The sequence below is a fragment of the Staphylococcus sp. GDY8P47P genome, assembly GCF_016892225.1.
Lineage (GTDB): Bacteria > Bacillota > Bacilli > Staphylococcales > Staphylococcaceae > Staphylococcus > Staphylococcus borealis.
In genome coordinates this window covers 57,672-115,342 of the sequence record NZ_JAFENV010000014.1, presented here as the reverse complement: position 1 = coordinate 115,342, position 57,671 = coordinate 57,672, and the positions used below count along the sequence as shown (strand labels likewise).

Annotated in this window: 62 protein-coding genes, 1 pseudogene and 1 riboswitch (2 of these 64 cut by a window edge); of the genes and pseudogenes, 59 read left to right on the top strand and 4 right to left on the bottom strand. The window is 31.9% G+C overall.

Annotation, left to right across the window (positions count from 1 at the left end):
- From hrcA to recO, 17 genes are all read left to right on the top strand, one after another.
- Positions 1-355, top strand: partial view of a heat-inducible transcriptional repressor HrcA gene (gene hrcA, locus JVV30_RS05425; protein WP_204193626.1) — the final stretch only. It extends 623 nt beyond the left edge of the window; 355 of the gene's 978 nt are visible here — the last part of the coding sequence; the start codon falls outside the window, past its left edge; the stop codon is at positions 353-355.
- Between the two features lie 31 nt (positions 356-386).
- Positions 387-1,013 (top strand): nucleotide exchange factor GrpE, encoded by a 627-nt coding sequence (grpE, locus tag JVV30_RS05420; protein WP_053029529.1) that lies wholly within the window; start codon positions 387-389, stop codon positions 1,011-1,013.
- A gap of 51 nt (positions 1,014-1,064) precedes the next feature.
- Positions 1,065-2,900, top strand: a complete 1,836-nt coding sequence (gene dnaK / locus JVV30_RS05415; RefSeq protein ID WP_053029528.1) for a molecular chaperone DnaK — start codon at positions 1,065-1,067, stop codon at positions 2,898-2,900.
- 151 nt (positions 2,901-3,051) lie between these two features.
- Positions 3,052-4,185, top strand: a complete 1,134-nt coding sequence (gene dnaJ, locus JVV30_RS05410) for a molecular chaperone DnaJ (RefSeq protein WP_070854950.1) — start codon at positions 3,052-3,054, stop codon at positions 4,183-4,185.
- A gap of 4 nt (positions 4,186-4,189) precedes the next feature.
- Positions 4,190-5,128: a 50S ribosomal protein L11 methyltransferase gene (gene prmA, locus JVV30_RS05405; protein WP_204193624.1), complete on the top strand. Its 939-nt coding sequence runs from the start codon at positions 4,190-4,192 to the stop codon at positions 5,126-5,128.
- Position 5,129: 1 nt separating this feature from the next.
- Entirely contained in the window at positions 5,130-5,882 is a 753-nt protein-coding gene (locus JVV30_RS05400) for a 16S rRNA (uracil(1498)-N(3))-methyltransferase (RefSeq protein ID WP_053029525.1), read from the top strand.
- A gap of 5 nt (positions 5,883-5,887) precedes the next feature.
- Positions 5,888-7,234 (top strand): tRNA (N(6)-L-threonylcarbamoyladenosine(37)-C(2))-methylthiotransferase MtaB, encoded by a 1,347-nt coding sequence (gene mtaB, locus JVV30_RS05395; protein ID WP_053029524.1) that lies wholly within the window; start codon positions 5,888-5,890, stop codon positions 7,232-7,234.
- A gap of 129 nt (positions 7,235-7,363) precedes the next feature.
- Complete coding sequence (rpsU, locus tag JVV30_RS05390; protein WP_000048060.1) at positions 7,364-7,540, top strand: 30S ribosomal protein S21; 177 nt, start codon at positions 7,364-7,366, stop codon at positions 7,538-7,540.
- Between the two features lie 196 nt (positions 7,541-7,736).
- A complete protein-coding gene (locus JVV30_RS05385; protein ID WP_371106760.1) occupies positions 7,737-8,408 on the top strand; it encodes an NfeD family protein in 672 nt (223 codons plus the stop codon).
- A gap of 12 nt (positions 8,409-8,420) precedes the next feature.
- Positions 8,421-9,407, top strand: coding sequence for a flotillin-like protein FloA (floA, locus tag JVV30_RS05380; protein WP_053029522.1), 987 nt, complete (start codon positions 8,421-8,423; stop codon positions 9,405-9,407).
- Between the two features lie 18 nt (positions 9,408-9,425).
- Positions 9,426-10,115 (top strand): hypothetical protein, encoded by a 690-nt coding sequence (locus JVV30_RS05375; RefSeq protein WP_053029521.1) that lies wholly within the window; start codon positions 9,426-9,428, stop codon positions 10,113-10,115.
- Positions 10,116-10,393: 278 nt separating this feature from the next.
- Positions 10,394-11,341 (top strand): PhoH family protein, encoded by a 948-nt coding sequence (locus JVV30_RS05370; RefSeq protein ID WP_204193623.1) that lies wholly within the window; start codon positions 10,394-10,396, stop codon positions 11,339-11,341.
- Positions 11,342-11,803 (top strand): rRNA maturation RNase YbeY, encoded by a 462-nt coding sequence (gene ybeY / locus JVV30_RS05365; protein WP_070854954.1) that lies wholly within the window; start codon positions 11,342-11,344, stop codon positions 11,801-11,803. It abuts the gene before it with no gap.
- A complete protein-coding gene (locus tag JVV30_RS05360) occupies positions 11,799-12,143 on the top strand; it encodes a diacylglycerol kinase family protein (RefSeq protein WP_053029518.1) in 345 nt (114 codons plus the stop codon). Before ybeY ends, JVV30_RS05360 begins: the two co-directional genes overlap by 5 nt.
- 19 nt (positions 12,144-12,162) lie before the next feature.
- On the top strand, positions 12,163-12,567 hold the full coding sequence (gene cdd, locus JVV30_RS05355) for a cytidine deaminase (protein ID WP_070854955.1): 405 nt from the start codon (positions 12,163-12,165) through the stop codon (positions 12,565-12,567).
- Positions 12,568-13,467 (top strand): GTPase Era, encoded by a 900-nt coding sequence (gene era, locus JVV30_RS05350; RefSeq protein ID WP_053029516.1) that lies wholly within the window; start codon positions 12,568-12,570, stop codon positions 13,465-13,467.
- 29 nt (positions 13,468-13,496) lie between these two features.
- Positions 13,497-14,249, top strand: coding sequence for a DNA repair protein RecO (gene recO / locus JVV30_RS05345; RefSeq protein ID WP_070854956.1), 753 nt, complete (start codon positions 13,497-13,499; stop codon positions 14,247-14,249).
- A gap of 77 nt (positions 14,250-14,326) precedes the next feature.
- Here the strand turns inward: recO and JVV30_RS05340 are convergent, their stop codons facing one another.
- Positions 14,327-15,718 carry a glycine--tRNA ligase gene (locus JVV30_RS05340; RefSeq protein WP_070854957.1) on the bottom strand — a complete coding sequence of 464 codons (1,392 nt, stop codon included), beginning with the start codon at positions 15,716-15,718 and terminating at the stop codon, positions 14,327-14,329.
- Between the two features lie 338 nt (positions 15,719-16,056).
- Between JVV30_RS05340 and ccpN the strand changes: the two genes are divergently transcribed.
- From ccpN to gcvPB, 28 genes and pseudogenes are all read left to right on the top strand, one after another.
- Entirely contained in the window at positions 16,057-16,680 is a 624-nt protein-coding gene (ccpN, locus tag JVV30_RS05335; RefSeq protein WP_204193664.1) for a transcriptional regulator CcpN, read from the top strand.
- 11 nt (positions 16,681-16,691) lie between these two features.
- Positions 16,692-17,498, top strand: a complete 807-nt coding sequence (locus JVV30_RS05330; protein ID WP_204193622.1) for a pyruvate, water dikinase regulatory protein — start codon at positions 16,692-16,694, stop codon at positions 17,496-17,498.
- Positions 17,499-17,566: 68 nt separating this feature from the next.
- Positions 17,567-19,372 (top strand): DNA primase, encoded by a 1,806-nt coding sequence (dnaG, locus tag JVV30_RS05325; protein WP_204193621.1) that lies wholly within the window; start codon positions 17,567-17,569, stop codon positions 19,370-19,372.
- 307 nt (positions 19,373-19,679) lie between these two features.
- Complete coding sequence (gene rpoD / locus JVV30_RS05320) at positions 19,680-20,786, top strand: RNA polymerase sigma factor RpoD (RefSeq protein ID WP_053029511.1); 1,107 nt, start codon at positions 19,680-19,682, stop codon at positions 20,784-20,786.
- Between the two features lie 188 nt (positions 20,787-20,974).
- Complete coding sequence (locus JVV30_RS05315) at positions 20,975-21,664, top strand: tRNA (adenine(22)-N(1))-methyltransferase (protein WP_070854960.1); 690 nt, start codon at positions 20,975-20,977, stop codon at positions 21,662-21,664.
- A complete protein-coding gene (locus tag JVV30_RS05310; RefSeq protein ID WP_053029509.1) occupies positions 21,654-22,754 on the top strand; it encodes a Nif3-like dinuclear metal center hexameric protein in 1,101 nt (366 codons plus the stop codon). Before JVV30_RS05315 ends, JVV30_RS05310 begins: the two co-directional genes overlap by 11 nt.
- A gap of 47 nt (positions 22,755-22,801) precedes the next feature.
- Positions 22,802-24,148, top strand: a complete 1,347-nt coding sequence (locus tag JVV30_RS05305; protein ID WP_193839287.1) for a DEAD/DEAH box helicase — start codon at positions 22,802-22,804, stop codon at positions 24,146-24,148.
- 9 nt (positions 24,149-24,157) lie between these two features.
- On the top strand, positions 24,158-25,048 hold the full coding sequence (locus JVV30_RS05300) for a deoxyribonuclease IV (RefSeq protein ID WP_053029507.1): 891 nt from the start codon (positions 24,158-24,160) through the stop codon (positions 25,046-25,048).
- Between the two features lie 232 nt (positions 25,049-25,280).
- Positions 25,281-26,057 (top strand): metal ABC transporter ATP-binding protein, encoded by a 777-nt coding sequence (locus JVV30_RS05295; RefSeq protein ID WP_053029506.1) that lies wholly within the window; start codon positions 25,281-25,283, stop codon positions 26,055-26,057.
- Positions 26,058-26,119: 62 nt separating this feature from the next.
- Positions 26,120-26,982 (top strand): annotated as a pseudogene (locus JVV30_RS05290) (metal ABC transporter permease).
- Positions 26,969-27,385, top strand: coding sequence for a Fur family transcriptional regulator (locus JVV30_RS05285; RefSeq protein WP_070854963.1), 417 nt, complete (start codon positions 26,969-26,971; stop codon positions 27,383-27,385). Before JVV30_RS05290 ends, JVV30_RS05285 begins: the two are co-directional and overlap by 14 nt.
- Positions 27,386-27,691: 306 nt before the next feature.
- Positions 27,692-28,291 carry a superoxide dismutase gene (locus JVV30_RS05280; protein ID WP_037558187.1) on the top strand — a complete coding sequence of 200 codons (600 nt, stop codon included), beginning with the start codon at positions 27,692-27,694 and terminating at the stop codon, positions 28,289-28,291.
- A gap of 127 nt (positions 28,292-28,418) precedes the next feature.
- Positions 28,419-30,464, top strand: a complete 2,046-nt coding sequence (locus tag JVV30_RS05275; RefSeq protein ID WP_070854965.1) for a peptidoglycan D,D-transpeptidase FtsI family protein — start codon at positions 28,419-28,421, stop codon at positions 30,462-30,464.
- A 116-nt stretch (positions 30,465-30,580) separates the two neighbouring features.
- Complete coding sequence (gene rpmG / locus JVV30_RS05270) at positions 30,581-30,730, top strand: 50S ribosomal protein L33 (protein ID WP_011275661.1); 150 nt, start codon at positions 30,581-30,583, stop codon at positions 30,728-30,730.
- A gap of 226 nt (positions 30,731-30,956) precedes the next feature.
- The gene (locus tag JVV30_RS05265; protein ID WP_070854966.1) at positions 30,957-31,493 is read left to right on the top strand and encodes a 5-formyltetrahydrofolate cyclo-ligase; all 537 of its coding nucleotides are present in this window, start codon (positions 30,957-30,959) and stop codon (positions 31,491-31,493) included.
- 18 nt (positions 31,494-31,511) lie between these two features.
- Positions 31,512-32,969, top strand: a complete 1,458-nt coding sequence (locus tag JVV30_RS05260; protein WP_070854967.1) for a rhomboid family protein — start codon at positions 31,512-31,514, stop codon at positions 32,967-32,969.
- Positions 32,953-33,156, top strand: coding sequence for a YqgQ family protein (locus JVV30_RS05255; protein ID WP_053029500.1), 204 nt, complete (start codon positions 32,953-32,955; stop codon positions 33,154-33,156). Before JVV30_RS05260 ends, JVV30_RS05255 begins: the two co-directional genes overlap by 17 nt.
- Positions 33,153-34,139, top strand: coding sequence for an ROK family glucokinase (locus JVV30_RS05250; protein ID WP_053029499.1), 987 nt, complete (start codon positions 33,153-33,155; stop codon positions 34,137-34,139). The genes JVV30_RS05255 and JVV30_RS05250 overlap by 4 nt, the downstream gene beginning before the upstream one ends.
- Entirely contained in the window at positions 34,139-34,462 is a 324-nt protein-coding gene (locus JVV30_RS05245; protein ID WP_053029498.1) for an MTH1187 family thiamine-binding protein, read from the top strand. The genes JVV30_RS05250 and JVV30_RS05245 overlap by 1 nt, the downstream gene beginning before the upstream one ends.
- A gap of 1 nt (position 34,463) precedes the next feature.
- Positions 34,464-35,090: an MBL fold metallo-hydrolase gene (locus JVV30_RS05240; protein WP_053029497.1), complete on the top strand. Its 627-nt coding sequence runs from the start codon at positions 34,464-34,466 to the stop codon at positions 35,088-35,090.
- A 51-nt stretch (positions 35,091-35,141) separates the two neighbouring features.
- Positions 35,142-36,116: a competence type IV pilus ATPase ComGA gene (comGA, locus tag JVV30_RS05235; RefSeq protein WP_204193619.1), complete on the top strand. Its 975-nt coding sequence runs from the start codon at positions 35,142-35,144 to the stop codon at positions 36,114-36,116.
- Entirely contained in the window at positions 36,088-37,152 is a 1,065-nt protein-coding gene (gene comGB / locus JVV30_RS05230) for a competence type IV pilus assembly protein ComGB (protein WP_070854969.1), read from the top strand. The genes comGA and comGB overlap by 29 nt, the downstream gene beginning before the upstream one ends.
- A gap of 13 nt (positions 37,153-37,165) precedes the next feature.
- Positions 37,166-37,486 (top strand): competence type IV pilus major pilin ComGC, encoded by a 321-nt coding sequence (gene comGC, locus JVV30_RS05225; protein WP_070854970.1) that lies wholly within the window; start codon positions 37,166-37,168, stop codon positions 37,484-37,486.
- Between the two features lie 4 nt (positions 37,487-37,490).
- The gene (gene comGD / locus JVV30_RS05220) at positions 37,491-37,919 is read left to right on the top strand and encodes a competence type IV pilus minor pilin ComGD (protein ID WP_239469319.1); all 429 of its coding nucleotides are present in this window, start codon (positions 37,491-37,493) and stop codon (positions 37,917-37,919) included.
- Positions 37,920-38,812: 893 nt separating this feature from the next.
- Positions 38,813-39,286: a shikimate kinase gene (locus JVV30_RS05215; RefSeq protein WP_070855000.1), complete on the top strand. Its 474-nt coding sequence runs from the start codon at positions 38,813-38,815 to the stop codon at positions 39,284-39,286.
- A riboswitch (glycine riboswitch) is annotated at positions 39,283-39,398 on the top strand. It overlaps the preceding gene by 4 nt.
- Positions 39,399-39,474: 76 nt before the next feature.
- A complete protein-coding gene (gene gcvT / locus JVV30_RS05210; RefSeq protein ID WP_053029491.1) occupies positions 39,475-40,566 on the top strand; it encodes a glycine cleavage system aminomethyltransferase GcvT in 1,092 nt (363 codons plus the stop codon).
- Positions 40,567-40,582: 16 nt separating this feature from the next.
- The gene (gene gcvPA / locus JVV30_RS05205) at positions 40,583-41,935 is read left to right on the top strand and encodes an aminomethyl-transferring glycine dehydrogenase subunit GcvPA (protein WP_070854973.1); all 1,353 of its coding nucleotides are present in this window, start codon (positions 40,583-40,585) and stop codon (positions 41,933-41,935) included.
- Positions 41,922-43,400 carry an aminomethyl-transferring glycine dehydrogenase subunit GcvPB gene (gcvPB, locus tag JVV30_RS05200; RefSeq protein WP_070854974.1) on the top strand — a complete coding sequence of 493 codons (1,479 nt, stop codon included), beginning with the start codon at positions 41,922-41,924 and terminating at the stop codon, positions 43,398-43,400. The genes gcvPA and gcvPB overlap by 14 nt, the downstream gene beginning before the upstream one ends.
- 194 nt (positions 43,401-43,594) lie before the next feature.
- Here gcvPB and JVV30_RS05195 read toward each other — a convergent pair whose 3' ends face one another.
- A complete protein-coding gene (locus JVV30_RS05195) occupies positions 43,595-43,981 on the bottom strand; it encodes a rhodanese-like domain-containing protein (RefSeq protein WP_011275678.1) in 387 nt (128 codons plus the stop codon).
- Positions 43,982-44,131: 150 nt separating this feature from the next.
- On the opposite strand from JVV30_RS05195, the gene JVV30_RS05190 reads away from it, so the two are divergent.
- A complete protein-coding gene (locus JVV30_RS05190; protein WP_070854975.1) occupies positions 44,132-44,962 on the top strand; it encodes a lipoate--protein ligase family protein in 831 nt (276 codons plus the stop codon).
- Between the two features lie 375 nt (positions 44,963-45,337).
- On the opposite strand, the gene JVV30_RS05185 is transcribed toward JVV30_RS05190, so the two are convergent.
- Both JVV30_RS05185 and JVV30_RS05180 read right to left on the bottom strand, forming a co-directional pair.
- Positions 45,338-45,553: an SA1362 family protein gene (locus JVV30_RS05185; RefSeq protein WP_204193615.1), complete on the bottom strand. Its 216-nt coding sequence runs from the start codon at positions 45,551-45,553 to the stop codon at positions 45,338-45,340.
- Positions 45,554-45,570: 17 nt separating this feature from the next.
- Complete coding sequence (locus JVV30_RS05180; RefSeq protein WP_053029486.1) at positions 45,571-46,152, bottom strand: putative periplasmic lipoprotein; 582 nt, start codon at positions 46,150-46,152, stop codon at positions 45,571-45,573.
- 103 nt (positions 46,153-46,255) lie between these two features.
- Between JVV30_RS05180 and JVV30_RS05175 the strand changes: the two genes are divergently transcribed.
- The 13 genes from JVV30_RS05175 to JVV30_RS05115 form a co-directional block, all read left to right on the top strand.
- Complete coding sequence (locus JVV30_RS05175) at positions 46,256-47,314, top strand: M24 family metallopeptidase (RefSeq protein ID WP_070854977.1); 1,059 nt, start codon at positions 46,256-46,258, stop codon at positions 47,312-47,314.
- Positions 47,315-47,341: 27 nt separating this feature from the next.
- Positions 47,342-47,899 (top strand): elongation factor P, encoded by a 558-nt coding sequence (gene efp / locus JVV30_RS05170; protein WP_053029484.1) that lies wholly within the window; start codon positions 47,342-47,344, stop codon positions 47,897-47,899.
- A gap of 343 nt (positions 47,900-48,242) precedes the next feature.
- Positions 48,243-48,722: an acetyl-CoA carboxylase biotin carboxyl carrier protein gene (gene accB, locus JVV30_RS05165; protein WP_070854978.1), complete on the top strand. Its 480-nt coding sequence runs from the start codon at positions 48,243-48,245 to the stop codon at positions 48,720-48,722.
- Entirely contained in the window at positions 48,722-50,077 is a 1,356-nt protein-coding gene (gene accC, locus JVV30_RS05160) for an acetyl-CoA carboxylase biotin carboxylase subunit (protein ID WP_204193613.1), read from the top strand. The genes accB and accC overlap by 1 nt, the downstream gene beginning before the upstream one ends.
- 12 nt (positions 50,078-50,089) lie before the next feature.
- Positions 50,090-50,449, top strand: a complete 360-nt coding sequence (locus tag JVV30_RS05155; RefSeq protein ID WP_053029481.1) for an Asp23/Gls24 family envelope stress response protein — start codon at positions 50,090-50,092, stop codon at positions 50,447-50,449.
- A gap of 30 nt (positions 50,450-50,479) precedes the next feature.
- Positions 50,480-50,866 carry a transcription antitermination factor NusB gene (gene nusB / locus JVV30_RS05150; protein WP_053029480.1) on the top strand — a complete coding sequence of 129 codons (387 nt, stop codon included), beginning with the start codon at positions 50,480-50,482 and terminating at the stop codon, positions 50,864-50,866.
- An 18-nt stretch (positions 50,867-50,884) separates the two neighbouring features.
- Positions 50,885-52,222: an exodeoxyribonuclease VII large subunit gene (gene xseA / locus JVV30_RS05145; protein ID WP_204193611.1), complete on the top strand. Its 1,338-nt coding sequence runs from the start codon at positions 50,885-50,887 to the stop codon at positions 52,220-52,222.
- Positions 52,215-52,445: an exodeoxyribonuclease VII small subunit gene (locus tag JVV30_RS05140; protein ID WP_053029478.1), complete on the top strand. Its 231-nt coding sequence runs from the start codon at positions 52,215-52,217 to the stop codon at positions 52,443-52,445. The genes xseA and JVV30_RS05140 overlap by 8 nt, the downstream gene beginning before the upstream one ends.
- Positions 52,423-53,304 (top strand): polyprenyl synthetase family protein, encoded by an 882-nt coding sequence (locus JVV30_RS05135; protein ID WP_204193609.1) that lies wholly within the window; start codon positions 52,423-52,425, stop codon positions 53,302-53,304. Before JVV30_RS05140 ends, JVV30_RS05135 begins: the two co-directional genes overlap by 23 nt.
- A gap of 298 nt (positions 53,305-53,602) precedes the next feature.
- Positions 53,603-54,055, top strand: coding sequence for a transcriptional regulator AhrC/ArgR (gene ahrC, locus JVV30_RS05130; RefSeq protein WP_053029476.1), 453 nt, complete (start codon positions 53,603-53,605; stop codon positions 54,053-54,055).
- Positions 54,056-54,070: 15 nt separating this feature from the next.
- On the top strand, positions 54,071-55,750 hold the full coding sequence (gene recN / locus JVV30_RS05125; protein ID WP_204193607.1) for a DNA repair protein RecN: 1,680 nt from the start codon (positions 54,071-54,073) through the stop codon (positions 55,748-55,750).
- A 401-nt stretch (positions 55,751-56,151) separates the two neighbouring features.
- The gene (gene lpdA / locus JVV30_RS05120; RefSeq protein ID WP_204193606.1) at positions 56,152-57,576 is read left to right on the top strand and encodes a dihydrolipoyl dehydrogenase; all 1,425 of its coding nucleotides are present in this window, start codon (positions 56,152-56,154) and stop codon (positions 57,574-57,576) included.
- A 17-nt stretch (positions 57,577-57,593) separates the two neighbouring features.
- Positions 57,594-57,671, top strand: the start of a protein-coding gene (locus JVV30_RS05115; RefSeq protein ID WP_070854983.1) for a thiamine pyrophosphate-dependent dehydrogenase E1 component subunit alpha. The gene runs 924 nt beyond the window's last position; 78 of the gene's 1,002 nt are visible here — the first part of the coding sequence; the start codon lies at positions 57,594-57,596; the stop codon falls past the right edge of the window.

The following is a 57,671-nucleotide window of genomic DNA, read 5'->3' as shown; positions in this document are numbered from 1 at the left end:
ATTCATTAATGACATTGTTAAGATGATAAATTCTCATATTAGCAAACAAAGTAATAGCATTTTCTTAGGTGGAAAGGTTAAACTAATTGATGCGTTAAATGAATCTAATGTTTCGTCAATTCAACCAATTTTGCAATATCTAGAATCTGAAAGAATCACTGAATTACTACAGACAATTTCAACTAATGATATTAACGTTAAGATTGGAAAAGAGATTGATGAAAGCCTTAGTGATATATCGATTGTAACGAGTCAATATCACTTCGACAATTCATTGAAAGGTCAAATTGCGGTTATTGGACCTACAGCAATGCGTTATCAGAATGTGATTCAATTACTTAACCAAATATGGTGATTTTAATTGTAATTATATTGGAGGGTAAAAAATGACAGAAAAAGATGAATCAGTAAAAAGTAATTCTGAATATACTGAAGAACAAGAAGTAAAGAACGAAGAAACATCAACAGTTGAAAATGTTGAAGATACTACTTCTGATAGTGATAATTCATCTAACGACAGTTCGAACGAAGAAAGTTCTGAAGAAACTGCAGTTGATCCTAAAGATGAAGAAATTCAGCAATTACAATTAAAAGCTAATGAAAATGAAGAAAAATATTTAAGATTATACGCTGAATTCGAAAATTATAAAAGACGAATTCAGAAAGAAAATGAAACAAATAAAACTTATCAATCTCAACGTGTTTTAACGGATATTTTACCAACGATTGATAATATTGAACGTGCACTACAAATTGAAGGTGATGATGAATCATTTAAATCACTTCAAAAAGGTGTTCAAATGGTACACGAAAGTTTACTAAGAGCACTTAAAGATAATGGTTTAGAAGAAATTGAAACAGAAGGTCAAGCTTTTGACCCTAACTTCCACCAAGCAGTAGTTCAAGATGATAATCCAGATTTCAAATCTGGTGATATTACTCAAGAATTACAAAAAGGTTATAAGTTAAAAGATAGAGTATTAAGACCATCAATGGTAAAAGTAAATCAATAAATTGACGAAAATACCATATATCAAAATTTTTAAAATTGGAGGAATTTTATTATGAGTAAAGTAATCGGTATTGACTTAGGTACAACAAATTCATGTGTAGCTGTATTAGAAGGCGATGAACCAAAAGTAATTCAAAACCCAGAAGGTGCTAGAACAACACCATCAGTTGTAGCATTTAAAAATGGTGAAACACAAGTTGGTGAAGTAGCAAAACGTCAAGCTATCACTAATCCAAACACTGTTCAATCAATTAAACGTCATATGGGGACTGACTATAAAGTAGATATTGAAGGTAAATCTTATACACCTCAAGAAATTTCAGCTATGGTATTACAAAACCTTAAAAACACTGCTGAAAGTTATTTAGGAGATAAAGTAGATAAAGCTGTTATTACAGTTCCTGCATATTTCAATGATGCTGAACGTCAAGCAACTAAAGATGCTGGTAAAATTGCTGGTTTAGAAGTTGAACGTATTATTAACGAACCTACTGCTGCAGCATTAGCATATGGTTTAGATAAAACTGATCAAGACCAAAAAGTATTAGTATTCGACTTAGGTGGCGGTACGTTTGACGTATCTATTCTTGAATTAGGTGACGGTGTATTCGAAGTACTATCAACTGCTGGTGATAATAAACTTGGCGGTGATGACTTTGACCAAGTAATTATTGACTACCTAGTGTCTGAATTCAAAAAAGAAAATGGCGTAGATTTATCTCAAGATAAAATGGCATTACAACGTTTGAAAGACGCTGCTGAAAAAGCTAAAAAAGACTTATCTGGCGTTTCACAAACTCAAATTTCATTACCATTTATTTCAGCTGGTGAAAGTGGTCCATTACATTTAGAAATTAGCCTTACTCGTTCTAAATTTGAAGAATTAGCTGATTCATTAATCAGAAGAACTATGGAACCAACTCGTCAAGCATTAAAAGACGCTGGTTTATCAACTTCTGAAATTGATGAAGTTATTCTTGTTGGTGGTTCAACACGTATCCCAGCAGTTCAAGAAGCTGTTAAAAAAGAAATCGGTAAAGATCCTCATAAAGGTGTAAACCCAGACGAAGTTGTAGCAATGGGTGCTGCGATTCAAGGTGGCGTTATCACTGGTGATGTTAAAGATGTTGTATTATTAGACGTAACACCATTATCATTAGGTATTGAAATTATGGGTGGACGTATGAATACGTTAATTGAACGTAATACTACAATCCCAACTTCAAAATCTCAAGTTTATTCAACTGCAGCTGATAACCAACCAGCAGTAGATATTCACGTATTACAGGGTGAACGTCCAATGGCAGCTGATAACAAAACATTAGGAAGATTCCAATTAACTGATATTCCACCAGCTCCACGTGGTGTTCCACAAATCGAAGTAACATTTGATATTGATAAAAATGGTATCGTAAATGTTACTGCGAAAGACTTAGGTACTAATAAAGAACAAAATATTACTATTCAATCAAGCTCTGCGCTTTCTGATGAAGAAATCGATCGTATGGTTAAAGATGCCGAAGAAAACGCTGAAGCAGATAAAAAACGTCGTGAAGAAGTAGATTTAAGAAATGAAGCAGATAGCTTAGTATTCCAAGTTGAAAAAACAATTACTGACCTTGGCGACAATATTAGTGAAGAAGATAAATCTAATGCGGAAAGCAAAAAAGATGCTTTAAAATCTGCGCTTGAAGGACAAGACATCGAAGATATTAAAGCGAAAAAAGAAGAACTTGAAAAAGTAATTCAAGATTTATCAGCAAAAGTATATCAACAAGCTCAACAAGCTCAGCAACAAGCACAAGATGGTGCTCAACAAACTCAAAACGATAGTAATGTTGAAGATGCTGAATTTAAAGAAGTTAAAGATGATGAAGATAAAAAATAATTGCTAAGCGTTTATAGTGTATGCTTATATTAGCAAACTATTATGAATGTAAGCCAAAAAGTCAAAGTCAATTGAACATTGGCTTTGACTTTTTCTTTTATAACTTCGTTCTTTTAAACATATTAAATAATTAAGTTAAGGAGAGATGGTCGTGGCTAAAAGAGACTATTATGAAGTCTTAGGTGTAAGTAAAAGCGCATCTAAAGATGAAATCAAAAAAGCATATCGCAAACTATCAAAAAAATATCACCCTGATATCAATAAAGAAGAGGGTGCAGATGAAAAATTTAAAGAGATTTCAGAAGCTTACGAAGTTCTAAGCGACGATAATAAAAGAGCAAATTATGACCAATTTGGCCATGATGGACCTCAAGGTGGTTTTGGTGGCCAAGGATTTAGCGGCCAAGACTTTAGTGGATTTGGCGGAGGTGGATTTGAAGACATCTTCAGCTCATTCTTTGGTGGTTCACGTCAAAGAGATCCTAATGCACCTAGAAAAGGTGACGATTTACAATATACGATGACTCTAGAATTTGAAGAAGCTGTCTTCGGAACTAAGAAAGAAATCTCAATTCGTAAAGATGTGACATGCCATACATGTAAAGGTGATGGTGCTAAACCAGGTACTAGTAAAAAAACATGTAGTTATTGTAACGGCGCAGGTCACGTATCAGTAGAACAAAATACAATTTTAGGCCGTGTACGCACGCAACAAACATGTCCAAAATGTGATGGAACAGGTCAAGAATTCGAAGAGCCATGTCCAACTTGTCATGGTAAAGGTACCGAAAATAAAACAGTTAAATTAGAAGTAACTGTACCTGAAGGTGTAGATAATGACCAACAAATCAGACTTGCCGGTGAAGGAACACCAGGAGAAAACGGCGGACCTCATGGTGACTTATATGTCGTATTTAGAGTAAAACCGTCTGACAAATTTGAACGTGATGGTGACGATCTTTATTACAAACTTAATGTTAGTTTCCCACAAGCATCACTAGGTGATGAAATAAAAGTTCCAACACTTAACGGAAACGTAATGTTAACTATTCCTTCTGGCACTCAAACTGGTAAGCAATTCCGCTTAAAAGATAAAGGTGTTAAAAATGTTCATGGATATGGTCATGGTGATTTATTTGTTAATATTAAAGTAGTTACACCTACAAAATTAACAGATAGACAAAAAGAAATTATGAGAGAGTTTGCTGAATTAAATGGTGAGTCAATTGAAGAACAGCCATCTAATTTTAAAGATAGAGCACGCAAATTCTTTAAAGGAGAATAACTAAATGAACTGGACAGAACTTTCGATTGTTGTAAACCATGAAGTTGAACCTTTAGCGACTGATATATTAGAAAATTATGGATCAAACGGCGTTGTAATTGAAGATTCTAATGATTTAATTAATCAGCCTGCCGATAAATTCGGCGAAATTTATGAACTTAAACAAGAAGATTATCCTGAAAAAGGTGTTCGATTAAAGGCTTATTTCAACGAATTAAAGTTTGATGAATCTCTAAGAAATAAAATTAAAACAGATGTTACAAAACTTGAAAATATTGATTCATCTGTATTGAATTTTTCTGAAAAAACAATAGCTGAAGTTGATTGGGAAAATGAATGGAAAAATTATTTTCATCCCTTTAGAGCATCAGAAAAATTCACAATTGTTCCAAGTTGGGAACAATACACTAAAGAAGATACTTCTGAAATGTGTATTGAATTAGACCCAGGCATGGCATTTGGAACTGGAGATCATCCAACAACAAGCATGTGTCTTAAAGCAATTGAAACCTATGTTAAACCAGAGCATTCCGTTATCGATGTTGGAACAGGTTCAGGTATTTTAAGTATTGCCAGTCATTTACTTGGAGTAAAACGGATTAAAGCTCTGGATATTGATGAGTTAGCTGTTAACGTTGCTAAAGAAAACTTTGCTAAAAATCATTGTGAAGATGCAATTGAAGCTGTACCAGGAAACTTATTAAAAAATGAAACAGAAAAATTTGATATTGTTATTGCAAACATTTTAGCTCATATTATTGAAGATATGATTGAAGATGCTTATAATACTCTAAATGAAGATGGTTATTTTATAACATCAGGAATTATAGAGGAAAAGCATGAACAAATATTAAATCAAATGGAACATGTAGGATTTGATATTATATCAGTAAATCATGACAATGGTTGGGTATGTATTGTAGGTCAGAAAGTGAGTGAATAATTTGCAAAGATACTTTATCGATCAAAACGCTGATGACAGTCAGCGTTTTTTTATAACAAATAAGGAAGATATACATCATATTACTAATGTGATGAGAAATACAGTTGGTAACCAGATTATTGTAACGTTTAAAGATAAAACCGTGTTTAAATCGGAAATCATTACTGTTGAGAATGAATCAATTGAAATTAAATTGATTGAGCACATTGATATCAATTCAGAGTTACCTGTACAAGTTACTATATGTAGTGGCTTAATCAAAGCAGACAAATATGAATGGTTAATTCAAAAAGCAACAGAATTAGGTGCTGATAGTTTCATAGCTGTAGAAATGGACAGATCTGTAGTCAAACTTAATTCAAATAAAGTTCAAAAAAAATTAGAACGTTGGCAAAAGATAATTAAAGAAGCAGCTGAACAAAGCTACCGTTTAATTATTCCTAAAATCAATTTTAAGTCGAATTTAAATGAAATTTGTGATACTATAAATCATTATGACTATATTTTGTTAGCATATGAAGATGAAGCAAAACGTGGTGAAGTTAGTCTTTTTAAAGAAACCTTGAAAAAATTTAAGACTAACGATCGTATTTTATTAATATTTGGTCCTGAAGGTGGCTTTTCAGAGAAAGAAATCTCTCTGCTTAAAGAAACGAGTGTTAATGTTGGTTTAGGACCTCGAATTTTACGGGCAGAAACGGCGCCACTTTATGCTTTAAGTGCTATCAGTTATGAAAATGAATTAATGGGGTGAATATTATGTCAACAGTTGCGTTTCACACATTAGGTTGCAAAGTAAACCATTATGAAACTGAAGCAATTTGGCAATTATTTAAAGACGCTGATTACGATAGAGTTGATTTTGAAACGAATGCAGACGTCTTCGTAATCAACACTTGTACAGTAACAAATACTGGAGATAAAAAAAGTAGACAAATCATTAGAAGAGCAATTCGACAAAATCCTGATGCAGTAGTATGTGTGACTGGATGTTATGCGCAAACATCTTCTGCAGAAATTATGGAAATTCCTGGCGTAGACGTAGTGGTAGGTACGCAAGATAGACACAAATTATTGGACTACATCCAACAATTTAGAGAAGAACGCCAACCAATTAATGGTGTTGGTAATATTATGAAAAATCGTACATATGAAGAATTAGATGTACCATATTTTACAGATCGAACAAGAGCTTCACTAAAGATCCAAGAAGGGTGCAATAATTTCTGTACATTTTGTATCATACCATGGGCTCGTGGATTAATGCGTTCACGTGATCCTGAAAAAGTGGTTGAACAAGCTACACAATTAGTTAATGCTGGCTATAAAGAAATTGTTTTAACTGGAATTCATACTGGTGGTTATGGTCAAGATTTAAAAGATTATAATTTAGCACAGTTACTTCGTGATTTAGAAGAAATTGATGGTCTTGAACGAATTAGAATTTCATCTATTGAAGCTAGCCAATTAACTGATGAAGTTATTGATGTTTTAAAACGTTCAAATAAAGTTGTTAGACATTTACATGTTCCATTACAATCCGGTTCAGATACTGTATTAAAACGAATGAGACGTAAATATACTATGGAACATTTTTCAGAGAGAATCACAAAATTACATGATGCGTTACCAGATTTAGCTGTTACAAGTGATGTGATTGTAGGATTCCCAGGAGAAACAGAAGAGGAATTCCAAGAAACTTATGACTTTATTGTTAAACACAAATTTTCTGAATTACACGTTTTCCCATATTCAGCTAGAATTGGTACGCCTGCAGCGCGTATGGATGATCAAATTGACGAATCTATCAAAAATGACCGTGTGCACAAATTAATCGCGTTAAGTGATCAATTAGCTAAAGAATATGCATCTAAATTTGAAGACGAAGTTTTAGAAGTGATTCCTGAAGAAGCTGGCGAAGTAGAAGGTACATTAGTTGGTTACGCTGACAACTATATGAAAGTTCAATTTGAGGGTAATGATTCTTTAATCGGACAAATTGTAAAAGTAAAAATCGTTAAAGCTGATTATCCTATTAATACAGGTAAAGTTGTTAGAATTGTAGAACACGCAACAAACAAGTCTGAAGAAGGCGTATTATTATAATTTTTAAAAATTATAATAATTTGGAATTGACCATAATAAATTCATATATTATACTAAGTAAAGCATAGTTGTATATTACTATGTATTGACTTTAAAGTTCCGTTGATATTTGGAGGGAGGGAAATACAGATGTCTAAAACAGTAGTACGTAAAAATGAATCACTTGAAGATGCATTACGTAGATTTAAACGTTCAGTATCTAAAAGTGGTACTATCCAAGAAGTACGTAAACGTGAATTTTACGAAAAACCAAGCGTAAAACGTAAAAAGAAATCAGAAGCTGCACGTAAACGTAAATTCAAATAATTAATAACTCTGTTGACTCCCTCAACAAGAATATTAATTATATATATGCTCTCGATTAGTTAAACTAGTCGAGAGTTTTTTTATATTAAAGCGTCTACTATCACTATTATAACGAAGTGTATTCATGTATAATCGGAATTGAGAGCGAGGTGAAATTGTGAACTATTTCAATGCGATACATACAGTTATCAATTCCATTTTAACTACTAATCATTTATTCAATAATCTATCTCAGATTGTAACGAGTCCATTAATATCACTTATATTAACGTGTATCATTTTTTTAGGCTTTTTATATCAATTGTATTCGAAGCGTATTAATTTTGCAGGAATTATCGCAATGCTTGCACTTTTAATTCTCTTCCTCGGCTTTTTAATTAACGGTGATGTTAATCTTATTTCTGTATTGCTATTCTTCGTTGGAGCAATACTCGTTATTATCGAATTATTTGTCATTGGTGCAGTCATAGGTATTATTGGCATATCATTGATTATACTTAGCATCATTATGTTAGGAGATAACATTCTTTTAATGCTATTAAATGTTGTGATTGCATCAATATTGGCAATTATTGAATGGGTGATATTAGTGAAATGGTTTAAAAGGAAAATTCCATTTTTAGATAAAGTTGTGTTAAAAGATTCTACTAATTCAGAAGCAGGATATAGATCTCACGATGATCGTTCTCATTTAGTTGGTCAAACAGCTCGTACTGTGACAGATTTAAGACCTGCAGGAATTATAACGCTTGATAATGAAAGAATAGATGCCGTATCAGATGGCGCTTTCATTTTAAGAAATAAAGAAGTTAAAATTCTTGAGGTAGAAGGATCTAGAGTTGTTGTTAGAGAAATTGAAAACACATAAAGGAGTGGTTAAATGTTTGGATTAGGCATTATAGTGATTGCAGTTATTATTGTTATTGCATTATTAGTGCTATTCTCATTTGTTCCAGTAGGACTTTGGATATCTGCAATTGCTGCTGGAGTTAAAGTAGGTATTGGAACATTGGTAGGTATGAGATTACGTCGAGTATCTCCACGTAAGGTAATTGGTCCATTAATTAAAGCACATAAAGCTGGTTTAAACCTTACAACAAATCAATTAGAATCACATTATTTAGCGGGTGGTAATGTCGATAGAGTCGTCGATGCGAATATAGCCGCTCAACGTGCAGACATTAACTTACCATTCGAACGTGGTGCAGCGATTGACTTGGCTGGACGTGACGTATTAGAAGCTGTTCAAATGTCTGTTAATCCTAAAGTAATTGAAACACCGTTTATAACTGGTGTAGCAATGAATGGTATAGAAGTAAAAGCGAAAGCTAGAATTACAGTACGCGCCAACATCTCTCGTTTAGTTGGTGGTGCAGGAGAAGAAACAATCATTGCTCGTGTAGGTGAAGGTATTGTTTCTACTATTGGTTCAAGTGAGCATCATACACAAGTACTAGAGAACCCTGATAACATTTCTAAGACTGTCTTAAGTAAAGGTCTTGATTCAGGTACTGCGTTCGAAATTTTATCTATCGATATAGCTGACGTAGATATTGGTAAAAATATTGGTGCTGACTTACAAACAGAACAAGCACTTGCAGATAAGAATATTGCGCAAGCGAAAGCCGAAGAACGCCGTGCTATGGCCGTAGCTTCAGAACAAGAAATGAAAGCGCGTGTTCAAGAAATGCGTGCTAAAGTGGTTGAAGCTGAATCTGAAGTGCCACTTGCAATGGCAGAAGCTTTACGTGAAGGTAATATGGGTGTCAAAGATTACTACAACCTAAAAAATGTAGAAGCTGACACTGGTATGAGAAATGCGATAAATAAACGTACTGAACAAAATGAAGATGAATCACCAAAGTAAATGTTAAGGGGTGATTAGATGAATATTGGTATTATAATTTTTATAATATCCATTATTGTAACAGGTATTAGTGCGATGAGGGATAAGAGTCATGAGCAAAGAAAAAATCAGAGACCACCACAACATAAGCCAACAACGTCTGATAAAAAAGAGACGCAAGGGAAAGGTTTCTTTGAGCAAATAGAAGAAGCATTTAGTGAATTAGAAAAAGAATTTACTAATGATGATGAGCCCTCTAAACAACAAAAGAAAACCGCACAACAAGAATCAAAACGCGTTTATCAAGATAAAGAACTTGAAAAAGAAATTATTGAGGAAAGTGTACCTGAAGAATTAGAGCGTTCAACTAGGCAACGTAATAGATTTGAAAGGGAAGCGCGCCAATCAACCAATACAAGAGAGCGTACTAGAGATGTTAATCATCTGAAAAAAGAACTTGAAAAACAACTCGTAGACGACTTATATAATGTACGCTCAGAAATTGATCGTGAAAAAGAAAAGCAACTTACAAGAATTGAAAATAAAGCAAGAGCGATTATTAATGATAAAAATCTATCTGAACGTACTAAACGTTATAGATTGAAGCAATTGTTAAATAGTAAGTTAATTGAACAAGATATGACACATCAAAAATTTCAATTCGATAATGATCCAGTCGTCAATGGTATTCTTTGGCAAGAAATTCTCAATAAACCTAAGCAATTATAATTAATATTTTAACCCGAAATTCATTTTCACATGATTTTCGGGTTATTTTTCTAATAAATATTAAAAGCTTATACTACAATTTAATAAAAAAAGCACACTAAGCCAAATAAATTTGTATACTTTAACAGACTTTAGTAAAATTTAAATGAAAGTTAATTTACTAAAGTAACTTAAATCTTAGCTTTTTAAAGATTTAGACATCATGTTTTATTTTTAAAACATAAGTGAACTAATATAATCTAAATATATACATTGTTTTAGTGAAAAGGAGCGCTTATATGCCAGGAATAATTCAAATAGACGACATTAATCATTCTCAAGCACTGTTAGGTAATAATGATGAACATATTAATGCGATTGAGGAAGCGTTTGATGTCGAAATACATGCTCGTGGCCAAGAAGTAGCAGTTAAAGGTCAAAAATTAGAGCTTGTAGAAAAATCAGAATTAGTTCTTAAAAATTTATTAAAAGTCATTGAAATGGGCAACACCATAACTTTAAAAGATGTTGAAGCTGCTATAAAAATGGCTGAAAATGATACGATACATCATCTCATCGATTTATATGATGAAGAGATTACAAAAGATGCTTTTGGAAAGACGATAAGAGCAAAAACGATGGGCCAAAGATTATACATTAATGCTATGAAAAACAATGACCTAGTCTTTGGAATTGGGCCTGCAGGTACGGGTAAAACATTTTTAGCGGTGGTGTATGCAGCTAAACAACTTAGAAAAGGTGCAGTTAAACGTATTGTATTAACAAGACCTGCTGTAGAAGCTGGGGAGTCTCTAGGATTTTTGCCTGGTGATTTAAAAGAAAAAGTAGATCCTTATTTGAGACCTCTTTATGATGGATTAAATACAGTATTGGGTAGAGAACAAACTGCAAGATTTATCGAGAGAGGCGCAATCGAAATTGCACCATTAGCCTATATGCGTGGCCGTACACTTGATGATGCTTTTGTCATTTTAGATGAAGCTCAAAATACAACGCATGCGCAAATGAAAATGTTCTTAACACGATTAGGATTTGGCTCTAAAATGGTAGTTACAGGAGATCAAACCCAAATTGATTTACCTAAAGGCGTCAAAAGTGGATTAAAAGAAGCAGTCAAAAAATTACATGGGGTTAAAGGAATTAATATTATGCAATTAGATCAAAGTGATGTTGTAAGACACCCATTAGTAAGTAAAATAATTGATCGCTATGAAGGAGACAATTAAATGTTTACAATTGATTTTAATGATCATACAGACCTTGTAGAAGAAACTTGGTATCAACAAATTGATGACTTACTTAATTTTGCTAAAGAACAAGAACAAATCGAAGAAGACGCTGAGCTTTCTGTTACTTTTGTTGATAAGAGTGAAATTCAAGAAATCAATAAAACATATCGAGATAAAGATAAAGTAACTGATGTAATTTCGTTTGCACTTGAAGAAGATGAGCCTGAAATTATTGGTTTAGACATGCCAAGGGTTCTTGGAGATATCATCATCTGTACAGATGTAGCTAAAGACCAAGCTGATTCATATGGCCATTCTTTTGAAAGAGAATTAGGTTTTCTAGCACTACATGGATTTTTACATTTACTAGGTTATGATCATATGAACGAAGAAGATGAAAAAGAAATGTTTGGACGTCAAGAGACAATATTAAATGCATATGGATTGACTAGAGATTAAGCAATTAAAGCGTTTCAAATATACGTTTGATGGGTTTAAAACACTTCTTCTTAAAGATCATAATTATTTACTACATATTGTAATTGCGATTATAACTATCATTTTAGGTTATATCTGCCAATTAAGTGCAACTGAATGGTTATTTATAATATTGGCTATCTTCTTAGTACTTACGATAGAAGCAGTTAATACTGCAATAGAATGTGTAGTTGATTTAGTCACAAGTGACTATCATGAACTTGCTAAGCAAGCTAAAGATATTGCTGCGTTTAGTGTTATGTTAGCATCAATTTTCGCATTAATAACTGGATTAGTTATTTTTTTACCACATATTTTTTAATATTAAAGGGGATGTTTTGATGAGTTATCAATCACATTATTTTCAAGAGGCACGAGAAGCACAAAGTCGGGCATACGTGCCATATAGTCAATTTAAAGTAGGTGCTTATTTAAAGACTAAAGATGGTCGAACATTTTATGGTGCCAACGTTGAAAATGCTGCCTATCCTGCTACAATTTGTGCCGAACGTTCAAGTTTAGTAGCAGCCATATCTGAAGGTTATCGACCTGGTGACTTTGAATCAATAACTGTAACGGTTGATGCTGAAAAGCCATCATCACCTTGCGGAACATGTAGACAAGTTCTTAAAGAATTATGTGATGATGATATGCCAGTATATATGACAAATCATAAAGGGGAATTACTTGAGTCAACTGTGGGCGAATTGTTACCACATGGCTTTTCAGGAAAGGATTTAGAATAGATGACAGAACATAAGTCAGGATTTGTATCAATTATAGGAAGACCCAATGTAGGTAAATCTACATTTATGAATAGAGTAATCGGACATAAAATTGCAATTATGTCTGATAAAGCTCAAACTACACGTAATAAAATCCAAGGTGTAATGACTCGAGACGATGCGCAAATCATCTTCTTAGATACACCTGGCATTCATAAACCTAAACACAAATTAGGTGATTATATGATGCGTGTTGCTAAAAATACATTATCTGAAATTGATGCAATCATGTTCATGGTTAATGTAAATGAAGAAATTGGGCGTGGCGATGAATATATCATGGAAATGCTAAAAAACGTTAAAACGCCAGTTTTCTTAGTGCTAAATAAAATTGATTTAGTACACCCAGATGCTTTAATGCCTAGAATAGAACAATATCAACAATATATGGATTTCACTGAAATCGTGCCAATCTCCGCATTAGAAGGATTGAATGTCGATCACTTTATAGATGTACTGAAACGTTATTTACCTGAAGGTCCAAAGTATTATCCGGACGATCAAATTTCAGATCACCCTGAACAGTTTGTTGTAAGTGAAATTATACGTGAAAAGATTTTACATTTAACGAGTGAAGAAATTCCTCATGCAATCGGCGTTAATGTAGATAGAATGATTAAAGAGAGTGAAGAACGTGTCAGAGTAGAAGCTACTATTTTCGTTGAGAGAGATTCACAAAAAGGTATAGTCATCGGAAAGGGTGGCAAAAAATTAAAAGAAGTAGGTAAAAGAGCAAGACATGATATCGAAATGTTATTAGGCTCAAAAGTGTATTTAGAACTTTGGGTAAAAGTTCAGAAAGATTGGCGTAATAAAGTTAATTTCATCCGTCAAATGGGATATATCGAAGATCAAGATTAATGGATCGAAGTTAGAAGGGTCGTGATACTATGCTCGAAAAACAAAAGGGAATCATTATAAAATCCGTAGATTACGGAGAATCTGATAAAATTATTACAATTTTAAACGAGCATGGTGCCAAAATACCATTGATGGTTAGACGAGCCAAAAAATCAAAAACAGGTTTACAAGCCCATACGCAACTCTTTGTGTATGGCTTATTTATTTATAATAAATGGAAAGGTATGGGGACTTTAAGTTCAGTGGATGTAATTAATCAATATTACGATCTACGGTTGGATATATTTAATAGCAGCTATGCAACATTGTGTGTTGAGGCCATTGAGCGTTCAATGGATAGTGATGACATTTCTCCATTCCATTATAAACTGTTACACTTTGTACTCGAAAAAATTTCATCTGGAAATTCAGCGCAACTTATGTCCATTATAGTAATGTTAAAATGTATGAATCTCTTCGGTTTTACAGCATTTTTTAATCATTCAGCTATTTCAGGTAGTTATGATCAATCACAATTAGCTGCATATAGTTTTGTTTATGATGGAACGATTCTTGAATCAGAATTATATAGAGATCCACATGCTTTACGTATATCTAACAAAACATTATATTTATTAGATGTCTTACAAAAATTACCTATAGATAAAATGAATCAATTTAATATTAGTCAAGGTATTCTGGATGAAATGTCGGAACTGCTTCTATTAATATACAAAGAATATGCAGGTATGTACTTTAAAGGTCAAAAGTTAATCAATCAATTGAAACGAATTGAATATTGATAAATCTTCCAATATAAATACAAAAACCCACCTCAAAAAATGATTTGAGGTGGGTTTTGTACTTTATATAATTATAGTTAGAAAGCAACTTTTTCAGCTAAGAACGTTTCCAATTCAGAAATAGGCATACGTACTTGTTCCATAGAGTCACGGTCACGCACTGTTACTTGATTATCTTCTAATGAATCAAAGTCAAATGTAATACAATATGGCGTACCAATTTCATCTTGTCTACGGTAACGTTTACCAATTGATTGAGATTCATCGAAGTCTATTGCAAATTTAGAACTTAATTGTTCGAAGATTTTAATCGCATCTTCAGATAATTTTTTGCTTAATGGTAAAACTGCAGCTTTATATGGTGCAAGGGCAGGGTGGAAGTGCAATACTGTTCGTGAATCTTTACTTCCTTCAACGCCTTCTTCTTCATATGCGTCACATAAGAATGCTAATGTAACACGGTCTGCACCTAATGATGGTTCAATACAATATGGCACATATTTTTCATTTGTTTCAGGATCATGGTATTTGAAATCTTCGCCTGAATGTTCACTGTGTTTTTTCAAGTCAAAATCAGTACGGCTTGCGATACCCCATAATTCACCCCAACCAAATGGGAAGCGATATTCAATATCTGTAGTTGCGTTTGAATAGTGTGATAATTCTTCTTCGTCATGATCACGTAGGCGCATATTTTCTTCGTTAATATTTAAATCTTTTAACCATTGGCTAGCAAATGTTTTCCAATAATTTTGCCATTCAATTTCTTCACCTGGTTTACAGAAGAATTCCAATTCCATTTGTTCAAATTCTCTAGTTCTGAAGATGAAGTTACCTGGTGTAATTTCATTACGGAATGATTTACCAATTTGACCAATACCAAATGGTAGTTTTTTACGCATTGAACGTTGAACATTTTTGTAATTTACAAAAATACCTTGTGCAGTTTCAGGTCGTAAGAAAATTTCATTTGTAGAATCTTCGGTAACACCTTGGAAGGTTTTGAACATAAGATTGAATTGACGAATATCTGTCCAATTAGCAGTACCACTTACAGGACAAACGATACCTTCATCGTCAATAATACGTTTCATTTCATCAAAACTTAAACCATCGGCGATAAAGTTTTCATCACCTTTTTCATTTTGCATGTAATCTTCAATTAACTTATCGGCACGATAACGGATTTTACTATCTTTATTATCAATCATAGGATCATTAAAGTTACCTAAATGACCTGATGCTTCCCATGTTTTTGGGTTCATTAAAATCGCTGCATCAATACCTACGTTAAATGGTGATTGTGTGATGAACTTTTGCCACCATGCTTTTTTAACATTATTTTTTAATTCAACACCTAATGGGCCATAATCCCACGTGTTTGATAATCCACCATAAATATCACTACCAGGAAAAACAAATCCTCTGTGTTTTGCTAATGATACAATTGTTTCCATATCTTTAACCATATAATCTCTCCTTATTAAATACATAAAAACGCCCCAAGACAATAAATAAATGAAAATATCACATTTATCATTATCTTGGGACGAGTTAATTTATTTCACTATATCAATTAAATATAGTTGATAACTTAATAACCCGCGGTTCCACCCAATTTAGTGTAGCCACTCACTTTTATCAAATTTTACGATTAGCCAAATTGAAGTTGTTAAGCTTACACCATCCTTAACTCGCTTACCATTAGTTTAATAGATTGATTATTTAATAGCAAGAAATTATATGTATTTGTAGGTACAATAATAAATAGGTATAATAGACGTGAACAATAAAGGGGTGAAGACCTATAGAACTTAGTAAAAGACAAGAACAAATTATTGAGATAGTCAAAAGTGGAGGACCTATTACCGGGGAACACATTGCCGAAAAACTAGACTTGACACGTGCTACTTTGAGACCTGATTTAGCAATTTTAACAATGTCAGGATTTTTAGAGGCTAGACCTCGAGTGGGGTATTATTATTCTGGCAAATCTAAAAACAAGTTAATGACTGATAAATTACGTCAATATGTTGTTAGAGACTATATGTCTCCACCAGTCATTGTAAAAGAGGATATGTCTGTTTATGATGCTATTTGTACGATCTTCTTAGAAGATGCTAGTACCTTATTTATTATTAACGAACACAATGATTTTATTGGTGTTTGTTCTAGAAAAGACTTGTTACGTGCATCTATGATTGGTGAAGATATTCATACCATGCCAATCAGTGTTAACATGTCTAGAATGCCAAATTTAACTTATCTTGAAGAAGATGAACTTATCATTTATGCAGCAGATCAAATGATAGAAAAAGAAATTGATTCAATACCAATTGTTAGAAGTAAAGGTAATCATAAATATCAAGTAACAGGTAGAGTATCAAAAACAACAATCGCAAATTTATTTGTATCATTATTTAAAGAATAGGTGGTAAAACGATGGAAAATATAAAGATAATCATCGCATCTGATTCAATTGGAGAAACTGCTGAATTAGTAGCTAGAGCGTGTATTTCACAATTTAATCCAAAAGAATGCAAACATGATTTTTTAAGATATCCATATATTGAAACTAAGGAAGATATAGATGAGGTTATTCAAGTAGCGAATGATAGAGAAGCAATTATCGTTTATACATTAGTAAAACCAGAAATGAAAACATATATGGAAAGCAAAATCGATTCCAATCAGTTACGCTCTATTGATATTATGGGACCATTAATGGAATATTTGAAAGAAGCATTTGAAGAAAATCCATATAATCAACCTGGTAGAGTACATCGTTTGGATGATGCTTACTTCAAAAAAATTGATGCGATTGAATTTGCCGTAAAGTATGACGATGGCAAAGATTCTAAGGGTCTACCTAAAGCTGATATCGTATTAATTGGTGTTTCTAGAACCTCAAAAACGCCGTTATCACAATACTTAGCCCATAAGAGTTATAAAGTGATGAATGTTCCAATAGTACCTGAAATAACACCTCCAGACATGTTATTTGAGATAGATCCAGCGAAATGTATCGCGTTAAGAATTAGCGAAGAAAAGTTAAATCGTATAAGAAAACAACGTTTAAAACAACTGGGACTAGGAGATTCAGCGAGATATGCAAATGAGTTGCGTATTAAAGAAGAGATTAAATATTTCGAAGATATCGTCAACAAAATCGGATGCACTGTGATTGATGTTTCCGATAAAGCAATTGAAGAAACTGCCAATGACGTTATTAATATAATAGAACGTTAATCAAAATAGTTTCAATTTAAACTTTAAAAATGTATAATATTATGATAAATATTTATGGGTGATGTACTTTGCGCATTGAACAATCAGTAATTAATGAAATTAAAGATAAAACAGATATTTTGGATTTAGTAAGTGAATATGTAAAATTAGAAAAAAGAGGACGCAATTACATCGGTTTGTGTCCTTTTCATGATGAAAAGACCCCTTCATTCACTGTTTCTGAAGATAAACAAATTTGCCATTGTTTTGGGTGTAAAAAAGGTGGCAACGTCTTTCAATTTACACAAGAAATTAAAGATTTATCATTCGTAGAGGCTGTTAAAGAACTAGGTGAACGTCTAAATATATCTGTTGACATTGGCAATTCAAGTGACTATACAAGTCAAATTGCGTCTGATGACTTAGCTATGATAGAGATGCATGAATTAATGAATGAGTATTATCAGTATGCTCTACTTAAAACGGTTGAAGGTGAAGACGCCTTAAACTATTTGACAAATAGAGGCTTTACTGAAGAACTTATTAAAGCGCGTGGAATAGGTTATGCACCGAATCACACGCATTTCTGTCATGACTTTTTACAACAAAAAGGTTATGATATTGAACTCGCATATGAAGCAGGCCTTCTATCTCGAAACGAAGAAAATTTTAGCTATTTTGATCATTTTAGAGATCGCATTATGTTTCCATTAAAAAATGCGCAAGGTCGTATCGTTGGCTATTCTGGCAGAACGCACAATAATCAAGAGCCTAAATATTTAAACAGTCCGGAAACACCGATATTTCAAAAAAGACGATTATTGTATAATCTTGATCAAGCTAGAAAATATATACGTAAAAATGACGAAGCCATTTTACTTGAAGGATTTATGGATGTTATAAAATCTGATTCTTCCGGCTTAAAACCTGTTATTGCTAGTATGGGTACAGCGCTATCAGATGAACACATAACCGTTCTCAAGAAATTAACATCTCATATAACACTAATGTTTGATGGTGATTTCGCAGGGCAAGAAGCAACGATTAAAACAGGACAACACCTTCTTCAACAAGGGTTAAATGTTTTTGTGGTTCAATTACCTAAAGACATGGACCCAGATGAATATATTACAAAATATGGTAATGAAAAATTTCTAGAATATGTTAATAATGAAAAGAAATCATTTATTTTATATAAAGTAAATCGACATAAAGACGAAATTACTAATAATGATTTAGCTTATGAACGTTACCTTAAAGAAGTTACACAAGACATTGCAATGATGAATTCACAAATATTACAAAATAAAGTCATTAAAGATGTTGCTAATATATTTAACGTAGATCCTAGTACATTAAATGGTAATGTATTAGGCCAACAGCAATATGTTCAGAATGACCCTTATTTTAACGATTATCAATCGTATGATAGTGAGATTCAACAAAACGTAAATGCAATGTTCTCAAATTTATCAAAGCAAGAGAGTGCTGAGAGAGCGCTACTTAAACATTTTATGCACGATAAAGATTTGTTTTTAAATTATCATAAGCAACTTGAAAGCGACGATTTTAGCAATCAATTTTTCAAGCGCATCTATAGTATTTTAGAAGAATTTTACGCAGAAAATGACAAATATTCGATAAGTGATATGATATTATACACAGACAACGATGATTTAAGAGATGCAATTATTGCATTAGACAATTATGATTTAAATGAAGAACCATATGATAGCGAAATTGAAGATTATATGAATGTTATAAATGAAGCTAAATATGGTGACACCATTGAAGAATTAAATCATAAGTTGCGCGAAGCATCGCGACTAGGTGATGTAGAATTACAAAAATATTATTTAGAGCAAATCGTTAATAAAAATAAAGCAAGAATGTAACATCATTATTAAAATAAATACGTATTTGAAGCATACAGGTTTTAACAAATCATATAAATTGTATTTCTATTTAATAACCATTATTGTATAATGGTTATTATGCGTTTTTAACGGGTAGAAATGGAACATAAGTAATATTTAACGAATGTAGTAGTTTTGAAAACAAATTAGTATTTAACATTCAAATATTGAATATGAAATGTTACCATTGTTATGAATTTTTATTAATACTTTTCTTATTATATTGAAATATTATATAATTAAATATCTTGTTTGAAAGCATATATTACTATTGGGAGGCCTTTTCATGTCTGATAACCAAGTTAAAATTAAAAAACAAACAATAGATCCGACATTAACATTAGAAGATGTTAAAAAACAATTAATTGAAAAAGGGAAAAAGGAAGGTCACCTTAGCCATGAAGAAATAGCCGAAAAATTACAAAATTTCGACATGGATTCTGATCAAATGGACGATTTCTTTGACCAATTAAATGATAATGATATCAGTTTAGTAAATGAGAAAGATAGCTCAGATACTGATGAGAAATTAAATCCTAATGATTTAAGTGCTCCTCCTGGCGTTAAAATAAATGACCCTGTCAGAATGTATCTAAAAGAAATCGGGCGAGTAAATCTACTTAGTGCTCAAGAAGAAATTGAACTCGCGAAACGTATTGAGCAAGGTGATGAAATTGCTAAGTCTCGTTTAGCAGAAGCTAACCTACGTCTTGTTGTAAGTATTGCAAAAAGATATGTAGGCCGTGGCATGTTATTCCTTGATTTAATTCAGGAAGGTAATATGGGATTAATCAAAGCAGTAGAGAAATTCGACTTTAGTAAAGGGTTTAAATTCTCAACATATGCTACTTGGTGGATTAGACAAGCAATTACTAGAGCGATTGCTGACCAAGCCCGTACAATCAGAATTCCAGTACACATGGTTGAAACTATCAATAAATTAATTCGTGTTCAAAGACAATTATTACAAGATTTAGGTCGTGATCCAGCACCTGAAGAAATTGGGGAAGAAATGGACTTACCACCAGAAAAGGTACGCGAAATTCTTAAAATTGCTCAAGAACCGGTATCTCTTGAAACACCAATTGGCGAAGAAGATGATAGTCATTTAGGTGATTTCATCGAAGACCAAGAAGCGCAAAGTCCATCTGATCATGCTGCATATGAACTATTAAAAGAACAACTTGAAGATGTATTAGATACACTTACTGATCGTGAAGAGAATGTTCTACGATTACGTTTCGGCTTAGATGATGGTAGAACGCGAACACTTGAAGAAGTTGGTAAAGTCTTTGGAGTTACGCGTGAAAGAATTCGTCAAATTGAAGCGAAAGCTTTAAGAAAGCTTAGACACCCAAGTCGTAGCAAGCGACTAAAAGACTTTATGGATTAATAAATAAAATAATTCGAGTTTAAATTGATTTATTTTTCATTGCTCATTATAGATTGAACACTTATAAACGCGTTGGATTAGTAATGATTACACTTTGTTATAGGTGTTACTATAATGTGCTTTAGAAAAATGCTAGACTGAGACACTTAACTTTGTCCCAGTCTCTTTTTATAGTAAAGGAGATATCTATGATAACTTTAAACCAAAGATTAACTACTGTGTGCAACTATCTTGTTCCAGGAAACTTAGCCGACATTGGTTCAGACCATGCCTATCTTCCTATCTATGCGATTCAACATGGTCTAATTACACATGCTATTGCAGGTGAAGTCATAAAAGGGCCTTTTGAAGCAGCGAAAAAGAATGTGTCAGAAAATCAGCTCAATGATGTTATCGATGTTCGATTAGGGGACGGATTAAGTGTACTTCGTCAGAATGAATCTATTCAAAATATAACCATTTGTGGCATGGGTGGTCCGCTTATAGCAAGGATATTGAATGAAGGGCGCATTCATTTAGCAAATGGTCCTAGATTAATCTTACAAAGTAATATTCAAACTGAAGTATTAAGATACACGCTCATGACACTGAATTACCAAATTATAGAAGAAGTCATTATGGAAGAGAAAGGACATATCTATGAAATTGTGGTTGCAGCGCATATGGATCATCAGGATCATTTAGACAAAAAAGAATTAAAATTTGGGCCGAAATTATTACAAAATAAAAATGAAATATTTTATAAAAAATGGCGTCATGAATTAGAAGCCTTAAATCACATTCGTAATCAATTGAATTCAGAGTTACATCATGAGAGACTTAAAGAGATAGATAAGGATATATCATTAATTACAGAGGTGTTAAATAATGAAAATTAAACAATTAATGTCTATTATCGATACACATGTGCCATTAGAGACAGCTGAGAATTGGGACAATGTTGGATTACTCATAGGTAATCATGAATCTGAAATCAATGGTATATTAACGACGTTGGATTGTACAGATGCAATCGTTAACCAAGCTATCGACAAAGGCTATAATACGATTATCGCTCACCATCCTTTAATTTTTAAAGGGGTAAAATCAATCATTGATGATGGCTATGGTCAATTAATTCAAAAAATAATTCGTCACAATATCAACCTTATTGCGTTGCACACAAATCTTGACAATTACGTTTACGGTGTTAACCAAATGTTGGCTAATAAATTAAAATTGCAAGATATACAATTTTTAAATCAAGAGAATGAAACGTATTATAAAGTTCAAACATATATACCTAAGGATAATGTAGAAAACTTTAAAGATCGTCTTGATCAACATGGACTTGCCAAAGAAGGTAATTATGAGTATTGTTTTTATGAAACTGAAGGTAAAGGCCAATTTAAACCTGTAGGAAATGCTAATCCACATCTAGGTCAGCTGAATAACATAGAATATGTAAATGAAGTTAAAATTGAATTTATGATTAAAGCTAGCCAGTATGCATTAGCTGAAAAAGCAATTATCGACAATCATCCTTATGAAACGCCTGTCTATGATTTTATTAAAATGACTAAAACGGCAAATTATGGTCTTGGCAAAATTGGCATTTTAGAAGATGCGATGTCATTAACAGACTTTGTAAAATTTGTAAAACATGAACTTGATATCCCAAGTGTTCGATACACAGGCGATGCTAATAAACGTATCCAAAAAGTAGCTATCATCGGCGGTGCGGGAATTGGTTATGAGGCACTTGCATTTAACAAAGGCGCAGACATCTTTATAACTGGAGATGTTAAACACCACGATGCACTTGATGCACAAACGTATGGTATGACCATTTTAGATATCAATCATTACAGTGAGTATGTGATGAGAGAGGGACTTAAAGAATTATTAGAACAATGGCTATATGATGAAAGTATAGATTTTCCAATTGATGCTTCTAATATCAATACCGATCCATTCAACTACATGTAAATTGGACTAAAACAACTTCAACTGAATATTTTAAGGAGGCCAAATCGATGGCAACTCACCCATTTGAATTATTTAATTTAGACTCAAAACTTATAGAAGCAATTAAAGACTTAAAATTTGATAAACCAACTGAAATACAAAATAGAATAATTCCAAGAATTAAAAAAGGCGTCAATTTAATAGGTCAATCCCAAACAGGTACAGGAAAATCACATGCATTTTTATTACCACTTATGGATAAAATAGACGAAGAAAACAAAGAACCTCAATCTATTGTGGTAGCGCCAACTAGAGAATTAGCGCAGCAATTATATCAAGCAGCTAGTCATTTAGCTCGTTTTAAACAAGGGGTTAAGGTAAGCCTTTTTATAGGTGGTACAGATATTGAAAAAGATAGACAACGAACTAATAATCAACCTCAATTAGTCATTGGAACACCGACTAGAATTAATGATTTAGCTCAAAGTGGTCATTTACATGCGCATTTGGCATCATACCTCGTTGTTGACGAGGCTGATTTAATGATTGACTTAGGCCTTATCGAAGATGTAGATTTAATTGCTTCACGCCTAGATGAAAATGCACATATAGCAGTTTTCAGTGCTACGATTCCTAAATCATTACAACCATTTTTAAATAAATATCTAAGTAATCCGGAATATGTAGAAGTGGATTCCAAGTCTCAAAATAAAAAAAATATTGAATTCTATTTAATTCCAACTAAAGGAACTGAAAAAGTAGATAAAACACTTCAATTAATCGATATTTTAAATCCATACCTATGTATCGTTTTCTGTAATAGTAGAGATAATGCGGATGAACTGGCAAATTCACTCAATGCTGCTGGAATTAAAGTTGGCATGATACACGGAGGTTTAACACCAAGAGAGCGTAAGCAACAAATGAAACGTATACGTAATTTAGAGTTTCAATTTGTAATCGCAAGTGATTTAGCTTCTCGAGGTATAGACATTGAAGGCGTTAGTCATGTTATTAATTTTGACGTACCTAAAGATATTGACTTTTTCACTCACCGTGTTGGTAGAACAGGTAGAGGTAACTATAAAGGTGTAGCAATCACACTTTATAGTCCTGATGAAGAGAATCTAATTACGTTAATTGAGGATAAAGGCTACCATTTTGAAAATGTTGATGTAAAACATAATGAATTAACACCAATTAAAGCGCATAACACACGACGTAAACGTGAAAGAAAAGATGACCACTTAACAAACGAAGTCAAACATAAAGTACGTAGTAAGACTAAAAATAAAGTAAAACCAGGTTATAAGAAGAAATTTAAACAAGAAGTTGAACGAATGAAAAGACAAGAAAGAAAACAATTTAGTAAGAGACAAAATAGACAGCAACGAAAAAATAATAAAAAAGGTTAGGTGAACATCATGTTAATTGGATCACATGTATCAATGAGTGGGAAAAAAATGTTAGAAGGCTCTGCTGAAGAAGCGCATAAATTAGGTGAATCAACATTTATGATTTATACAGGTGCACCTCAAAACACGCGACGAAAAAGCATTGAAGATCTAAATATTGAAAAAGGCCACGAAGTTATGAATAAATATGGTTTATCTAATCTAGTGGTTCATGCACCATACATTATCAACATTGCAAACACTACAAAGCCCGAAGTTTTTCAGTTAGGTGTAGACTTCCTTCAAAATGAAATAGAACGTACACAAGCACTTGGTGCCAAAGACATCGTTCTGCATCCAGGTGCCCATGTTGGTGCTGGTGCTGAGAAGGGCATTCAACAAATTATCAAAGGGTTAAATGAAGTTTTAACTCATGATAATGATGTGCGTATTGCATTGGAAACTATGGCTGGAAAAGGTTCTGAAGTAGGACGCACGTTCGAAGAAATTGCTCAAATCATTGATGGTGTCACACATAATGATCGATTATCAATCTGTTTTGATACATGTCATACGCATGATGCAGGGTATAATATCAAAGATGATTTTGATGGTGTATTAAATGAATTTGATAAAATTATTGGTTTAGACCGAATAAAAGTGGTTCATGTCAATGACAGTAAAAATGAACAAGGCGCGCATAAAGATAGACATGAAAATATTGGTTTCGGACACATTGGTTTCGATGCACTTAATTATGTAGTGCATCATGATGCTTTTAAAGATATTCCTAAAATTTTAGAAACGCCTTATGTCGGTGAAGATAAGAAAAATAAGAAAGCACCTTATAAATTTGAAATTGAAATGTTAAAGGCACAACAATTCGATTCTGAGTTAAAAAATAAAATTCTTCAGCAATAGTTGTATTATACTGTAAAGTAGTTAGCGATAGTTTTAAGCATTGACTTTGTAATTGCTTAGCACCTAACTAACTCTAAAAATAAAACTTTATTGCTCTAGTTAGCCATATGGGTGGTACAATCAATTCTAAATGAATTTTGTATCACCCTTTTCTAAATAACAAAAACAAGTCGTAAACATTACTATTTACAATATATGAAGTTAATTGTATAGTATTAAACGAGGTGAAATAATGAGCCAACCTGTATTTGAATTAAAAAACATAGATTATTATTTTGAAAATAAGCAAGTATTAGATAACATCAACATTCACATAAATAAAGGTGAATTTTTGGCAATTGTCGGCCCTAATGGCGCTGGTAAGTCAACTTTACTTAAAATCATATTAGGATTACTGCCTTTACAAAAAGGCGAAATATATATTGATGGCAAATCATATAAGAAGCAAAATCAATCGGAATTAAAAATTAGTTATGTTTCACAAAAAGCTACAGCTTTCAATGCTGGATTTCCAGCTAGCGTTAAAGAAGTTGTTCTCAGTGGACTTACAAAAACGAAGAAGTTATTTCAAAGATTCAATAAAAAGGATGAAGCATTAGTTGATACCGTATTAACGAGATTGAATATTCAACATCTTATCAATAAAAATATTGCAGAACTTTCAGGTGGACAACAACAACGTGTATTAATTGCTAGGGCATTAATATCTAATCCCTCCGTACTTGTATTAGATGAACCTACAAATGGTATCGATGCTAAACATGTTAGTGAATTCTATGAAACACTTGAGCAATTAAAGCATGAGGGCATTACAATTATACTAGTTACGCATGATATTGGTGTTGTAGCAGATACAGCAACAGAAGTAGCATGCTTAAATAAACATTTACATTTCCATGGATCGACTGAAGAATTTAAAAAGTTAGATGAAGTTGAAATTTCGAAAATATATGGTCATCCCGTTAAATTTGTAGATCATCAACATAATAGAGAATGTTGCGAAGCTTAAAATTTAATATATTAGGAGTTTAAAAATGAACAGTTTTATCAAACAAGTTAGTGGTGATATCCATGATTGATGCGTTATTAAATTTTGACTTCATGAGATATTCATTACTTAGTGGGATTTTAATAGGGTTTATTGCACCTTTGATTGGTGCTTTTATTGTTGTAAGAAGATTATCTTTGATTGCAGACGCATTAAGTCATGTCACATTAGGCGGCATTTCCTTTGGTATGTTTGTATTGACTTTATCACCTGCACTCGCTATTATCAATCCAATGTGGTTTGGAATATTATTTGCCATTATAGGTGCAATACTAATCGAAAAGTTAAGAACATCATACTCTAATTATCAAGAGATTGCTATTCCTATTATTATGAGTGCTGGGATAGCGCTCAGTGCCATTTTCATCTCCCTTGCTGACGGATTCAACCAAGAGATCGTAGGCTTATTATTTGGTTCAATAAGTGCAGTAAGTCTTAGCGATTTATTAACGGTTGTCGTTATTGCTATAGTTGTCGTGTTATTCATCGTATTATTCTATAAAGAACTATTTATTCTTTCATTTGATGAAGAGTATAGCAAAGTTATAAATATTCCCAAATGGATTCAATTCCTATTTATAGTTATCGTTGCTATGGTTATTTCAGCTTCAATGAGAGTCGTTGGGATTTTATTAGTCAGTGCTTTAATAACATTACCAATTGCTATAGCTATGCGAATTACTAAAGGTTTCAAACAATTAATCATTTTAAGTGTTATAATTGGTGAATTCTCAGTAATATTAGGACTTATACTTGCATTTTATATGAATATTTCACCTGGTGGTGTTATTGTAGTACTATTAGTTTTATTATTAGGACTTACAATGTTATTCCAAAAATCAACCGTAAGACTTAAAAAGGGGAAATAACTTATGAATACAAATGATGCAATTAAAATTTTAAAAGATAACGGTTTGAAATATACAAAAAAACGTGAAGATATGATAAATGTTTTTGTTAATGAAGATAAATATATCAATGCTAAGCATATCCAAAAACAATTAGATAAAAATTATCCAGGCATATCTTTTGATACTATTTACCGTAACTTACACTTATTTAAAGATTTGAAAATTATTGAAAGTACTGAATTAGATGGAGAAATGAAATTTAGAATCGCTTGCATGAATCATCATCATCATCATTTTATTTGTGAAAATTGTGGTGACACTAAAGTTATTGACTATTGCCCAATCGATCAAATTAAATCTTATTTACCAAATGTTGATATTCATACGCATAAGTTAGAAGTTTATGGTGTGTGTGAAGCATGTCAAAAATCAAAATAAATTTTAAATTAATACATTCTACAAACTAAGCGAGCCGGGAGTGGACGACGAATTGAAAAATTCTGTCCACTCCGTTTTTTTAGTCTATTTAAGTGGGAAACCAATTGAAATATAGGTCAAAAGTAGGATTTATCTAAAAATGACGAAATATTGACTCGTATTATGTTTAAAAGCTACCTTTTTGAGATATATTATATAAGTAAGTTGATAATAAGCGTATTAATATTAGTTGCAAGCAAATATTTTGTTGCTTTGTTAATAACTTGTTATTATAAATGTAACGAATTTTTAGGAGGATGATTAAATATGGCTTTTGAATTACCAAATTTACCATATGCAGCAGATGCATTAGAACCACACATTGACAAACAAACTATGGAAATCCATCATGACAAACACCACAACACTTATGTTACTAAATTAAATTCTGCAGTTGAGGGTACAGATCTTGAATCTAAATCAATTGAAGAAATTGTTGCTAACTTAGATAGTGTACCTGAAGATATTCAAACAGCTGTTCGTAATAATGGTGGCGGACACTTAAATCACTCATTATTCTGGGAATTATTAACTCCTAATTCTGAAGAAAAAGGTACTGTTGTTGATAAAATTAAAGAACAATGGGGCTCTTTAGACGAATTCAAAAAAGAATTTGCTGATAAAGCAGCAGCTCGTTTCGGTTCAGGTTGGGCTTGGTTAGTAGTTAATAATGGTCAATTAGAAATTGTTACTACACCAAACCAAGATAACCCATTAACTGAAGGTAAAACACCTATCTTAGGCTTAGATGTTTGGGAACACGCTTATTACCTTAAATATCAAAACAAACGTCCAGATTATATCAGTGCTTTCTGGAATGTTGTTAACTGGGAAAAAGTTGACGAATTATATAATGCAACAAAATAATTCTGCTTTTTCAATTTAGCAAGTGGTCTCTTTATGAGGCCACTTTTTTTATGAAAATGATGGTAATATGTCTCATTTTCATATATCATTTATGAGTAAACATGTTTAATAATTGAGGTAGGTTATCTTGCTTAAAAGATTAAAAGAAAAGTCAAATGATGAAAAAATAAAGCACACAATGAATAAACGAATTAGCTTCGTATTTGGTGCTATTATAGTTATATTTGGAATTATAGTTTTAAGATTAGGATATTTACAGATTGCACAAGGTTCACATTACAGTCAATTAGTTAAAAATGACGAGAACATAACTGTAAATGAATCCGTACCTAGAGGGCGAATTCTAGATAGAAATGGAAAAGTCTTAGTAGATAACGCATCTAAACTAACGATTACATACACTAGATCTCGAAAAACAAGTCAAAAAGATATGTTAGATACTGCTAAAAAATTGTCATCTTTAATTTCTATGAAGACAAATAAAATCACTGAAAGAGATAAACAAGATTTTTGGATTCAGAAACATCCTGATGAAGTTGATACATTGATGAAAAAAGAAATGTCGATGCTAAATGAAGGCAGTATCACTCAAGATCAATATGATAAACAGTTATATAAGAAAGTCGGCGATAAACAAATTGAAAGTTTATCAAAAAAAGACTTACAGATTTTAGCAATTTATCGTGAAATGGCTGCTGGTTCTACAATGAATCCACAAACAATTAAAAACGAAGATGTAAGTGAAAAAGAATATGCTGCAGTATCACAACAGTTAGATAATCTTCCAGGTGTCAATACAACAATGGATTGGGATCGTCGCTATCCATATGGAGATACTTTGAGAAGTATATTTGGAAGCGTCTCTACGTCTAGTGAAGGTATTCCTAAAGAATTAACTGAACAATATTTAGCTAAAGGCTATTCTAGAAATGACAGAGTCGGAAAATCTTATTTAGAGTATCAATATGAAGATATTTTACGTGGTAAAAAGAAAGAAATGAAATATACAACTGATAAATCTGGCAAAGTTATCAATTCTGAAGTCATCAATCCTGGTTCTAGAGGTGATGATTTACAATTAACAATTGATATAGATTTACAGAAAAAAGTTGAATCATTATTAGAAAATCAAATAAAAACGTTACGTAGCCAAGGTGCTAAAGATATGGATAATGCGCTAATTGTGGTCCAAAATCCTAAAAATGGTGATATTTTAGCAATGGCAGGAAAACAAATTGATAAAAATGGTAATCTTACTGATTATGATTTAGGTAACTTTACCGGCCAATTTGCAGTTGGATCTTCTGTCAAAGGTGGAACTTTACTAGCAGGATATCAAAATAACGCTATAAAAGTAGGCGAAGAAATGATAGATGAGCCATTGCATTTCAAAGGCGGATTAACTAAGCGTTCATACTTTAATAAAAATGATAAAGTTAGAATTAATGATAAAGAGGCTTTAATGCATTCATCTAACGTTTATATGTTTAAAACCGCACTGAAATTAGCTGGTGATCCTTATTATAGTGGTATGGGCTTACCTTCAGATATAAGGGAAGCTGGTCAGAAATTAAGAAAAGGGCTTAACCAAGTTGGATTAGGTGTTAAGACAGGTATTGATTTACCGAATGAAACAATAGGTCAAATTGAACCCTTAACCAATAATTCAGGAAATTACCTTGATTTGTCAATTGGACAATATGATACGTATAGTCCAATCCAGTTATCACAATACGTTTCTACAATTGCAAATGATGGATATAGAATCCAACCACATATAGGTTTGGCAATTCATGATGCTACAAATAGTGATGATATCGGTCCAGTTAAACAAAAAATTAAAGGCAATGTCTTAAACAAAGTAAATAATTCAGAAGATGAAATTAAAGAAGTACAAAAAGGATTTGAAATGGCATTCAATGAAAAAGATGGAACAGGCTATTCAAGTTTCCACAAAACAAAAGTACCTTCTGCAGGGAAAACTGGTACTGCCGAAGTATTCCAAGATGGTGAATCAAGAGTTAATTCAACTTATATAGGTTATGCACCAATCAAAAATCCTAAACTATCATTTTCAATTGTTTACACGAATCAACCCGTTCCACCACCATGGTTAAATGGTGGAGATTTAGGTAGAGACGTCATTAATTATTATTTTGATGATAAAAAGTAACCAATTCACTTTTAATTGATTGAAATTATTAATGTATAAAAAATAATACTTTTCAATTATTGTACTAAGTGGTATGATAATAAAGTCGTATTTAGAAAAGGTAAGGAGGATTTAACATGCGCGTAAATGTAACATTAGCTTGTACAGAATGTGGAGATAGAAACTATATTTCTACTAAAAACAAAAGAACTAATCCTGAACGTGTTGAAATGAAAAAATATTGTTCACGTGATAATAAACACACTTTACACCGTGAAACTAAATAATAGCTAACTAAAGCTTTATAAAAATAATTAAAGGCTACAATGCAAATTTGTAGTAGCTAACTAAGCTGATAAGAACTTGTTTAGAGTTTTTATCAGCTTTTATTACTTTAAGGAGGCAAGACAATCATTCATAAGAATGCCGTCTACCTCCTTTTTTATTTCATCTAAATGACATCACCTTTTAATAACGTTATAATATATATAGTGTTAAAAGGGTGGGGATTTTATGAGTAAAAAAGAGATTAGAAAAGATATATTATCTCGAATGAAACAATTAAACAAAGAACACAAACAACAAGCAGACACTTGGTTAAAAAATCAATTGGTTAATAGTCAAGTATATAAAAATGCTAATAGGATAGGTATTGTCTTATCTATGCCTCATGAGGTTGATACATACCCAATTATCGAATCGATGTTAGCTGATAATAAACATGTCTTCGTTCCTGACACAAACTATAAGTTGAAAGAAATGAAGTTTAAAGAAATATTATCTTTTAATAGTCTTGAAAAAGATGAAAAAGGCTTATTATATGTTAATGAAGATACTGAAATCACTGATAACCTAGATTTGATAGTTGTTCCTGGTGTAGCATTTAGAAATGATGGCTATCGTATAGGCTATGGTGGGGGATATTATGATCGGTTTTTAAGTCAGTCTGAAGCTAGTACTGTTAGCTTACTCTATGACTTGCAACTATCACAGTTCGATATTGAGTCTCATGACCAACCTGTTGACGAACTAATCATCTTTAATACTTAATTATATTTGGAGGAATTAATGGATACAGAAAAATACTTCTGGAAGTCTATCTATTATTTTATTAAATATTATAACTTTGACTTTGTTAATATTGATAAAAATGATAGTGAAGTCTGGCTAATACATAAAAAAAAGAATACGCTAGCGATATTTAGAAAAGAGATCGTCTCTAACCAAGAAATTCAGTTTGATAAAGCGAAAATGATTGATAATTACAAGCAATTTGAAAATGAGCTTAATTGCAAACTAAAAAACATTAATTACTATTATTTTACTGAACAAGCATTTCAGTATGATGAATTCGCTGAATCTAGTCCAATTAAAATAGAGTGTGTACGCATCGCTAATAACAATGATTTACACAAATTGATTCATCAACAGTTATTAACTAAGTTATTATTCAAAAAAGATAACAAGCTTTCTACTTATTATAAAAGGTGCGTATTATCAAATAATCCAATTGATAAACATATGTTACGTTTCACCCCAATGACATATGGCTTAATCACAGTCAATGTATTGATATGGTTAATTATGATACTCTATTTAAACCATTTTTCAGACGTTAAATTATTAGATTTAGGTGGTTTAGTACACTTTAATGTCGTTCATGGCGAATGGTATCGACTGATTACCTCCATGTTTTTACATTTTAATTTTGAACATATTTTAATGAATATGTTGTCATTATTTATTTTCGGGAAAATTGTTGAATCAATCGTTGGTCCATTGAAAATGTTAGGCATATATATTATTTCTGGTTTACTTGGTAATTTTATATCCCTATCATTTAATATTCATACTGTTTCAGTTGGAGCGAGTGGCGCAATTTTTGGTCTAATAGGCGCTATTTTCGCGATGATGTTTGTTAGTAAGACGTTTACTCGAAAGGTAATTGGCCAAATGTTAATCGCCTTATTAGTGTTGATAGTCTTATCATTATTTATGTCTAATATTAATATAATGGCACATCTTGGCGGATTTATTGGCGGCGTTTTAATTACCTTAATTGGCTATTATTTTTGGACAAATCGAAATTTATTTTGGGTTTTCTTAATTATATTACTTGTTTTATTTGTAGCTTTACAAGTAAGAATTTTTACTATTAAAGAACAAAATATATATGATAAATTAATCGAAGATGCCATCTTAGATTATGATTATAAAGAGGCTAGTTCAATCGTTAATCATACGATTGATAAAGGTTATGATGATGATCGAACTTATTATTTAAAAGGATTAATAACAGCTACAACAAGTTCAAGAGCAGAAGGAATGGCAGATTGGGAACGCGGACTAAAAAATCATCCTAATTCCGGTCTTTTAAATTATGAATTGGCAATAGCTAATAGAGCGCTTGATGATAATGAAAAGGCACTCACTTATGTAAAAAAAGCTTTAGCTATTGATTCGAATAATAATAATTATCAAAATTTAAAAAAAGAGTTGGAAAAGACAAATGAATCGAGAAATTAATAATTTCTATGATGTATTACAACTTCTGAAACGTTATGGTTTTATAATTTATTTTAAAAATCCAAACGATATGTATGAAATGATGTTACAAGAAATCAAATCATTACATCATTACGAATTATTATCTAAAGATGAATATCTAAAATGTATTTTACTAATTAACCAAAGAAGGAATGAGCATAAATGAAAAATATTATTTTAGCAGCTGATATTGGTGGGACAACTTGTAAACTTGGTATATTCGACGGTGAGCTTGAGCAACTACACAAATGGTCAATCAAAACAGATACGTCTGACCATACGGGTAAAACCTTATTAAAGAATATCTATGATTCATTTATAGAAACACTTGCAACACATCAATTAAATATCGATGATGTGATCGGTGTCGGGATAGGTGTGCCGGGTCCTGTTGATTTCGAAACAGGTATTGTTAATGGGGCAGTCAATTTACATTGGCCTGGAAATGTTAATGTTCGTCAAATATTTAGTGAATTTGTTAACTGTCCAGTTTATGTAGATAATGATGCTAACGTAGCAGCCTTAGGAGAAAAGCATAAAGGTGCAGGTCAAGGTGCTGATGACGTCGTTGCAATCACTTTAGGTACAGGTTTAGGTGGCGGTATTATCTCAAACGGTGAACTTGTACATGGTCATAATGGTTCTGGCGCAGAAATAGGTCATATCCGAACTGATTTTGACCAACGCTTTAATTGTAATTGTGGTAAATCTGGTTGTATAGAGACCGTTGCCTCAGCTACGGGAGTTGTTAATTTAATTGATTTCTATTATCCTAAATTAACATTTAAATCATCAATATTACCGTTAATTAAAGAAAATAAAGTGACAGCTAAAGCTGTATTTGATGCAGCTAAAGCAGGAGACCAATTCTGTATTTTTATTACTGAAAAAGTTGCAAATCATATTGCATACTTATGTAGTATTATTAGCGCAACAAGTAATCCAAAATATATTGTTTTAGGTGGTGGTATGTCTACTGCTGGATTAATTTTAATTGAAAACATTAAAACAGAGTATCACAACTTAACATTCACTCCTGCTCAGAAGGATACAGAAATTGTACAAGCACAACTAGGTAACGACGCTGGCATCACTGGTGCAGCAGGACTAATTAAAACATATATACTAGAAAAGGATGGTGTTAAATAATGGCAATTGTCGATGTTGTTATTATTCCAGTTGGAACTGAAGGTCCAAGTGTTAGTAAATATATTGCAGAAATACAAATGAAACTTGAATCATTTAAGCAAGAAGGTAAAATTGATTATCAATTAACACCTATGAATACACTTATTGAAGGCGATCTAAAAGACTTGTTTGAAGTAGTACAAGCAATTCATGAATTACCATTCAACAAAGGTATAGATAGAGTATGCACAAACTTGCGAATAGACGATAGACGAGACAAAACACGTAAAATGAACGACAAATTAAAGTCTGTGCAGAAACATATCGATAAACAAGGAGAATAATATGAGAATCTCAAGCTTGAGTTTAGGATTAGTAGATACTAATGCGTACTTTGTCGAGAATGAAGACAGCGTTATTTTAATTGATCCGGCTGGTGAATCAGATAAAATCTTTAAAAAATTAAATCAAATTAACAAGCCATTAAAAGCAATTTTATTAACACATGCGCACTTTGATCATATTGCAGCTTTAGATGAAGTAATTAATAAATATGATGTTCCATTGTACATGCATAAAGAAGAATTCAGTTTTCTGACTGATTCTGAAAAAAATGGTTCTGCTAAGTTTAAACAGTATGGTATGCCTTTAATCACTAGCGAAGCCAAACCATTAGAATTAGACGAAGGAAAACATCACATTGCTGATTTTGAGTTTAATGTACTTCATACACCTGGTCATTCTCCAGGAAGTTTGACGTATGTGTTTAAGGAATTCGCAGTAGTTGGTGATACTTTGTTCAATAATGGAATTGGACGTACAGATTTATATCGTGGCGATTATGAAACACTTGTTGATTCAATTAAAGATAAATTATTTGAATTAGAAGGTGATTTACCATTATTCCCTGGTCATGGCCCGTATACAACTGTGGATGATGAACAGTTAAATCCATTTTTAGATGGACAATAAAATAAAGTAATTTCTTTTCCTCCTACGTTTATATATGTAGGAGGTGTTTTTTTGAAGTTACTATTCAGAGAAATTGTAAATAAGGCCATTACAAAAAATGCGAGTGATATACATTTCATCCCTTCAGTAGATGAAGTACATATTAAGTTTAGAATGAATGACTCTCTTGAACTATATGAAACCTTTAACTTAGATGTATATCAGAAATTACTCGTATTTATGAAATTCAGATCTGGTTTAGATGTTTCTTCACAACAAATTGCTCAAAGTGGTCGATATACCTATCAAGCTAAATCTACTTACTATTTAAGAATTTCAACTTTACCATTATCATTAGGGCTAGAAAGCTGTGTAATAAGGATAATCCCTCAATATTTTAAAGCTAAGAAAGAATATAAAGCGTTTGAAGATTTTAAGCATTTAGTAAATAAGAAGCAAGGTTTAATTTTATTCACTGGTCCAACAGGTTCTGGTAAAAGTACATTGATGTATCAGATGGTGCTACACGCTTACAAAGAATTAAATTTGAACGTCATCACTATTGAAAACCCGGTAGAACAATTACTTAAAGGCATTACTCAAGTATCCATTAATAAAAAAGCAGGAATTGATTATGTTAGTTCATTCAAAGCAATATTGAGGTGTGATCCAGATATAATTTTAATAGGGGAAATACGAGATGCTGAAGTAGCTAAATGTGTAATTCAAGCAAGTTTAAGCGGTCACCTAGTTCTATCGACAATGCATTCTGCTAATTGCAAAGGCGCTCTATTGAGGTTAATTGAAATGGGAATTTCAAAACAAGAATTAACGCAATCTATCAATATTATTTCAAATCAAAGGTTAATTACAACAACACAGAACGAACGACGTCTAATTTGTGAAACGATTGATAGGCATCAAATTGAATATTTTTTTGATCATAAACAAACTTTACCGCATAATTTTAATAATCTTGAACATCAATTAAATTTATTATCCAAAGAAGGAACGATTTGTGAAGATACTGCAAACAAATATTTTTAATTTTCCATCAAAGAATTTAACTAGTGCTCAAATGATACATTTACTAGAAACGCTGACGAACTTATTAAAAAGTGGGTTTACATTACTTGAAAGTTTTGAATTTATCAATTTATATTTTAAATACAGAGATAAAGAATTAAATAATAAAATTATGACATCTATTAAAACAGGTAAAACATGCTATGATATTTTACAATTAATAGGTTATCCTAATTCAATCACCACTCAAGTATATTTTTCACAAAAATATGGAACTCTAGAAGATGCTTTAGAAGAATCTATAAAATATATGAAAACAAACTTATCTGCAAAACAAAAAGTGATTAAAGCAGTTCAATATCCATTGTTATTATGCACCGTTTTCATGTGCATGATTATTGTTTTGAATTATACTGTAATCCCTCAATTTGAACAATTATACGTATCTATGGATGTTAATTTATCATTTTATCAAAAATTTTTAACATCTATGATTACCTCTTTACCAACAATTATCTTTATAAGTTTCATCATCTTACTTATAACGATTTCATCATTCATCATCATTCTATTTCGCTTGAATACCTCAAAAAAAGTACTTATTTTATCGTCATTACCATTAATCAACAATTATTATAAAATTTTTAAAACGTATCAACTCTCTAATGATTTAAGCTTATTTTATAAGAACGGTGTGAGTTTACAGGACATCGTTACAACTTACTTAGCTCAAAAAGAGAATGACTATTTAACTTATCTGGGAGATTTTCTAATGGATAAAACTAATAATGGCCTTTCTTTGGCAAATAGCCTGGCTATGATGCCTTGCTTTCAAGATGACTTGATTAAATTTATACAGCAAGGAGAAAAAAGTGGCAAATTAGATGTTGAACTAAAAATATACGCAACTATACTCATTAACCGATTTCAAGAAAAATCTGTTCAACATACTAAAGTGATTCAACCCATTATTTTTCTATTCTTAGGCATATTCATTGTTAGTTTGTACTTAGTTATAATGCTACCTATGTTTCAATTAATGCAAAATATTAAATAATAAGGAGTTTTATATGAAGAGAACCGTTAAAAATATGAAGAAGTTAAAAGCCTTTACACTTATTGAAATGTTATTAGTATTGCTCATTATTAGCGTTCTATTAATATTAATCATTCCCAATATTGCTAAACAAACTGCTCATATACAGTCCACAGGCTGTGAGGCACAAGTAAAAATGGTAAATAGTCAGATAGAAGCCTATACTCTAAAGCATAATCGTGCCCCAACTAATATAAATGAACTTATTGCAGAAGGTTTAATAAAAGACGGACAAAAACAATGTCGCTCTGGAGAAACTATTTCTATATCAAATGGTGAGGCAATTGCGAATTAATAAATTGCCTGGATTTACACTACTTGAAACATTACTCACTTTAATTATTTTAATCATTTTCTTAAACATTTCCCCATATATTTATAAAACAAATCATTTAAATTTATTTGAGAGTAGATTAAAAATCAATAATATTATTGCTCAATTTGAATATCTTAAATCAAAAGCAATTGCCGAAAATCAATCTATCACAATAGTACTTAATAAGAATGCTTCAGAAATGAAAGTGATAGAACAGAATGGAAAAAAGTACACATTAAGTTTATTTGGAGCAAAGATAAGCTCTGTTGCAAAAGTACAAACACTCACATTTAATAATGAAGGGAAAATAAATCATTTTGGATCAATTATTTTAAAATATAAAACACACTTTTACAGAATAATTTTCCATATAGATAAAGGAAGGATACGTTTTGTCAAATTATCAAGTTAAAGGAAGTCTATTAATTGATAGTTTATTTAGTTTTATGGTGATGTCAGTCATCACTTTAACTTTTTTGCCACTATTACAACAATTCAATGTCAATTTGCGAAACCAATACGATATGCTAGATATGAAACATGCAATCATGACTAGTCATAAATATTACAGCCTTAATGAACTCAAAAAAGGAATTAACATAGGGAAAAATGAAATTAAACTTTACAAAAATACGATATGTAATAACAATAATTCAGCAAAGAGAAAAGTTTGCATCCGACTTAGTAATTAAAGGTTTTACATTTATTGAAATGCTTATTTCTTTATTCATTACGATCCTCATTTTAACTGTAATGCCAAATTTAATTCGTTTGACCGATACATATTTAATTAACGCTTATGAATTTGATCAGTCCGAATATTCATTTTTTCAAGTAGACCTAAATAAAATGACTAATTCTAAAACAATTACTATGAAATTGATAAACAATCATACTATTATGATTCAACGACAACATCAAAATGACTATATTAAGTTCCAGAATCATAAGATTATTTTTGAAAGCAATAGTAAAGGAAATATCACGCTCTTAAATAATGTACTAGACGCGAATTTTATATCTAGGCAACGAGGAATTATAGAAGTAATTTTAAGAATTGGAAATGAGGTGAATTATTATGACAAAACACTCTTTATATAAGTTTAGTGGGTTCATGAGCACTTACACTTTGCTAATTTTTATTATTTATTTGTCTGTCATCACTTTTTATACAACTCAATATAGTTTAAAATTGAAGACAATTCATAACATGAGTAGTTTTTATGACCAACAAATTAATCAACTATTTGACAAAAGGTGAGGCTATTGAATAAGAAAAATTCACCAATAATACTTATTGGCTTTATGGGTACAGGTAAAAGCACTATAGGAGAATATTTATCCTTAGAGAAACAATTGAGTTTCATAGATTTAGATATTTACATTGAAATCAGAGAAAATAAAACAATACCTGACATTTTTAAAGATATCGGAGAAATAGGATTTAGAGAATTAGAGTATAAATATTTATCGGAATGTACACAAAAATATGATGTCATTGCTACTGGTGGTGGTATTATCGAATACTCTAAATCATTAAATTATTTAAAACAGTATAAATACATTTTTTGGCTAGATTGTGACATAGATATTATCTTCAAAAGAGTTTTGAACGATAAACATAGACCAAATGCAATTGATAAATCTAAAAAACAGTTAAATAACTTGTATTTATCAAGGATTTCAAGATATAATGAAATCGCATTCATGAAAGTGAATAGTGATAAAACAATCAAAGAAATTTATAATGATATTATAAATTATCTATCTTGCGGTTGATCAGTATTAGAGAGAATAAAAATATTTTACTTAATTTAAAGTATCATCATTTTTATCGCCGAAGGTGCAAGTTAACTACTAAACTCTCAGGCAAAAGGATAATACTGTTACGCATTCCTGGATTAAGTGTATAAACAGGGTAGCTATTTGCTACTCTGTTTTTTATAAAAAATATAGGGGGTTTTCTAATGACAAGCGAATTAAAAAAAACACCATTGTATCAAAATTATGTAGATAGTGGTGCAAAAATTGTAGAATTCGGTGGATGGGCAATGCCTGTTCAATTTACAAGTATCAAAGAAGAACATAACGCAGTTAGATATGAAATAGGTATGTTCGATGTAAGCCACATGGGAGAAATCTCTATTAAAGGCAATGATGCTAGTAAATTTGTCCAATACTTACTTTCAAACGATACTAATAACCTAACTGACACTAAAGCTCAATATACTGCTTTATGTAATGAAGAGGGTGGTATTATTGATGATTTAGTAACATATAAAGTTGGCGATAATGATTATTTATTAATCGTTAATGCTGCTAACACAGATAAAGACTTTGCTTGGGTTGAAAAACATGCATCTAAATTCGATGTTGAAGTGTCAAATGTTTCTGATCAATTTGGTCAATTAGCAGTTCAAGGACCTAAAGCAAGAGATTTAGTTAGTGAATTAGTCGATATTGATGTAAGTGAAATGAAACCATTTGATTTCCAACAAGATGTTACTTTATTTGGAAAAAATGTTATTTTATCTCAATCTGGTTATACAGGTGAAGACGGATTCGAAATCTACTGTGATGCAAAAGATACTGTAGATATTTGGAACGGCTTTATTGAACATAAAGTAGTACCATGTGGTCTTGGTGCACGTGATACTTTAAGATTAGAAGCTGGCTTACCTTTACATGGTCAAGATTTAACTGAATCTATTACACCTTATGAAGGCGGAATTGCCTTTGCTGCTAAACCATTAATTGAAGAAGATTTCATTGGTAAATCAGTATTAAAAGACCAAAAAGAAAATGGTTCAGAACGTAGAACTGTTGGTTTAGAATTACTTGATAAAGGTATTGCTAGAACTGGCTATCCAGTATTAGACCTTGACGGTAATGAAATTGGTGAAGTTACTTCAGGTACACAAGCACCATCTTCAGGTAAATCTATCGCAATGGCAATCATTAAGCGAGATGAGTTTGAAATGGGTCGTGAACTTTTAGTTCAAGTACGTAAAAGACAACTCAAAGCTAAAATTGTTAAGAAAAACCAAATTGAAAAATAATTAAGGGGTGTGTATTGTGAGTCATCGTTATATACCATTAACAGAAAAAGATAAAAAAGAAATGTTAGATAAAATTGGCGCTAGTTCAATTAATGAATTATTTGGAGATGTGCCAGAGGATATCTTATTAAATAGAGACTTAAATATTGCTTGTGGTGAAGCTGAAACTTCACTTTTAAGAAGATTGAATACAATTGCTAATAAAAACGTAACTAAAGAAACTCATACGTCTTTCTTAGGTGCAGGTGTGTATGATCATTATGCTCCAGCAGTTGTAGATGCTATGATTTCTCGTTCAGAATTCTATACAGCTTATACGCCATATCAACCTGAAATATCTCAGGGTGAGTTACAAGCTATTTTTGAATTCCAAACATTAATTTGTGAATTAACAGATATGGATGTAGCAAACTCATCTATGTATGACGGCATCACAAGTTTTGCTGAGGCTTGTATCTTAGCATTTAATCACACTAAGAAAAATAAAATCGTAGTTTCTAAAGGACTTCATTATCAAGCTCTTCAAGTACTAAAAACTTACGTTAAAGTTAGAGAAGAATTTGAAATAGTAGAAGTTGACTTAGATGGTACAATTACAGACTTAGAAAAATTAGAACAAGCAGTAGATGATGAAACTGCAGCAGTTGCAGTTCAATATCCAAACTTCTATGGTTCTATTGAAGATTTAGAAAAAATCCAATCATTTATCGAAGGTAAAAAAGCATTATTTATCGTTTATGCTAATCCATTAGCTTTAGGATTATTAACACCTCCAGGTTCATTCGGAGCAGATATCGTAGTCGGAGACACACAACCATTTGGTATCCCAACACAATTTGGTGGACCTCATTGTGGTTACTTTGCTACAACTAAAAAATTAATGCGTAAAGTTCCTGGTAGATTAGTAGGACAAACTCAAGATGATGAAGGTAACCGCGGATTTGTTCTTACTTTACAAGCTCGTGAACAACATATCCGTCGTGATAAAGCTACTTCAAATATTTGTTCTAACCAAGCCTTAAACGCACTTGCATCATCAATTGCTATGTCAGCACTTGGTAAACAAGGTATTTATGATATTGCAGTTCAAAACTTAGAACACGCAAATTATGCTAAAAAACAATTTAAAGACAACGGTTTTGAAGTTCTTGATGGTACTTCATTCAATGAATTTGTTGTTAAATTCGACCAACCAATCAAAGATATAAATAAAAAGCTAGCTGAGGAAGGTTTCATTGGAGGCTTTGACTTAGGAGAAGCTTCAACAGACTTCGAAAACCATATGCTAATTGCTGTTACTGAATTAAGAACTAAAGATGAAATTGATACATTTGTTAAGAAAGCTGGTGAGCTAAATGGTAGTAAGTAAATCAAGTCCATTAATTTTTGAAAGATCAAGAGCAGGTAGATATGCATACTCATTACCTCAAAGCGATATTAAAACAGATTCAGTTGAGAGTATTCTTGACGATAAATTTATCCGTAAAAACAAAGCGGAATTTCCTGAAGTTGCTGAATTAGATTTAGTACGTCACTATACTGAATTATCTAATAAAAACTTCGGTGTTGATTCAGGTTTCTATCCCTTAGGATCTTGTACTATGAAATATAATCCAAAAATCAACGAGAAAGTAGCTCGTATTCCTGGATTTGCTGAATCACATCCATTACAAGAAGAAGATCAAGTTCAAGGTTCTTTAGAAGTTGTATACAGTTTACAAGAAGAACTTAAAGAAATTACTGGTATGGATGAAGTGACATTACAACCAGCTGCAGGTGCGCATGGTGAATGGACGGCTTTAATGATTTTCAAAGCATACCATTTAGATAATGGTGAAGGTCACCGTGATGAAGTAATCGTTCCTGACTCAGCACACGGTACAAACCCTGCATCTGCGTCATTTGCTGGATTTAAAGCTGTTACTGTTAAATCAAATGAACGTGGCGAAGTTGATATCGAAGACTTAAAACGTGTTGTTAACGAAAACACTGCTGCGATCATGTTAACAAACCCAAATACACTAGGTATTTTCGAGAAAAACATCATGGAAATCCGAGAAATTGTGCATGCAGCTGGCGGATTATTATACTATGATGGTGCAAACTTAAATGCCATCATGGATAAAGTACGTCCAGGAGACATGGGATTTGACGCAGTACACTTAAACTTACACAAAACATTCACTGGCCCTCACGGTGGCGGTGGCCCTGGTTCAGGACCAGTTGGTGTAAAAAAAGAATTAGCTAGTTATTTACCAAAACCAATGGTAATCAAAGATGGAGATACATTCAAATATGATAATGATATTAAAAACTCTATCGGAAGAGTTAAACCATTCTATGGTAACTTTGGTATCTATTTAAGAGCATACACATATATTAGAACAATGGGTGCGGAAGGTTTAAGAGAGGTTTCTGAAGCAGCAGTTCTAAATGCTAACTATATTAAAGCTAGCTTAAAAGACCACTACGAAATTCCATATGAACAATATTGTAAACATGAATTCGTATTAAGTGGATCTAAACAAAAAGAACATGGTGTTCGTACTTTAGATATGGCTAAACGTTTATTAGACTTCGGCGTACATCCACCAACAATTTACTTCCCACTAAATGTAGAGGAAGGTATGATGATTGAACCAACTGAGACAGAATCTAAAGAAACATTAGATTACTTTATTGATTCAATGATTGAAATTGCTGAAGAAGCTAAAAATGAACCTGATACAGTCTTAGAAGCACCACACAGTACAATCATTGATAGATTAGATGAAACTACTGCTGCACGTAAGCCTGTATTGAAATTTGAAAACCTTCACGAAGAAAAAGAATAATATTCAATTCTTGTCCCTGTAACCTTATAAATGGTTATAGGGACTATTTATATACATAAATTTGTACTTTGAAATTATACGTATTGTTAACACAATTTAAGAGAAATTATTATAATACGCATAGATTTGTTACATTAAAGGCGTAAAAAAACTCTTAAAGATTTTATCTTTAAGAGTTCATAACAGACATACGATTATTTTTTTGTTTTAATCTTACCAGTCCATTTTTTGTATCCGCCTTTTAACATATAAATATCTTTATAGCCATTCTTTTTAAGAATACGGGCTGCACGATAACCTGCAACACCATTTGCATCACAAAGATAAATTGGTTGATCTTTACGTAAACCTTGATATCTTTGACTAAACATTGATATTGGAATGTTGCGAGCGCCGTTTATATGGCCGTAATCATAGTCTACTTTTTCACGAACATCAATCACTTGAGCTTTTCTTAAACCTTTATGAAATTCATTTTGCTCAAGTTCAGTTACTGCTCGTTTATTCATAAACCAATTTCCAAGCATATATAAAATAATAATGACTATAATAGCTAAAGCTATAATCAAAGATACATTCATATTGCATCCTCCCTAATTAACCGATATTATAATTATAAGACTGTTAGCTAAATTTATCAAAATTTTTTATTAGCTATTTTTATCAAAGTTTTATATGTAAAATTTAATATTTTCTTTAGTTAATTATATATTGTGATTGGAGTTTGTTTTATGACAGAGACATGGAATTTTATAAATACAGGAAGTCACGATCCATATTATAATATGGCAATGGATGAAGCGCTTTTAAACTTTGTATCAAGAGGGGAAATCGATCCTGTTGTTAGATTTTACACTTGGAATCCCGCAACATTATCAGTGGGATATTTTCAAAGATTAAAAAAAGAAATCGACATTGATAAAGTAAAAGAAAAAGGATTCGGATTAGTTCGAAGACAAACGGGTGGTAGAGGTGTACTTCATGATAAAGAATTAACATATAGTGTTATTGTGTCAGAAGAACATCCTAATATGCCTTCTACTGTAACTGAAGCGTATCGTGTTATTTCTGAAGGGTTACTTGAAGGATTTAAATTACTAGGATTTGAAGCATATTTTGCGATTCCGCGGTCAAAAGAAGAACGAGAAAAATTAAAACAACCAAGAAGTGCCGTATGTTTTGACGCGCCAAGTTGGTATGAATTAGTTGTTGAGGGTAGAAAAATTGCAGGAAGTGCTCAAACTAGACAAAAAGGCGTCATTTTACAGCATGGTTCTTTATTACAAGATGTTGATGTTGATGAACTTTTCGACATGTTCACTTTTAAAAATGATCGTCTTAAACATAAAATGAAAAAAGCATTTGTAGATAAAGCAGTGGCAATCAACGATATTGCTGATAGACATATAACAATTGAGGAAATGGAAAAAGCATTTGAAGAAGGCTTTAAAAAAGGATTAAATATTGAATTTAAACCACTTATTTTATCTGATAAGCAGATGGAAGAAGTAAAAGAATTAGAAGAAAAATATCGTTCTGATGAATGGTTATATAAAAAATAAAAAGCCAGTAAATGTGTTTTTAAATTGATGTGCACTCTAAAAATTAGAATTAAATTCTGACTTTATAGGGTGCACTTTTATTTTAGTCAACCACTGCCAATATATATTTATAGGGAGTGGGACAGAATTCATTTTAAATTCGTCGTCCCACTCCCAGCTTGCTTTGCTTGTGGAATTTCTTAATGAAATTCTCTCTGCTGGGGCCCCGACTCCCAACTTACTTTGCTTGTAGAATTTCTTAGTGAAATTCTCTTTGCTGGGGCCCCAAGGATGACTAGATCTGAGAAAAGCTTGAATTAAGTGCCTTCTCAGTACAGTCAGCTACTGCGAATGTGCAAAATAGCATTATTATATTATTTATGTCCCAGCCTCGTATTATTTACGATGTTTCTTTTTATATTTTCTTGCAGCTCTTCTATATTTACGTTGATCTTCAGTCAAGAAGAAGAAATAGTATATTAAATAAATTATGATTGCGATGATTATAAAAGTAAAAATAGTTTTAGCAAATGACATCATAAACGCATTCAGATTTAATATTAAGCCAATTGCTGCAATAATTAATATTAAATAAAACAATATATTTTTCAAAACAAAAACTCCTATATTTATGAATTATTGGACATGTTAACTTGAGATAGCTTTGTCTTACCTTTATTTAATTTATTAGAATTGTTAGTTTCATATCCACTCTTTATATCTTTAAATGCTGATTGTAATTCTTTATTCATTTGTCTGATATTCTTATCTTCGTTTTTATTGGCACTTGATAAATCTTTAGTTGAAATCGTGCCTTTATATTTACTATACGCATCATCAATATCGTTTGTTATAGTATTTAATTTTTCAAGATTTTGCTTTTTATCCTCTTTTTTCTTTTTAGTTAAATCTAGTTGATTATAATTACTAATCACTTTAGTAATATCCTGATAATATTTTGAAGAAGCATCTAGAAATTTAGCTTCTTTATTGTTATCAACAGTTTTAGATACATTCTTTTTATCTTTATTAAGAGCTTCAACTTGTGCTTTTTGATTACTAATATCTTGATTTAGCTGTTGGATATCTAACTTCAAGTTATGGTTTTCATCTCTTAATTTGGTTGTCTTGTCTTCCAAAGGTCCTAAATTTTGAGAGCCACAACCAACCAATAAACATGAAGCTCCTAGAATAACGATTAATTTTTTCATTAAAATCTCCCTAAACCAAAATCTCTTTATTTCTAAAATAATTATGCTATTATTTTAATGTAAATAGAGCAAATGTACAAACGTTATACTAGGAGTGATTTGTATGAATAAATTAGCAAAAGTTCAAGAACTACTCAATCATCATCAAATAGATGCTTTAGTTATCTTATCAGATTATAATCGAAGATATTTATCTGATTTTACTGGTACAAGTGGTGCATTAGTTATTTCAAAAGATCGTTATCAATTAATAACAGACTTCCGTTATATTGAACAAGCTACCGAACAGGCTACTCATTTCGAAATTATCAAGCGCAGTGGTGGATTAATTGAAGAAATCGTTGAAATTATCAATCATAACCAATTTAAGTCAATTGGTTTTGAAGGTCACTTAGTAAGTTACGATACTTACCAAACGTTAGATCAATCAAGTGCAAATTTAGTTTCAATTGGTGATGACATTGAAAAAATTAGAGAAGTAAAAACACCTGAGGAAATTGAGAAAATTAAATATGCTGCTAAAATAGTTGATGATACATATAATTATATCTTAGAAATTGCCGAGGCTGGCATGACTGAAAGAACATTAAAGGCGAAATTAGAGAGCAAAATGTTAGAATTAGGTGCAGATGGACCTTCATTCGACACAATTGTAGCATCGGGTTATAGAGGCGCCTTACCACACGGCGTAGCAAGTGATAAAGTTATTGAACAAGGGGATATGATCACGTTAGACTTTGGTGCATACTACAGAGGGTATTGCTCTGATATTACAAGAACATTTGCTATAGGTGAACCTGATCCAAAGATGAAAGATATTTATAATATTGTTCTTGAATCCCAAATAAAAGCCATCAATGAAATTAAAGCTGGCATGACTGTGGCAGAAGCAGACGCTTTATCAAGAGATTATATTGCGTCTCATGGATATGGTGAAGCATTTGGTCATTCACTTGGTCATGGTATTGGATTAGATATACACGAAGGGCCATTATTGTCTAAAAATGCAAAGGGTACGATTCAAGTAAATAATTGTGTTACTATTGAACCAGGTATTTATGTAGATGGTCTTGGTGGTGTACGTATAGAAGATGATATTTTAATCACTGAAAATGGCTGCGAAGTCTTTACTAAATGTACAAAAGACCTTATTATTTTATAGAAAGCGCATATTTGAGGAGGAAACTGAATGATTTCGGTTAATGATTTTAAAACAGGTTTAACAATTTCTGTAGATAATGGCATTTGGAAAGTTATTGATTTCCAACATGTAAAACCAGGTAAAGGTTCTGCCTTTGTTCGTTCTAAATTACGTAATTTAAGAACAGGTGCAATCCAAGAAAAAACATTTAGAGCTGGAGAAAAAGTTGAACAAGCAATGATTGAAAATCGTCGTATGCAATATTTATATGCAGATGGTGATAATCATGTGTTCATGGATAATGAAACGTTTGATCAAACTGAATTATCAGCAGATTATTTAAAAGATGAATTAAAATTCTTAAAAGCAAACATGGAAGTTCAAATTCAATCATATGAAGGTGAAACAATCGGTGTTGAATTGCCTAAGACAGTTGAATTAGAAGTTACTGAAACTGAACCTGGTATTAAAGGTGATACTGCTACTGGTGCAACTAAATCAGCTACAGTTGAAACTGGTTATACATTAAATGTACCTTTATTTGTTAATGAAGGTGATGTATTAGTAATTAATACTGGTGATGGAAGCTATATTTCAAGAGCCTAATTTATTATGAACGATAACTAGAGTCTTTCTGATTACCAATTAGAAAGACTTTTTTTAATACTCAAATCATGCAAACAAAAAATTATAAAATATCAGGAGGCTGGGACATAAATAATATAATGGAGCTATTTTGCAAATTCGCAGTAGCTGACTGAACTGAGAAGGCGCTTAATTCAAGCTTTTCTCAGTTCTAGTCACCCTTGCGGGGGTGTGACGACGAATTCAAAAAGAATTCTGTCCCACTCCCAACTATTTGCCATAAAATGACACATGCTTGAATTGGCAAGTTGAGTCAAGTAAAATAGATTGGTAGATGAAAACTAAGTCGAGGAGTCAGTAACTTATGAATTTTAAAGAAATAAAAGAATTAATCGAAATTCTTGATCAATCAAGTTTAACTGAAATTAATATTGAAGATAATAAAGGTAGTGTAGTTAATCTAAAAAAACAAAAAGAAACTGAAATAATTACACCACAATATACACAACAAGCACCTTTAGCACCTGCTGCACCAACAATGTCAACACCAAATCAAAGTGTGTCAGAAGCACCTGTTGAAGAAAATAAAAGTCAAGATGATGAATCATCATATCAAACAATTAATGCACCAATGGTTGGTACATTTTATAAATCTCCATCACCTGAGGAAGATGCTTATGTTCAAGTTGGTGATAAAGTTACAAATGAATCAACTGTATGTATTTTAGAAGCAATGAAATTATTTAATGAAATTCAAGCAGAAGTTTCTGGAGAAATCGTTGAAATATTAGTAGAAGACGGACAAATGGTAGAGTATGGCCAACCGTTATTTAAGGTGAAATAATGAAAAAAATCTTAATCGCTAATCGTGGAGAAATTGCAGTTAGAATTATCAGAGCTTGCCATGATTTAGGCATACAAACCGTTGCTATTTATTCTGAGGGAGATAAAGACGCATTACATACTCAAATTGCTGATGAAGCATATTGCGTTGGTCCTACTCAGTCTAAAGATTCATATTTAAATATTCCTAATATCTTATCTATAGCAACATCAACAGGGTGTGATGGCATTCATCCGGGTTATGGCTTTTTAGCTGAGAACGGTGACTTTGCGGAACTATGCGAAGCTTGCCAATTGAAATTCATTGGTCCTAGCTATGAATCTATTCAAAAAATGGGTATTAAAGACGTTGCAAAAGCTGAAATGATTGCTGCCAATGTACCAGTTGTACCAGGAAGCGATGGTCTTGTCACATCTATAGAGGATGCTAAACAAATCGCTGAAGAAATCGGCTATCCTGTAATTATTAAAGCGACAGCAGGCGGTGGCGGTAAAGGGATTCGAGTAGCCAGAACAGAGAAAGAACTTGAAAATGGCTATCGAATGACCCGACAAGAGGCAGAAACTGCTTTCGGTAATGGGGGACTTTATCTTGAAAAATTTATCGAGAACTTCTGCCATATAGAAATTCAAATCATTGGTGACCAATACGGAAATGTAATTCATCTCGGAGAAAGGGATTGCACGATTCAGAGACGTATGCAAAAGTTAGTTGAAGAATCACCATCACCTATATTAACGAATGAACAACGTGAAGAAATGGGAAATGCTGCAATTAGAGCTGCTAAAGCAGTAAATTATGAGAACGCAGGTACAATTGAATTTATTTATGACTTAAATGACAATCAATTTTACTTTATGGAAATGAACACGCGTATCCAAGTTGAACATCCGGTTACTGAAATGGTTACGGGAATAGACTTAGTTAAATTGCAATTAAAAGTTGCGATGGGTGAAACATTACCATATACGCAAGATGATATTACGATTAATGGGCATGCGATTGAATATCGTATAAATGCTGAAAATCCATATAAGAATTTCATGCCTTCTCCTGGTAAAATTACCCAATACCTTGCGCCTGGAGGTTATGGTGTGAGAATCGAATCAGCTTGCTATACGAATTATACAATCCCTCCATATTACGATTCTATGGTTGCTAAGTTAATTGTACATGAACCTACTCGTGAAGAAGCGATTATGACTGGAATCAGAGCATTAAGCGAGTATTTAATTTTAGGAATCGACACAACAATTCCGTTCCACTTGAAATTAATGAATAATGATATTTTTAGAAGTGGATCATTTAATACAAATTTCTTAGAGCAATATAATATTATGAATGATAATGAGTAGGAGGTAGTCTAAATGGTTAAAGTGGCAGATTATTCAAATTCAAATTTAGGTAAAATTGAAATTGCACCAGAAGTTATCTCTGTAGTTGCAAGTATTGCAGTATCAGAGGTAAACGGTGTTACCGGACATTTTGCAGAATTAAAAAATAGTAATATTGAGAAAATGAGTCGAAAAAATCTCAATAGAAATTTAAAAATTGATGTTAAAGAAGATGGCATTCAAATCGATGTATATTGCTCTATTAAACATGGTATAAATATTTCTAAGTTTGCGAGCAAAATTCAAACATCCATTTTCAACTCAATTAAAACAATGACTGCAATTGAGCCTAAAGAAATTAACGTTCATATCATGCATATCACTGTCGAATAATATAAAGATTACATTAACAAGGAGTTATTTATGAGTCGAAAAGAATCAAGAAAGCAATCATTTCAAACTTTGTTTCAGTTAGAAATGAAAGATACAGAATTAACTATCAATGAAGCAATCAATTTTATTAAAGATGATGAGCCAGATTTAGACTTTGAATTTATACACTGGTTAGTGACTGGTGTAAAAGATCATGAACCAGTTTTAGATGATACGATCAAACCATATCTTAAAGATTGGTCACTTCAACGTTTGCTAAAAACAGACCGTATTATACTACGTATGGCTACATTTGAATTATTACACAGTGATACACCACCGAAAGTAATCATCAATGAAGCTGTAGAATTGGCAAAACAGTTTAGTGACGATGAACATTATAAATTTATTAACGGTGTGCTAAGTAACATAAAATAATTAATTTGAGTGATGACTATGTCTGAATACTTAAGTGTAACAACATTAACAAAATATATTAAATACAAATTTGACCAAGACCCACATTTACAGTCTATTTTGCTTAAAGGCGAACTATCTAACTTTAAAAGGCATTCTAGCGGACACCTTTATTTCAATGTTAAAGATAAAGATAGCGTCATTAGTGCAATGATGTTTAAAGGCAATGCTAGCAAACTTACTTTTGATCCTAAAGAAGGTGACGAAGTTCTCTTAGAAGCACGTGTTTCTGTATATGAGCGACGTGGAAACTATCAAATTTATGTAAATAAGATGGAATTAGATGGTATAGGGAACTTGTATCAAAAGTTAGAACAATTAAAGATAAAATTAAAAAAAGAAGGCTATTTTAGTAATGAATATAAAAAGCCTATTCCCCGATTCCCTAAAAAAATTACGATCTTAACTGCAAGTACCGGTGCAGCAATTAGAGATATTGTGTCTACAATCAATAGCAGATATCCTTTAGTTGAAAAAATTCAATTAAGTACTTTGGTGCAAGGAACTCAAGCAAAAGAAGATATTATCGAAAAAATAAAACACGCTGACGCGCTTGGCGTCGATACCATTATAGTTGGTCGTGGTGGTGGTTCTATAGAAGACTTATGGAACTTTAACGAAGAGGATGTTGTGAAAGCAATCTTTGAATGTCAAACACCTATTATTTCAGCTGTCGGACATGAAACTGATTTTACTTTGAGTGATTTTGTCGCTGATGTAAGGGCAGCAACACCTACTCAAGCTGCGGTCATCGCTACACCCGATCAGTACGAATTGATGCAACAAATTAAACAACATCAATTTTCGCTTTCAAGATATATAAAACAATATCTTGAAAAACAACATAAACAGCTCGACCATTTATCATCGTATTATAAATTTAAACAACCTTCATTATTATATGATCAACAAATTCAACGAAAAGATGATTTAGAAAAGCAATTATCTCAATTAATATCATCTAAAATTGAAAGTAAAAAGTATCAAATTAAAGTACTTCGTCAAAATTTTAATTTAAAAGCTTTGAAGCAATCCATTACGCAAAATAATAAACACTTAATGAACATTAATAGTCGATTAACAAACTTAACCAAGAAAAGTATTCAAAATAATCAATTAGAGCTCAAAAATAAAATTGAACTATTAAATAACTTAAGTCCGACTAATACAATGCTAAGAGGCTATACTATTATTAATAAGAACGACCAAGTGGTTACAAGTACACAAGACTTAAATGAAAATGATGAAATTACATTATCAATGAAAGATGGTAGCGTTGATGCTATTGTTAAAAAGGTTAGGTGTGAACATGAGTAAAGATCAACAAAGTTTTGAAGAAATGATGCAAGAATTGGAAAAAATCGTTCAAAAGTTAGATAATGAAACTGTATCTCTTGAAGAATCACTAGAGTTATATCAGCGAGGTATGAAACTTTCAGCCACATGTGATGCAACGCTGAAAGATGCAGAAAATAAAGTTAATCAACTTATTAAAGATGAAGCAGAGGATGAAGATAATGACAAAGATGTCAATGAATGAGTTAATTGAACAAATTAATAGCGCTCTTGACGGTGTAATTAAACCTTCACCATTAAATACCAATCTTGAAGAAAGTATGCAGTATTCACTTAATGCAGGTGGTAAAAGAATAAGACCACTACTTGTTTTCTTAACGTTGGATGTATTAAATCAAGATTATACCAAAGGTAAACAAACGGCTTTAGCATTGGAAATGATTCACACATATTCTTTAATACATGATGATTTACCTCCTATGGATAATGATGATTATCGTCGTGGAAAATTAACAAATCATAAAGTTTATGGTGAATGGAAAGCTATTTTAGCTGGAGACGCACTTTTAACGAAGGCTTTTGAAATCGTTGCTGACGATGATTTATTAGAACCAGAGGTTAAAGTAAAGGTGCTTTCACGATTAGCTCACAATAGCGGTCACTTAGGTATGGTGGGTGGCCAAACACTAGACATGCAAAGTGAGGATAAACCTGTTGATTTGGAAACCCTTGAACAAATACATAAAGCTAAAACAGGTGCATTATTAAAATTTGCGATATTAAGTGCTGCCGATATTGCAAAAGTCGATCAATCGACGTCACAATTACTTGAATCATTTAGCGATCATCTAGGTCTAATGTTCCAGATTAAAGATGATTTACTAGATGTGTATGGTGATGAATCTAAGTTAGGTAAAAAAGTAGGTAGTGATATTGAAAATCACAAAAGCACTTATGTTTCATTATTAGGAAAACAAGGTGCAGAAGATAAACTTGATTTTCATAAAAATGCTGCCACTGAATCAATTGAAAAGCTCTCTGAGCAATACGATATTAAGCCTTTACTAGATGTCGTTGATTTATTTTACACTCGTGATCATTAAGTTGAACGAATAAGAACCCTTTAAAGTTATTGTTTTAAACAGCAGCTTTGAAGGGTGTTTTAATACTTTATTTTAATGACTAGGTGCTCGTGATCATTATTATTAAAAATTTACATAATTATTTATAAATATATACATTTTTTCAAACAAAATCATTCAATAATAGCGCTATGTCATTAATTTAAACAATTTACGATTATTGAGTTATCAGTTACTTATGCATAATAGCAATAGTAGTAGTAAAAATTATGTTGTGTTAAAATCATTGTATAATTATTCAAAACTAGGAGTGTTCATAATGGCAAAAAAATCAGTGAGACACATAAAAATAAGAGAAATTATCTCAAGCGAAAAGATAGAAACGCAAGACGAACTCGTCAAACGTCTAAATGAATACGACCTTAATGTGACTCAAGCAACCGTATCTCGTGATATTAAAGAATTACAATTAATCAAAGTACCCGCACCAACAGGTCAATATGTTTATAGCTTGCCGAATGATCGAAAATATCATCCACTTGAAAAATTGGGACGTTATCTTATGGACTCATTTGTTAACATTGAAGGAACTGGAAATTTATTAGTCTTAAAAACATTACCAGGTAACGCTCAATCTATAGGTGCTATACTAGACCAAATCGATTGGGACGAAGTGCTCGGTACTATTTGTGGAGATGACACTTGTCTTTTAATTTGTAAAGATGAAGAAGCAAGTAATACAATTAAAACTAGAATTTTCAATTTATTATAAGGATGCGATGAATTCATGTTACAAACCTTATCAATAAAACAATTTGCAATTATTGATGAATTAGAAATTCATTTTTTAGATGGCCTTACAGTACTGAGTGGTGAAACTGGTTCAGGTAAGTCAATCATCATAGATGCTATTGGCCAGTTAATTGGAGTGCGTGCTTCATCAGACTATGTTAGACATGGTGAAAAAAAGGCAATTATTGAGGGTATCTTTGACATAGACGAAAGTAAAGATGTTATTCATATCCTTCAGGACCTAGATATAGATATTGATGAAGACTTTTTATTAGTAAAAAGAGAAATTTTTAGTACTGGTAAGAGTATTTGTAGATTAAACAATCAAATCGTAACACTTCAAGATTTACGTAAAGTCATGCAAGAGTTATTAGATATTCATGGTCAACATGAAACTCAAACACTTCTTAAACAAAAGTACCATTTAAAATTATTAGATGACTATGCAGAGGATAAATATTCAACTACAAAAGAACAATATCAAAACGTGTTTAACCAATATAAAAGTAAAACAAAGGAATTAGAAGATCTAGAGTCTGCAGATCAAGCGTTACTTCAACGTTTAGATTTAATGAAATTTCAATATGAAGAACTAGAAGAAGCTTCTTTAAAAGAAGGCGAAATTGAACAATTAGAAGTTGATATTCGTAGAATTCAAAATTCTGAGAAGCTAAGCTTAGCGCTCAATAATGCCCATGTTACTTTAACCGATGAACACGCGATTACAGATAGACTTTACGAATTAAGTAATCATTTACAATACATTGATGAAACTCTGCCGGATAAATATAGTAAACTTAAAGAGGATATCGACCAATTTTATTATACGCTTGAGGATGCTAAACACGAGATATATGATGAAATGTCGAACAACGAATTTGATGAACAAATGCTCAATGAATTAGAATCCCGAATGAATTTATTAAATAATCTCAAAAGAAAATATGGCAAAGATATTAATGAATTAATGACTTACAAAGACAAGCTCCAAAATGAAATTGCTAAAATTGAAAATTATGAGGAAAGTACATCTCAATTACGTGAGGAAATTAATCGATTATATGAAGAAGTCATGTCTCAAGGCAAGTTATTATCTAAGGCGCGTCGTACCGTAGCACGCACATTAAGAGACCATATCGTTTCCGAAATTCAAAATTTACAAATGAAAGATGCTAATTTAGAAATTTCTTTCCAATTATTAGAAAAGCCAACGATTGATGGTATAGAATTCGTTGAGTTCCTAATTAGTCCAAATAAAGGAGAACCACTTAAGAGTTTAAATAAAATCGCCTCTGGTGGTGAACTATCTCGTATTATGCTCGCTTTAAAAAGTATATTTGTACAATCACGAGGACAAACAGCAATTCTATTTGATGAGGTTGATTCGGGCGTGTCTGGTCAAGCTGCCCAAAAAATGGCTGAAAAAATGAGAGATATCGCAGAATATATCCAAGTTATTTGTATCTCTCACTTACCACAAGTCGCATCAATGAGCGATCATCATTTATTAATAAGCAAAGCTTCCAATGATGACCGTACAACAACTCAAGTTAAAGAATTAAAAGATGATGACAAAATTGATGAAATCGCACGCATGATTTCTGGTGCAAGTGTAACGGAATTAACTAGAGAAAATGCAAAAGAAATGATTAGTCAAAACCAAAGAAAAAAATAGGGTACGGTACAGCAATTAAAGTTAATCGTTGTCCCGCCCCAGCATGCTTAGCTTGTAGAAATTTTTGATAAAATTCTCTTTGCTTGGCAACGCATAGGTAAGAATGTCTAGGTTTGAAAAAACTTGATTTTAGCGCGTTTTCAAACGAGTCGGCTACTGCTAAAATAATAAATTAGGCTGAGACTTATATTTTGTCCCAACCTCTTATGTAATTCATTAGTTTTATTACTATTAAATTTTGATGTAAAATGTATAATAAATCACTAATTTAAATAAATTGATTTTTATGAGCTATGCTCATTGCGTTATAAATGACATTAGACATTTAAAATCTATTTATATTGAGCATTATTGCATCATACTATTGATAAATAAATTGTAAATGCGTTAGGAGTAAAAAAATGAGTGAAAAGCAATATGACCTAGTCGTTTTAGGTGGAGGAACCGCTGGATATGTGGCGGCCATACGAGCATCTCAACTGGGTAAAAAGGTAGCTATTGTAGAGAAATCATTATTAGGTGGAACTTGTTTACATAAAGGGTGTATCCCTACAAAAGCATTATTAAAATCTGCTGAAGTATTAAGAACGGTGAAAGAATCCGCAGACTTTGGGGTGAATATAGATCATTTTTCATTTGACTTAAAAACAATGATGGAACGTAAAGACAATATTGTTAGCCAAATGCACCAAGGTATAGATAGTTTAATGCAAAAAAATCACATTGATGTTTTTAATGGTACTGGAAGAATAATGGGTACATCTATTTTTTCACCACAAAGTGGTACAATCTCAGTTGAATACGAAGATGGTGAATCTGATCTTTTACCTAATCAATATGTCTTAATTGCTACAGGATCATACCCAACACAATTACCATTTTTACCTTTCAATCATGAAACCGTATTATCTAGCAGTGACATGCTTGAACTCACTGATTTACCCTCAAAGATAGCAATCATAGGCGGTGGTGTGATTGGACTTGAATTTGCTTCTTTATTAATAGACTTAGGTGTAGAGGTTAGTGTAATTGAGGCTGGCGAACGAATTCTACCTGCTGAAAGTGCTCAAATTGCAAAATATCTTAAAACCGCTCTTAGCGAAAGAGGCGTTGCATTTTATGAAAATTGTGCTTTGAGTGATACATCAGTAACCGTTAATACTAATTCCGTAACCATTCAAGTCAATGAGGAAAAAACATTAGAATTAGACAAAGTTTTAGTAGCGATTGGACGTACTCCTAATACCAATGATATTGGGTTAAATAATACTAAAATTCAAACAGATCAATTAGGTAACATTTTAGTTAATGAATGCTTACAAACAGAAGATAAACATATCTATGCTGCTGGTGATTGTATAGGCAAATTACAATTAGCTCATGTGTCTTCAAAAGAAGGCATTTTAGCTGTCGAACATATGTTTAATGGATCTAGCTTACCTTTAAACTATAACAAAATGCCTAAATGTATATATACACATCCTGAAGTTGCTTCCATTGGTTATAATAAGGAGTCTGCTAAAGCGCAAAATATTAAATCTAAATCATTTAAAGTAGGGTTTAATGCAATAGGTAAAGCTGTGATAGAGACTAATGCTAAGGATAAAGGCTTTTGCGAAATGGTTATTGATCAAGAAACAAATGAAATTATCGGTATTAGCATGATAGGACCACAGGTTACTGAATTAATCAATGAAGCGTCATTATTACAATTTATGAATGGCTCAGCAATTGAATTAGGTCTGACAACACACGCACATCCTTCAATATCTGAAGTATTAATGGAATTGGGATTGAAAGTAGAAAATAGAGCGATACATGTTTAATAGGAGGAATATTTAAAATGATTGATTATAAATCTGTCGGACTTTCAGAAGATGACCTCAAAGAAATCTATAAATGGATGGATTTAGGCAGAAAA

Coding starts and splice junctions, on each gene's coding strand:
- JVV30_RS05260 (WP_070854967.1), top strand. CDS start 31,512: ATGGATACAGAAAAATACTTCTGGAAGTCTATCTATTATTTTATTAAA.
- JVV30_RS05155 (WP_053029481.1), top strand. CDS start 50,090: ATGGTTAAAGTGGCAGATTATTCAAATTCAAATTTAGGTAAAATTGAA.
- JVV30_RS05180 (WP_053029486.1), bottom strand. CDS start 46,152: ATGAAAAAATTAATCGTTATTCTAGGAGCTTCATGTTTATTGGTTGGT.
- JVV30_RS05135 (WP_204193609.1), top strand. CDS start 52,423: ATGACAAAGATGTCAATGAATGAGTTAATTGAACAAATTAATAGCGCT.
- JVV30_RS05265 (WP_070854966.1), top strand. CDS start 30,957: ATGAGTAAAAAAGAGATTAGAAAAGATATATTATCTCGAATGAAACAA.
- lpdA (WP_204193606.1), top strand. CDS start 56,152: ATGAGTGAAAAGCAATATGACCTAGTCGTTTTAGGTGGAGGAACCGCT.
- rpsU (WP_000048060.1), top strand. CDS start 7,364: ATGTCTAAAACAGTAGTACGTAAAAATGAATCACTTGAAGATGCATTA.
- accC (WP_204193613.1), top strand. CDS start 48,722: ATGAAAAAAATCTTAATCGCTAATCGTGGAGAAATTGCAGTTAGAATT.
- comGC (WP_070854970.1), top strand. CDS start 37,166: ATGAAGAGAACCGTTAAAAATATGAAGAAGTTAAAAGCCTTTACACTT.
- gcvPB (WP_070854974.1), top strand. CDS start 41,922: ATGGTAGTAAGTAAATCAAGTCCATTAATTTTTGAAAGATCAAGAGCA.
- JVV30_RS05175 (WP_070854977.1), top strand. CDS start 46,256: ATGAATAAATTAGCAAAAGTTCAAGAACTACTCAATCATCATCAAATA.
- floA (WP_053029522.1), top strand. CDS start 8,421: ATGTTTGGATTAGGCATTATAGTGATTGCAGTTATTATTGTTATTGCA.
- rpoD (WP_053029511.1), top strand. CDS start 19,680: ATGTCTGATAACCAAGTTAAAATTAAAAAACAAACAATAGATCCGACA.
- nusB (WP_053029480.1), top strand. CDS start 50,480: ATGAGTCGAAAAGAATCAAGAAAGCAATCATTTCAAACTTTGTTTCAG.
- JVV30_RS05305 (WP_193839287.1), top strand. CDS start 22,802: ATGGCAACTCACCCATTTGAATTATTTAATTTAGACTCAAAACTTATA.
- JVV30_RS05255 (WP_053029500.1), top strand. CDS start 32,953: ATGAATCGAGAAATTAATAATTTCTATGATGTATTACAACTTCTGAAA.
- JVV30_RS05330 (WP_204193622.1), top strand. CDS start 16,692: ATGGAAAATATAAAGATAATCATCGCATCTGATTCAATTGGAGAAACT.
- JVV30_RS05250 (WP_053029499.1), top strand. CDS start 33,153: ATGAAAAATATTATTTTAGCAGCTGATATTGGTGGGACAACTTGTAAA.
- accB (WP_070854978.1), top strand. CDS start 48,243: ATGAATTTTAAAGAAATAAAAGAATTAATCGAAATTCTTGATCAATCA.
- JVV30_RS05295 (WP_053029506.1), top strand. CDS start 25,281: ATGAGCCAACCTGTATTTGAATTAAAAAACATAGATTATTATTTTGAA.
- grpE (WP_053029529.1), top strand. CDS start 387: ATGACAGAAAAAGATGAATCAGTAAAAAGTAATTCTGAATATACTGAA.
- JVV30_RS05370 (WP_204193623.1), top strand. CDS start 10,394: ATGCCAGGAATAATTCAAATAGACGACATTAATCATTCTCAAGCACTG.
- JVV30_RS05195 (WP_011275678.1), bottom strand. CDS start 43,981: ATGAATGTATCTTTGATTATAGCTTTAGCTATTATAGTCATTATTATT.
- JVV30_RS05215 (WP_070855000.1), top strand. CDS start 38,813: ATGGGTACAGGTAAAAGCACTATAGGAGAATATTTATCCTTAGAGAAA.
- JVV30_RS05285 (WP_070854963.1), top strand. CDS start 26,969: ATGAATACAAATGATGCAATTAAAATTTTAAAAGATAACGGTTTGAAA.
- ybeY (WP_070854954.1), top strand. CDS start 11,342: ATGTTTACAATTGATTTTAATGATCATACAGACCTTGTAGAAGAAACT.
- JVV30_RS05190 (WP_070854975.1), top strand. CDS start 44,132: ATGACAGAGACATGGAATTTTATAAATACAGGAAGTCACGATCCATAT.
- JVV30_RS05140 (WP_053029478.1), top strand. CDS start 52,215: ATGAGTAAAGATCAACAAAGTTTTGAAGAAATGATGCAAGAATTGGAA.
- rpmG (WP_011275661.1), top strand. CDS start 30,581: ATGCGCGTAAATGTAACATTAGCTTGTACAGAATGTGGAGATAGAAAC.
- recN (WP_204193607.1), top strand. CDS start 54,071: ATGTTACAAACCTTATCAATAAAACAATTTGCAATTATTGATGAATTA.
- JVV30_RS05280 (WP_037558187.1), top strand. CDS start 27,692: ATGGCTTTTGAATTACCAAATTTACCATATGCAGCAGATGCATTAGAA.
- JVV30_RS05315 (WP_070854960.1), top strand. CDS start 20,975: ATGATAACTTTAAACCAAAGATTAACTACTGTGTGCAACTATCTTGTT.
- JVV30_RS05240 (WP_053029497.1), top strand. CDS start 34,464: ATGAGAATCTCAAGCTTGAGTTTAGGATTAGTAGATACTAATGCGTAC.
- mtaB (WP_053029524.1), top strand. CDS start 5,888: ATGTCAACAGTTGCGTTTCACACATTAGGTTGCAAAGTAAACCATTAT.
- prmA (WP_204193624.1), top strand. CDS start 4,190: ATGAACTGGACAGAACTTTCGATTGTTGTAAACCATGAAGTTGAACCT.
- era (WP_053029516.1), top strand. CDS start 12,568: ATGACAGAACATAAGTCAGGATTTGTATCAATTATAGGAAGACCCAAT.
- efp (WP_053029484.1), top strand. CDS start 47,342: ATGATTTCGGTTAATGATTTTAAAACAGGTTTAACAATTTCTGTAGAT.
- recO (WP_070854956.1), top strand. CDS start 13,497: ATGCTCGAAAAACAAAAGGGAATCATTATAAAATCCGTAGATTACGGA.
- cdd (WP_070854955.1), top strand. CDS start 12,163: ATGAGTTATCAATCACATTATTTTCAAGAGGCACGAGAAGCACAAAGT.
- JVV30_RS05375 (WP_053029521.1), top strand. CDS start 9,426: ATGAATATTGGTATTATAATTTTTATAATATCCATTATTGTAACAGGT.
- JVV30_RS05300 (WP_053029507.1), top strand. CDS start 24,158: ATGTTAATTGGATCACATGTATCAATGAGTGGGAAAAAAATGTTAGAA.
- JVV30_RS05340 (WP_070854957.1), bottom strand. CDS start 15,718: ATGGTTAAAGATATGGAAACAATTGTATCATTAGCAAAACACAGAGGA.
- xseA (WP_204193611.1), top strand. CDS start 50,885: ATGTCTGAATACTTAAGTGTAACAACATTAACAAAATATATTAAATAC.
- JVV30_RS05310 (WP_053029509.1), top strand. CDS start 21,654: ATGAAAATTAAACAATTAATGTCTATTATCGATACACATGTGCCATTA.
- ahrC (WP_053029476.1), top strand. CDS start 53,603: ATGGCAAAAAAATCAGTGAGACACATAAAAATAAGAGAAATTATCTCA.
- gcvT (WP_053029491.1), top strand. CDS start 39,475: ATGACAAGCGAATTAAAAAAAACACCATTGTATCAAAATTATGTAGAT.
- JVV30_RS05245 (WP_053029498.1), top strand. CDS start 34,139: ATGGCAATTGTCGATGTTGTTATTATTCCAGTTGGAACTGAAGGTCCA.
- dnaK (WP_053029528.1), top strand. CDS start 1,065: ATGAGTAAAGTAATCGGTATTGACTTAGGTACAACAAATTCATGTGTA.